Annotated in this window: 41 protein-coding genes, 1 tRNA gene and 2 pseudogenes (1 of these 44 cut by a window edge); 23 read left to right on the top strand and 21 right to left on the bottom strand. The window is 70.2% G+C overall.

Annotated features, from left to right (window positions below):
- The 3 genes and pseudogenes from C2L58_RS10405 to C2L58_RS10415 form a co-directional block, all read right to left on the bottom strand.
- Positions 1–164, bottom strand: the start of a protein-coding gene (locus tag C2L58_RS10405) for a 2-oxoacid:acceptor oxidoreductase subunit alpha (RefSeq protein ID WP_103337344.1). 1,762 nt of this gene lie to the left of the window's left edge; only the first 164 of its 1,926 coding nucleotides appear in the window; it begins with the start codon at positions 162–164; the stop codon falls past the left edge of the window.
- A gap of 258 nt (positions 165–422) precedes the next feature.
- A pseudogene (locus tag C2L58_RS10410) lies at positions 423–1,186 on the bottom strand (enoyl-CoA hydratase).
- Between the two features lie 548 nt (positions 1,187–1,734).
- Complete coding sequence (locus tag C2L58_RS10415; RefSeq protein ID WP_033261465.1) at positions 1,735–2,181, bottom strand: Lrp/AsnC family transcriptional regulator; 447 nt, start codon at positions 2,179–2,181, stop codon at positions 1,735–1,737.
- A gap of 74 nt (positions 2,182–2,255) precedes the next feature.
- Between C2L58_RS10415 and ddaH the strand changes: the two genes are divergently transcribed.
- The 15 genes from ddaH (at position 2,256) to C2L58_RS10490 (ending at position 22,557) form a co-directional block, all read left to right on the top strand.
- Positions 2,256–3,101 carry a dimethylargininase gene (ddaH, locus tag C2L58_RS10420; protein WP_103337345.1) on the top strand — a complete coding sequence of 282 codons (846 nt, stop codon included), beginning with the start codon at positions 2,256–2,258 and terminating at the stop codon, positions 3,099–3,101.
- Between the two features lie 81 nt (positions 3,102–3,182).
- Complete coding sequence (locus C2L58_RS10425) at positions 3,183–3,839, top strand: polysaccharide deacetylase family protein (protein ID WP_103337346.1); 657 nt, start codon at positions 3,183–3,185, stop codon at positions 3,837–3,839.
- A 232-nt stretch (positions 3,840–4,071) separates the two neighbouring features.
- Positions 4,072–4,767, top strand: a complete 696-nt coding sequence (locus C2L58_RS10430) for a glycoside hydrolase family 75 protein (protein WP_103337347.1) — start codon at positions 4,072–4,074, stop codon at positions 4,765–4,767.
- 207 nt (positions 4,768–4,974) lie between these two features.
- On the top strand, positions 4,975–6,291 hold the full coding sequence (locus tag C2L58_RS10435; protein WP_103337348.1) for a nucleotide sugar dehydrogenase: 1,317 nt from the start codon (positions 4,975–4,977) through the stop codon (positions 6,289–6,291).
- Complete coding sequence (locus C2L58_RS10440; RefSeq protein WP_103337349.1) at positions 6,281–7,462, top strand: glycosyltransferase family 4 protein; 1,182 nt, start codon at positions 6,281–6,283, stop codon at positions 7,460–7,462. The genes C2L58_RS10435 and C2L58_RS10440 overlap by 11 nt, the downstream gene beginning before the upstream one ends.
- A gap of 109 nt (positions 7,463–7,571) precedes the next feature.
- On the top strand, positions 7,572–8,930 hold the full coding sequence (locus C2L58_RS10445; protein WP_199191207.1) for an exopolysaccharide biosynthesis protein: 1,359 nt from the start codon (positions 7,572–7,574) through the stop codon (positions 8,928–8,930).
- Positions 8,927–10,750, top strand: coding sequence for a Wzz/FepE/Etk N-terminal domain-containing protein (locus tag C2L58_RS10450; RefSeq protein WP_103337350.1), 1,824 nt, complete (start codon positions 8,927–8,929; stop codon positions 10,748–10,750). The genes C2L58_RS10445 and C2L58_RS10450 overlap by 4 nt, the downstream gene beginning before the upstream one ends.
- Before the next feature lie 41 nt (positions 10,751–10,791).
- On the top strand, positions 10,792–12,702 hold the full coding sequence (gene asnB / locus C2L58_RS10455) for an asparagine synthase (glutamine-hydrolyzing) (RefSeq protein ID WP_103337392.1): 1,911 nt from the start codon (positions 10,792–10,794) through the stop codon (positions 12,700–12,702).
- On the top strand, positions 12,699–14,876 hold the full coding sequence (locus C2L58_RS10460; protein WP_103337351.1) for a bi-domain-containing oxidoreductase: 2,178 nt from the start codon (positions 12,699–12,701) through the stop codon (positions 14,874–14,876). Before asnB ends, C2L58_RS10460 begins: the two co-directional genes overlap by 4 nt.
- A gap of 148 nt (positions 14,877–15,024) precedes the next feature.
- Positions 15,025–17,169 (top strand): heparinase II/III family protein, encoded by a 2,145-nt coding sequence (locus tag C2L58_RS10465; protein WP_103337352.1) that lies wholly within the window; start codon positions 15,025–15,027, stop codon positions 17,167–17,169.
- A gap of 9 nt (positions 17,170–17,178) precedes the next feature.
- A complete protein-coding gene (locus tag C2L58_RS10470; RefSeq protein ID WP_103337353.1) occupies positions 17,179–18,705 on the top strand; it encodes a right-handed parallel beta-helix repeat-containing protein in 1,527 nt (508 codons plus the stop codon).
- Between the two features lies 1 nt (position 18,706).
- The gene (locus tag C2L58_RS10475; RefSeq protein ID WP_369904173.1) at positions 18,707–19,993 is read left to right on the top strand and encodes an O-antigen ligase domain-containing protein; all 1,287 of its coding nucleotides are present in this window, start codon (positions 18,707–18,709) and stop codon (positions 19,991–19,993) included.
- A complete protein-coding gene (locus C2L58_RS10480) occupies positions 19,990–21,159 on the top strand; it encodes a glycosyltransferase family 4 protein (protein WP_103337354.1) in 1,170 nt (389 codons plus the stop codon). The genes C2L58_RS10475 and C2L58_RS10480 overlap by 4 nt, the downstream gene beginning before the upstream one ends.
- Positions 21,156–21,803: a phosphatase PAP2 family protein gene (locus C2L58_RS10485; RefSeq protein WP_103337355.1), complete on the top strand. Its 648-nt coding sequence runs from the start codon at positions 21,156–21,158 to the stop codon at positions 21,801–21,803. Before C2L58_RS10480 ends, C2L58_RS10485 begins: the two co-directional genes overlap by 4 nt.
- A gap of 139 nt (positions 21,804–21,942) precedes the next feature.
- Positions 21,943–22,557, top strand: coding sequence for a maleylpyruvate isomerase family mycothiol-dependent enzyme (locus tag C2L58_RS10490; protein ID WP_103337356.1), 615 nt, complete (start codon positions 21,943–21,945; stop codon positions 22,555–22,557).
- Here C2L58_RS10490 and C2L58_RS51470 read toward each other — a convergent pair.
- The 12 genes from C2L58_RS51470 to C2L58_RS10550 all read right to left on the bottom strand — a co-directional run bounded on the left by C2L58_RS51470 (position 22,544) and on the right by C2L58_RS10550 (position 35,034).
- Complete coding sequence (locus C2L58_RS51470; RefSeq protein ID WP_103337357.1) at positions 22,544–22,954, bottom strand: HAD family hydrolase; 411 nt, start codon at positions 22,952–22,954, stop codon at positions 22,544–22,546. The genes C2L58_RS10490 and C2L58_RS51470 overlap by 14 nt on opposite strands.
- A 196-nt stretch (positions 22,955–23,150) precedes the next feature.
- A complete protein-coding gene (locus tag C2L58_RS10500) occupies positions 23,151–24,632 on the bottom strand; it encodes a right-handed parallel beta-helix repeat-containing protein (protein WP_233225663.1) in 1,482 nt (493 codons plus the stop codon).
- Positions 24,633–24,725: 93 nt separating this feature from the next.
- Positions 24,726–26,042 (bottom strand): glutamate-1-semialdehyde 2,1-aminomutase, encoded by a 1,317-nt coding sequence (locus tag C2L58_RS10505; protein ID WP_103337395.1) that lies wholly within the window; start codon positions 26,040–26,042, stop codon positions 24,726–24,728.
- Between the two features lie 8 nt (positions 26,043–26,050).
- Positions 26,051–26,599, bottom strand: coding sequence for a dTDP-4-dehydrorhamnose 3,5-epimerase (rfbC, locus tag C2L58_RS10510; RefSeq protein ID WP_103337358.1), 549 nt, complete (start codon positions 26,597–26,599; stop codon positions 26,051–26,053).
- Positions 26,596–27,780 (bottom strand): polysaccharide pyruvyl transferase family protein, encoded by a 1,185-nt coding sequence (locus C2L58_RS10515; protein WP_103337359.1) that lies wholly within the window; start codon positions 27,778–27,780, stop codon positions 26,596–26,598. The genes rfbC and C2L58_RS10515 overlap by 4 nt, the downstream gene beginning before the upstream one ends.
- The gene (locus tag C2L58_RS10520; protein ID WP_103337360.1) at positions 27,777–28,721 is read right to left on the bottom strand and encodes a glycosyltransferase family 2 protein; all 945 of its coding nucleotides are present in this window, start codon (positions 28,719–28,721) and stop codon (positions 27,777–27,779) included. Before C2L58_RS10520 ends, C2L58_RS10515 begins: the two co-directional genes overlap by 4 nt.
- A 7-nt stretch (positions 28,722–28,728) precedes the next feature.
- Entirely contained in the window at positions 28,729–30,054 is a 1,326-nt protein-coding gene (locus C2L58_RS10525) for a hypothetical protein (RefSeq protein WP_103337361.1), read from the bottom strand.
- A gap of 5 nt (positions 30,055–30,059) precedes the next feature.
- Positions 30,060–31,340 (bottom strand): DUF4910 domain-containing protein, encoded by a 1,281-nt coding sequence (locus C2L58_RS10530; protein ID WP_103337362.1) that lies wholly within the window; start codon positions 31,338–31,340, stop codon positions 30,060–30,062.
- Positions 31,340–32,359: an NAD-dependent epimerase/dehydratase family protein gene (locus tag C2L58_RS10535; RefSeq protein WP_103337363.1), complete on the bottom strand. Its 1,020-nt coding sequence runs from the start codon at positions 32,357–32,359 to the stop codon at positions 31,340–31,342. The genes C2L58_RS10530 and C2L58_RS10535 overlap by 1 nt, the downstream gene beginning before the upstream one ends.
- Positions 32,360–32,364: 5 nt before the next feature.
- The gene (locus C2L58_RS10540) at positions 32,365–33,012 is read right to left on the bottom strand and encodes a PIG-L deacetylase family protein (RefSeq protein ID WP_103337364.1); all 648 of its coding nucleotides are present in this window, start codon (positions 33,010–33,012) and stop codon (positions 32,365–32,367) included.
- A complete protein-coding gene (locus tag C2L58_RS10545) occupies positions 33,009–33,800 on the bottom strand; it encodes a glucose-1-phosphate cytidylyltransferase (RefSeq protein ID WP_103337365.1) in 792 nt (263 codons plus the stop codon). Before C2L58_RS10545 ends, C2L58_RS10540 begins: the two co-directional genes overlap by 4 nt.
- A gap of 1 nt (position 33,801) precedes the next feature.
- Positions 33,802–35,034 (bottom strand): class I SAM-dependent methyltransferase, encoded by a 1,233-nt coding sequence (locus C2L58_RS10550; protein ID WP_103337366.1) that lies wholly within the window; start codon positions 35,032–35,034, stop codon positions 33,802–33,804.
- 198 nt (positions 35,035–35,232) lie between these two features.
- Here C2L58_RS10550 and C2L58_RS10555 point away from each other — a divergent pair, with 198 nt between their 5' ends.
- The gene (locus C2L58_RS10555; protein ID WP_199191208.1) at positions 35,233–35,601 is read left to right on the top strand and encodes a YrdB family protein; all 369 of its coding nucleotides are present in this window, start codon (positions 35,233–35,235) and stop codon (positions 35,599–35,601) included.
- Between the two features lie 364 nt (positions 35,602–35,965).
- Here the strand turns inward: C2L58_RS10555 and C2L58_RS10565 are convergent, their stop codons facing one another.
- Positions 35,966–36,934, bottom strand: coding sequence for a YncE family protein (locus tag C2L58_RS10565; RefSeq protein ID WP_103337367.1), 969 nt, complete (start codon positions 36,932–36,934; stop codon positions 35,966–35,968).
- Between the two features lie 134 nt (positions 36,935–37,068).
- On the opposite strand from C2L58_RS10565, the gene htpX reads away from it, so the two are divergent.
- From htpX to C2L58_RS10580, 3 genes are read left to right on the top strand one after another with little or no spacing between them, the layout of a single operon-like run.
- Complete coding sequence (htpX, locus tag C2L58_RS10570) at positions 37,069–37,920, top strand: zinc metalloprotease HtpX (protein ID WP_103337368.1); 852 nt, start codon at positions 37,069–37,071, stop codon at positions 37,918–37,920.
- Between the two features lie 52 nt (positions 37,921–37,972).
- On the top strand, positions 37,973–39,058 hold the full coding sequence (locus C2L58_RS10575) for an LLM class flavin-dependent oxidoreductase (protein WP_103337369.1): 1,086 nt from the start codon (positions 37,973–37,975) through the stop codon (positions 39,056–39,058).
- Position 39,059: 1 nt separating this feature from the next.
- Positions 39,060–40,370, top strand: coding sequence for an NtaA/DmoA family FMN-dependent monooxygenase (locus C2L58_RS10580; RefSeq protein WP_103337370.1), 1,311 nt, complete (start codon positions 39,060–39,062; stop codon positions 40,368–40,370).
- Here C2L58_RS10580 and rfbA read toward each other — a convergent pair.
- A complete protein-coding gene (gene rfbA / locus C2L58_RS10585) occupies positions 40,367–41,248 on the bottom strand; it encodes a glucose-1-phosphate thymidylyltransferase RfbA (RefSeq protein WP_103337371.1) in 882 nt (293 codons plus the stop codon). The genes C2L58_RS10580 and rfbA overlap by 4 nt on opposite strands.
- A gap of 51 nt (positions 41,249–41,299) precedes the next feature.
- Positions 41,300–42,436, bottom strand: coding sequence for a sialidase family protein (locus C2L58_RS10590; RefSeq protein ID WP_199191209.1), 1,137 nt, complete (start codon positions 42,434–42,436; stop codon positions 41,300–41,302).
- 142 nt (positions 42,437–42,578) lie between these two features.
- Between C2L58_RS10590 and C2L58_RS10595 the strand changes: the two genes are divergently transcribed.
- Positions 42,579–43,247: a hypothetical protein gene (locus C2L58_RS10595; RefSeq protein WP_103337373.1), complete on the top strand. Its 669-nt coding sequence runs from the start codon at positions 42,579–42,581 to the stop codon at positions 43,245–43,247.
- A gap of 34 nt (positions 43,248–43,281) precedes the next feature.
- On the opposite strand, the gene C2L58_RS10600 is transcribed toward C2L58_RS10595, so the two are convergent.
- On the bottom strand, positions 43,282–43,773 hold the full coding sequence (locus tag C2L58_RS10600) for a YajQ family cyclic di-GMP-binding protein (protein WP_103337374.1): 492 nt from the start codon (positions 43,771–43,773) through the stop codon (positions 43,282–43,284).
- Between the two features lie 129 nt (positions 43,774–43,902).
- On the opposite strand from C2L58_RS10600, the gene C2L58_RS10605 reads away from it, so the two are divergent.
- Together C2L58_RS10605 and C2L58_RS10610 are read left to right on the top strand one after the other, a co-directional pair.
- A tRNA-Tyr gene (locus C2L58_RS10605) sits at positions 43,903–43,985 on the top strand.
- Positions 43,986–44,369: 384 nt separating this feature from the next.
- A complete protein-coding gene (locus C2L58_RS10610; protein WP_233225664.1) occupies positions 44,370–45,026 on the top strand; it encodes an alpha/beta fold hydrolase in 657 nt (218 codons plus the stop codon).
- Between the two features lie 3 nt (positions 45,027–45,029).
- Here the strand turns inward: C2L58_RS10610 and C2L58_RS10615 are convergent, their stop codons facing one another.
- A complete protein-coding gene (locus C2L58_RS10615; protein WP_020641977.1) occupies positions 45,030–45,386 on the bottom strand; it encodes a VOC family protein in 357 nt (118 codons plus the stop codon).
- A 129-nt stretch (positions 45,387–45,515) separates the two neighbouring features.
- Between C2L58_RS10615 and C2L58_RS48555 the strand changes: the two are divergent.
- Positions 45,516–47,038, top strand: a pseudogene (locus C2L58_RS48555) (IS1634 family transposase).
- A gap of 342 nt (positions 47,039–47,380) precedes the next feature.
- Here the strand turns inward: C2L58_RS48555 and C2L58_RS10625 are convergent.
- Positions 47,381–47,860 (bottom strand): pentapeptide repeat-containing protein (locus C2L58_RS10625; RefSeq protein ID WP_233225665.1); only part of this gene is annotated, 480 nt, incomplete at its 5' end.

Here is a 47,860-nt window from a genome sequence, read left to right on the forward strand (position 1 = left end):
AACGCGGCGGCTTCGGACGTGAAGCGGTCGCCGGTCAGCTGCATGCCGTCACCGGAGTCGCCGGCGAACCGGATGACCACCCGGTCCAGCTTGCTGACCTCGGTCGGCCTGGTTGCGGCGAGCGAGCCGTGACCAGCGCCGTTGCCGTTCGCACTCGTGCTCATGGGTCAGGGATTCCCTCTCTCCCGACGGTACGGCTTCCGTTCGCCTGCCGGTGCCGCGGCTGCGTTCACCAGGTCTACTCCCGAGGTTAGCTCGCCCTCAACACCCAGGTTGGCAGTGTCCCGGCTGTTGGGCGACCTCATTGATGCTCTTCAATGTCTCTTCGCAGCTCCGTCAGATACCTGTAACTGATGGTAACGGGTAGTCGCCGCGCCGCGCTGTGATGCGTGTCTCCCGGAGCGGAGAGCGGTCCGATCGGGTCAGGGCCGGGAACGGATCCGGTCCCGCACCAGGGAAAGCCGCTCGGCGAACTCCGGTGACGCCAGCGAGGCCAGTTGCGGCCGGATCTCGACGTCGACGGCGGCGCTGTGCTCGCCAGGCTCGCGGTGGTGCGGAGACTGCGCTTGGTGGCGATCAGTGCGGCCCGCGGTGCGGAGACGGCGGGGTGAGCCAGCTCACGCGCGGCCGTCAGCAGTTCGTCATGGCCGCCGTCGACCACGCGCAGCGCCAGCCCGGCGCGCACCGCGGCTTCGGCGTCCAGGGGTTGTCCGAACAACGTCAGGGCGGCGGCCTGCTGCGGGCCGGCGAGCCGCTGCGTCATCCAGGTCATCCCGCCGCCGGGGTGCAGCCCGAGTTCGAGGAACCGGGCGACGAACTTCGCCCGCGGCCCGGCCAGCCGGACGTCGGCGGCGAGGGCGAGGTTCAGCCCGGCCCCGACGGCGGCGCCCCCGACGGCGGCGATGGTCGGCAGCGCGCACCGCGCCACGGCGAGGAAGCCTTCGTAGATGGCCCGCAGGCCGGGCTCGTCGGCCGCGGCGAGCGCGGACAGGTCGGCACCGGCGCAGAAGGCGGGCGGCGTCCCGGTGACGACGACGGCGTGCACGGACTCGTCCTGTTCAGCGGCCTCGACGGCGGCGACGAGCTGCGCGGAGAGGTCGAGCGTCAGCGCGTTCCGGCTGCCGGGAGCGTCGACGGTCAGCAGGGCGACGCCGCCGGAGTGCTCGCTGACGATGCTGTCGGTCATGGGCCCAGGGTGGCACGGTGCGGTGGTGGTGGACGCAGGGCGGGCCTCCGCCCCCCGTTGACCAGCGTATCGGCGAGGGGCGACAGTTTTGCGGCCCCGGCTCGCGCTTGTCCCCAAGCCGCGGCTGGGGGAGAGGTTTGTGGAGTATCCGTGCGCGCTGCGGACTTGAGCGGCCGGATTGTCGGTACCCGCCGATACGCTGGAGACCGGGGGGCGGAGGCCCGCCTTGTTCCGCCTCGGCCACTCGGCGCGGGTTCACTGCTCCGGGAGCGCGCCTTGCCGGGCTGTGGCCGCCCGGCGCGCGCTCGCTGCTCGGCCTGCCCGATCCCGCCGCAGCCAGCCAGCCGGCGCGGGCTCGCTGCTCCGCCCGCCCGATCCCGCCGCAGCCGCCCGGCGCGGGTTCACTGCTCCGGGGGCGTGCCCTTACCCGGTTGCGGCTGCCCGGCGCGGGCTCGCTGCGCGGCCCGCCCGATCCCGCCGCAGCCAGCCAGCCGGCGCGGGCTCGCTGCTCGGCCCGCCCACTCCCGCCCTGGCCGCTCAGTCCGCGCTCACTGCTCCGGCGTCGGTGGCCGTTCCAGCAGCCGCGACAGCACCACGGTCGACACCGTCCGGTCCACGATCTCGAGCCCGCGCAGCCGCTCCAGCGCCGTCTCCAGGTGGTGGATGTCGGCCGCCCGCAGGTGCACGATCGCGTCCGCCGCACCCGACACCGTGTACGCCGCCACCACCTCCGGCAGCGGCTCCAGCCGCGCCCGGATCCGGGCCGGCGTGATGTTGCCCTGGCACGTGACCTCGACGAACGCCTCCGTTCCCCAGCCCAGCGCCTCCGGGTCGACGACCGCCGTGAAGCCCCGCAGGATGCCCGTTTCGAGCAGCCGGTCGACCCGCCGTTTCACCGCCGGCGCCGACAGGCCGACCACCTTGCCGATCTCCGCGTAGCTCGAGCGCGCGTTCGCCACTAGACACGAAACGATTCGCTGGTCGATGGTGTTCACACGCAACATCTAGCACAGATACGCGCAGCGAACAGCGATTGATTGCGATATTAGGCGCCCCTTACCCTGCAATCATGCAGGGATCACTGGCCACCCGCGTACCGACCACCCGCCGATACCTGATGTGCCCGCCGCGCTTCTTCGCGGTGGACTACGTGATCAACCCCTGGATGGACCCGACCCAGCCGGTCAGCGCCGACGTCGCCGTCGCGCAGTGGACCGAGCTGCGCGACACCTACCGCCGCCTCGGCCACACCGTCGAGGAGATCGAGCCCCAGCCCGGCCTGCCCGACATGGTCTTCGCCGCCAACTCCGGCACCGTCGTCGACGGCCGGGTGCTCGGCTCGCGGTTCCGCGCCCCGCAGCGCGCCGCCGAAGCCGAGCACTTCCGCCGCTGGTTCGTCGAACACGGCTACCGCGACATCACCATGCCGGAGAAGATCAACGAGGCCGAAGGCGACTTCGCCTGGACCGGCGCCCTGCTGCTCGCCGGCACCGGCTTCCGCACCGACCCGGCCGCGCACGCCGAAGCGCAGGAGGCCCTCGGCGTCCCGGTCGTCTCGCTGCAGCTGGTCGACCCGCGTTACTACCACCTCGACACCGCGCTGTTCGTGCTCGCCGAGGCGACGGACTCGACCCGCGCGCAGATCGTCTACTACCCCGAAGCCTTCTCCGCCGGCTCGCGCCGCGTGCTGGAGCGGGTGTTCCCGGACGCGGTGCTCGCCACGAAGGAAGACGCAGAGTGTTTCGGCCTCAACGGCGTCTCCGACGGCCGCAATGTCGTCCTCCCGGTGGAGGCCACCCGATTGGGTGAACTTCTCTCCGCGCGGGGGTATGAGCCGGTCTACGTCGACATCTCTGAGCTGCGGAAAGCCGGCGGCGGCCCGAAGTGCTGCACGCTCGAGATTCGCAAAGGCTAAATAACGGCAAAAATGTGTAACTCACCCGTTTGCCATCGCGATTAATCGAAGTAACAAATCGACTACTCGCGGTGGCAGGCGGTGGGAGTGGTGACGGTGATCCTCGCCGTGCACGGGGTGGGCCGGCCGGCGCGCCAGCTCGACCCCGGGGAAGACGAGCGCTGGCTGACCGTGGCGCAGTTCGAACGCGTCCTCGACGTCGCCGCGGAGCGCGAAGACGTCCGCCTCACCTTCGACGACGGCAACGAATCCGACGTCGAGATCGTGCTGCCGCGGCTGGCCGACCGCGGGCTGACGGCGGAGTTCTTCCCCCTCGCCGGCCGGCTCGGGCAGCGCGGCTACCTCGACCGCGACGGGCTGCGCGAGCTCACGCGCGCCGGAATGGAGATCGGCTCGCACGGCTGGGAACCCCGCGACTGGCGGCGGCTCGACGACCGGCACGCCGACCGCGAGCTGAAGGACGCGCCGAAGCTGCTCGGCGACCTGTGCGGCCGGCCGGTGCGCCGGTACTCGCTGCCGTTCGGCGCCTACGACCGGCGCGTGCTCGCCCGGCTGCGGCAGGCGGGCGCCACCCGCGTCTACTCGAGCGACGGCGGCGCGGCCCGCCGCGACGGCTGGCTGCAGGCCCGCACCGAGCTCCCGCACGACCTCGACGGCGACTGGCTCGACGGCGTGCTCGCCGGGTCCCGCCGGGCCGCGCACTGGGCGAACCGCTTGTTCCTCCGCGCTCTCCGGTAGGGCGCCTCGCCGTCGCGAACCGTCTCGTTCGGCGCTCGGCGCGTCCCGGCGACCGGGACACCGCCAGAACCGGTTCCGGCGGGCGCCGGACCCGGTGAGCAGCCTTTTCGTCAACTCCGGCCATCTGATGGGAAATTCCCGGACCCGGAGGTCTTGAACGCCGCCGCGCCCGGGTGCATCCTGATGCCCCGCCGCCGTAAGGAAAGTTTCCTAACTAAAGGGAGCCCCAGGAATGCGGAAACTGATCCTGCTCGCGACCCTCGCGCTGGCGTCGGCCGTGATGCCGTCGGCCCTCGCGTCGGCGTCGCCGGCCCCGGCCGCTCAACCGGCCACCGCCGAAGCCGCCCCCACCGCGGCCCAGCTGCTCGCCAAGACCTCCGGCTGCAAGCAGGTCTCGAACGGCAAGTACAAGACCGACGAAGACGTCTCGAGCAAGACCGTCGCGATCTGCGACGCCAACGGCGCGGTCTTCTGGAAAGCCGACATGGACATCGACTGCGACGGCCAGCGCAGCTCGCAGTGCAACGAGAACACCGACTGCTGCTACCAGGACGACACGGCGTTCCACCAGTCCGACGGCAAGCCGCTCAACGCCGCGAAGCTGCCCTACATCGTCGTGCCGAGCTCCAGCAGCATCTGGAAGTACTCCTCCTCCGGCCTCAAGGGCGGCGGCTCCTGCGCGGTGATCTACAACGGCAAGGTCGAGTACGCCGTCATCGGGGACACCGGACCGACGCAGATCATCGGCGAAGCGTCCTACGCGACGGCGAAGGACCTCGGCATCAACCCGGACCCCTCGAACGGCGGCACCGACTCCGGCGTCACGTACATCTGCTTCAAGAACTCGACCGTCTCGCCGATCGAGAACCACTCCAACGCGGTGAGCAAGGGCCAGAGCCTGGCGACCACCTTCGTGAACAACAACTGACACCTTATTTTCCGCCCGGCGGCGAATCGTGGTTCCCGGCCACGGTCCGCCGCCGGTCCGCGTACCGGATCGAGACGCAGTTCTCACTTGAATCCCTTGCGTCTCACCGTGGTCTCACGCCGTCCCCCGTTCGCCGCCCTCGCGGTAACGATCCAAGGGCGCCCGCCGACCAACTTGAGGGTCGCGCGGAATAGCGGAGGTTTTGGCGTGAAGATCAGTGTCTTCGGGCTCGGTTACGTCGGCTGTGTCTCCGCCGCGTGCCTGGCGGGGCAGGGACACCGGGTGGTCGGCGTGGACGTCAACCCGGTGAAGATCGACCTCATCACCCAGGGCAACGCCCCGGTGGTCGAGGAGCGGATCGGCGAGCTGACCGCCGAGGTCGTCGCGAGCGGCGCGCTGAGAGCCACGACCGACGTCGCCGAAGCCGTCGCCGACAGCGAGATCTCGCTGGTCTGCGTCGGTACGCCGTCGGCGCCGAACGGCAGCCTTTCCACGGTCTACCTGGAGCGCGTGGCCGAGGAGATCGGCGAGGCGATCGCCAAGAAGGCCGAGCGGCACACGGTCGTCTTCCGCAGCACGATGCTGCCCGGCACCTGCCTCGACCTGCTGGTCCCGATCCTGGAGAAGGCTTCGGGTCGCACGGCCGGCGTCGACTTCGGCGTCGCGGTGAACCCGGAGTTCCTGCGCGAGGGCACCAGCGTCCGCGACTTCTTCGACCCGCCGAAGACGGTGATCGGCGAGATCGACGAGGCCAGCGGCGACGCTGTGGCCGGGCTGTACGAGGGGCTGCCCGGCCCGGTGTTCCGGGTGCCGATTCCGGTCGCGGAAATGACGAAGTACGCCGACAACTCCTTCCACGGCCTGAAGATCGGCTTCGCGAACGAGCTCGGTTCGATCTGCCGGGCGCTCGGCCTCGACTCGCACCAGGTGATCGACGTCTTCCTCGCCGACACCAAGCTCAACATCAGCCCCGCCTACCTCAAGCCCGGGTTCGCCTTCGGCGGCTCGTGCCTGCCGAAGGACCTGCGCGGGCTCGTCTACGCCGCGCACCGCGCCGACGTCAGCGTGCCGATCCTTTCGCACGTGCTCGCGTCGAACGCCGAGCACCTGCAGCGGGCGTTCGACCTGGTCGCCCGCACCGGCAAGCGCAAGGTCGGGCTGTTCGGGCTGTCGTTCAAGCCGGGCACCGACGACCTGCGCGAGTCACCGCTGGTCGAGCTGGCCGAGAAGCTGCTCGGCAAGGGGTACGACCTGAAGATCTACGACGCCAACGTCAGCCTCTCGCGGCTGATGGGCGCCAACCGCGAGTACATCGAGGGCCGGCTGCCGCACCTCGGCCAGCTGCTCGCCGGGACCGTCGAAGAAGTCATGGACCACGCCGAAGTCCTGCTCGTCGGCACCAAGGACCCGGACGTGCTGGCGGCCCTGCCGCACAGTGGCGACCGGGCGCTCATCGACCTCGTCCGCCTGCCCGACGCCGCGACGCGTCGCCTTGAAGAGGGATACGCCGGCCTTGCCTGGTAAAGCGCTCATCCTCGTCGAAAACCTTTCCGTCCCGTTCGACCGGCGGGTCTGGCAGGAGTCCACGACCCTGCGCGACGCCGGGTGGGAAGTCCACGTGATCTGCCCGCAGGGCACGAAACGGGACACCGAAGCCGAAGCCGTCGTCGACGGCGTCCACATCCACCGCTACCCGCTCAAGGCGGCGACCGGCGGGCCCGCCGACTACCTGCAGGAGTACGGCAGCGCGCTGTGGCACACGCTGCGGCTGGCCCGCAAGGTGGGGCCGGTCGACGTCGTGCACGCCTGCAACCCGCCGGACCTGCTCTACCTGGTCGCGAAGTACCTGAAGCGCCACGGCGCGAAGTTCATCTTCGACCAGCACGACCTGTGCCCGGAGCTGTACCTCTCGCGGTTCGACCGCGGGCAGGACCTCCTCTACCGCGGTGTCTGCGCGCTCGAACGCGCCACCTACCGCGCCGCCGACGTCGTGATCTCGACGAACGAGAGCTACAAGCAGGTCGCCCGGATCCGCGGCGGCAAGAAGCCCGAGGACGTCTTCGTGGTGCGCAGCGCCCCGGTCGTCGAGCGGTTCCACGAGGTGCCGGTCGAGCCCGAGCTGAAGAAGGGCAAGCCGTACCTGCTCGCCTACCTCGGCGTGATGGGCCCGCAGGACGGCGTCGACTACGCCCTGCGCGCGCTGGCGAAGCTGCGAGACGACGTCGGCCGCACCGACTGGCACGCGGTGTTCGTCGGCTCGGGCGATGCGTTCGACGACATGGTCGCCTTGTCGGCGAAGCTCGGGCTGGCCAACCAGGTCGAGTTCACCGGCCGGATCTCCGACGAGGACCTGGTCCGCTACCTGTCCACCGCCGACGTCTGCCTGTCGCCGGACCCGCTGAACCCGCTCAACGACGTCTCCACGATGAACAAGGTCATGGAGTACATGGCGATGAGCAAGCCGATCGTCTCGTTCGAGCTGCGGGAAGCGCGGGTGTCCGCGGGGGACGCGGCCGTCTACGCCCCGGCGAACGACGAAACGGAGTTCGCGGCGCTGGTGTCCCGCCTGCTCGACGACCCCGAGGAGCGGATCCGGATGGGCAAGCTCGGCCAGGCCAGGGTGGCCGGACCGCTCTCGTGGGCCAACTCGGCGAAGAACTTGCTCGCTGCATATGAGCACGCTGTGAAGTCCTGATCGCCGTACGGTCAAGAACTCACCGAACGTGTAACCAAAGCTCCCGGTCCGACGACGGTTGGGGTAACCGGCCGATCAACTGAACCCGTTCGGCGTACCCGGCTCAGGAATGGAGACCCCGCCGTTGACTGACGACACGGTGCGCCTGGCCCTCGTCGGGCAGGTCCTGAGACGCCGGTGGCGGCTGCTGGCCGTCCTCGCCGTCCTGGGCGCGCTGGTCGGCGCCGGAGCGTCGATCCTGTTCTCGCCCGGCTACAAGACGACCTCGGGCGTGTTGCTCCAGGGCCCGCGCCAGGCCGACGAGCTGCTGACCCAGGCCGAGATCGCGACGGCCTCGGTCGTCCTCGACCGGGCGGCCGCGGTGCTGCCGTGGCGGCCCAGCGGCATCGACCTGAAGAAGCAGGTCAGCGCGTCGGTGGCGCAGAGCAACGTCGTGACGATCACCGTCTCCGCCGACACCGCCGAGCACGCCCAGCAGCTCGCCGACCAGGTCGCGCAGCAGTACGTCAAGTACTCCACACAGCTGGCCAGCAACTCCGCCGACGCCTCGGTGCAGCTCGCCCAGGAGCAGCGCGAGTCGCTGCGCCAGCAGGTCAAGCTGACCACGGACAAGATCAGCGACCTGGCCAAGACCGTCGGTGGCGGCCTGACCGTGGAGAGCGTGCAGGTCCGCACCCAGCTCGAGGGCCTGAAGTCGTCGCTGGAGCAGGCGATCAACGACCTGAACCAGGCCGACCTGGCGACCGGCGTCGGCAACACCGTGGTGCTCGGGCCGTCCCAGCGTCCGACGTCGCCGGCGGCCCCGACGATGACGCAGTTCGTCGCCGGGGGCGCGGTGCTGTTCTTCCTCGTCGGCGTGTTCGGCCACCTGTTCACCGCCCGCACCGACCGGCGCCTGCGGGGCGAGCCGGAAATCGCGTCCGCGCTCGGCGCGCCGATCCTCGCCGGCGTCGACGTCACCACCCCGCCGGACGAGCGCGCCCCGGCCACCGGCTTCCTCGGCAAGGTGCGCCACCTGCTGGGCGGGGACCGGCCGTGGGTGCTGCCGCCGGTCGCCACCTCGGCCGACGAGGTCAACCGCGACATCCGCTACCGCCGGGTGCTGGCCCGGCTGGCCACCGGCCCCGCCGACGTCCTGCTGCTGGTGGCCGACGACGACGAGACCGGCCGCCTGGCCGCCGCGCAGCTCGCCGAGCTGGCCGACCGGCTGTCGGTGCCGCTGCGCGTCTTCGAGTTCTCGCCCGGCCGGCCGACGGTGCCGGACGCCACGGCGAGCTCCGGCGTCCTGGTCGTGCTCGGCGCCGGCACGCGCACCGCGTGGCAGCTCGTCCAGCTCGCCGAAGCCTGCGCCGACGGCGGTCAGGAAATCGTCGGCGCCGTCCTCACCCACGCCGTCCGGCCGCTCGAGCCGGAGAAAACCGGACCCGCGGCGGAAGCCCCCGAGAAAGCCCTGGCAGGTTCGGCGTGACGACTCCTCCTTCGCAGGCCCCGGCCGCCCCGCTCGTCGACCTGCAGCGGCTGTTCGTCGCGATCCGCCGCCGCAAGCGGGTCTGGCTGGCCACCGCGCTGCTCGGGCTCATCGCCGGCGCGGCGCTGGCCTTCGTGCTGCCCGCGCCGCCGACCGCGGTCGCCAAGGTCATCGTGGTCCACCAGGACGACTCGCCGACCGACAGCGGCACGCTGATGCGCACCGACGTCGCCGTGCTGCAGACGGCCCCGATCGCCGAAGGCGCGCTGAAGAAGCTGGGCAGCACCGATTCGCCCGAAGACTTCATGAAGAACTACGCGGGCCTCGGGCTGACCAACAACGTCCTGCAGATCACCGTCAAGGCCAAGAGCAACGAAGAGGCCGTGGCGCGGGCCCAGGCGCTGGCCGAGACGTTCATCGCCGACCACGTCAAGCGCAGCCAGGCGGCCGCGGCCGCCCAGTCGCAGGCCATCCTCGACCAGCGCAAGAACGCCCAGGACGAGCTGGGCAAGGTCGAGCAGCAGATCGTCGCCGAGGAGGGCAAGGGCCGCCAGGCCAGCCAGCCCGCCCTCGAAAACCTCTACAGCCGCCGGGCCGCGCTCACCGCGCAGATCACGGACTTCACCTCGCGCGCCCAGCAGGCCGGCATCGGCAGCCCGCAGGTCACCGCGGGCACCCAGATCGTCGACGCGGCCCGCGCGCTGCCCAAGGCGTTCCTCAAGACCACCGCGACCAACGCCGGCATCGGGTTCGCCCTCGGCCTGGCCATCGGGCTCGCGCTCGTCGCCGTCGGCGCGGTTTCGCGTGACCGGCCGGTGCTGCGCCGCGAAATCTCGACGCACCTCGGTGCGTCCGTGATCGCGCAGCTGCCGTCGAAGCTGCGCGGGCCGGCCCGGCTGTGGCGGCGCTCGCGCGCGGTCTCCGAACGCAAGCGCGTCGCCACGACGCTGGTCCGCTTGATCAAGCAGGAGCCGCGCGGGGTGTCGCTGCTGGAGCTCGGCGCCCCGAAGGTCGCCGCCGCGCTCGGCCTGGACATCGCCGCGGAGCTGGCCGCCGAGGGCGCCGCGAGCGTCGTCGACGACCTGCCGGGCGAGGACGTCCGCAAGCTCGTGCAGGAGACCAAGAGCGACGTCTCCGTGGTCGGCGCCGGCGACCCGGCCGGCCCGCCGGACGAGCGCCGCGTCGGCGTCGGCACGGTGTCGCCGGGCACGGCGTGGACCGACCTGGAGCACCTCGGCAAGGAGACCGTGCTGGTCGTGAAGGCCGGGCACGCGAACACGCTGTGGCTGCACACGGTGGCGCGGCAGCTGGCCGACCAGGAGATCCCGATCATCGGCATCGTGCTGGTCGACCCGGACCCGCGCGACAAGTCCGACGGCACGCTGTGGGACGGCCTGCACACGGCCCTGCGCGGCCGCGGCCGCCCGACGGTGGCGCCCGCACTGGGCGAGCGCGAAGACCGCTTGGACGAGCTGGTCGCCCGCGTCGCCGAACGCGTCGCCACGACCGAGCAGCCGACGCGCCGGTTCACCCCGGTCCGGCCGGTGCTCCCGCCGGCGCTGGCCACCCCGAGGCCACCGGCGTCGCCGCTGCCGGCGCCCGGCAGCGTGAGCGTCCCGGACCACCTGAACGCGCCGACGAAGAAGTTCGCTCCGGTCAAGCCCCCGAAGCGGCCGACGCCGTTCAAGCGCGATCACGCCGAACCGAACCACAAGGGCGAACTGAACGCCGGACTCGAGCCAGAAAAGAGCACTGTGACAACCGGGGCTTTGCCCCGGGCCGGGGGCTCCGCCACCCAGACCCCCGAAAAGAGTGCGTGAGTCTCCTGACCCGCGCCGCGACCGAAGGGGAACGCACCGAGATGTGCGGCATCGCAGGCACCTACCTCTGGCCGGACGGCGGGCCGCTCACCGACCGGCTGACCAAGACGCTGGCCCACCGCGGCCCGGACGGCTCCGGCCGCTACGAGCACCGCGCCGGCCCCGGTGAAGTCCACTTGGGACACCGGCGGCTCTCGATCATCGACCTGTCCGAGACCGGCGCCCAGCCGATGGTCCTGGACGGGCTCGCGCTGAGCTACAACGGCGAGCTCTACAACGCGCCTGAGCTGCGGGCCGAGCTTTCCGCGGCCGGGGTGCGCTTCCGCGGGACGTCCGACACCGAAGTGCTGCTGCAGGCGTGGCGGCGCTGGGGCACGGACTGCCTGCCCAAGCTGCGCGGGATGTTCGCCTTCGCCCTGTTCGAGGAGGGCACCGGCGAGCTGTTCCTGGTCCGCGACCAGCTGGGCATCAAGCCGCTGTTCTTCGTGCAGCGGAACGGCGGGGTCGCCTTCGCCTCCGAGCTGAAGGCGCTGGCCGGCGAGCTCGGCGGGTCCCTGCAGATCGACAACGCGGCGCTGATCGCGTCGCTGCTCTACTACTGGGTGCCGGACAGCCGCTGTGCGTACCAGGGCGCGGAGAAGCTGCAGCCGGGCACGTGGCTGCGTTGCCGCCCGGACGGCCAGGTCGACCGCGGCCGGTTCTGGTCGCTGCGGGAGGTCGCCGAGGAGGGCGCGACCTTCGACGGCGAGGTCGACCTGCACGCCGTGATCGCCGAGTCGACGGCCAAGCACCTGCTCTCGGACGTCCCGGTGGCGACGTTCCTCTCGGGCGGGCTGGACTCCAGCTACCTGACGGCGCTGGCCGCGCGGTCGCAGCCCGGGATCTCCGCCTACACCATCGGGTTCCGCGCCGAGGACGCCAAGTTCGAGGCCATGCCGGACGACCTCAAGTACGCCCGGATCGTCGCGCAGCAGTTCGGCGTCGACCTGCACGAGATCGAGATCGCGCCGCAGGTGCTCGACCTGCTGCCGAAGATGACCTACCACCTCGACGAGCCGATCGGCGACCCGGCGGCGATCAACTCGTTCATCATCTGCTCGGCCGCGCGCGAGGCCGGCGTCAAGGTGATGTTGTCCGGGATGGGCGCCGACGAGCTGTTCGCGGGGTACCGCAAGCACCTCGCGAACCTGATCGCGCTGCGCTACCACAAGGTTCCGGGCGCGGTCCGGCGTCCGGTCGAGTCCCTTGTGGACCGCCTGCCGGTGGCGTCGGCCAAGCGCGGGTACCGGTCGGTGCGGTTCGCCAAGCGGTTCCTGTCCTTCGCGGGCCTGCCCGAGGAGACGGCGTTCCGGCGCAGCTACACGATGTACGACCAGGCCGAGCTGCTTTCGCTGGTGAACCCGGACTTCGCGCCCGCGGTCGAGGACGTCCTGACCGAGCACGCGGACACGTACAACGACCAGGCGCTCGACGACTTCGTCAACCGCATGTGCCTGGCCGACTCGCGGATGTTCCTGCCCGGGCTGAACCTGACCTACACCGACCGGTCGACGATGGCCGCGTCCACCGAGGTGCGGACGCCGTTCGTCGACGTCGAGGTCGTGCGCGCCGCGTTCAGGATCCCGGGCGACAAGAAGATCGTCGGCCGCGCCGGCAAGGTCGCGTTGAAGAACGCGGCGCTGAACATCCTGCCGAGCGAGATCGTGCACCGGCCGAAGGGCCTGTTCAGCGCGCCGCTGCGGGCCTGGATGAGCCGCGACCTGGCGCCGCTGGTGCGCGAAGTCGTCAACGAAGGCGTGCTCGTTTCTTCGGGATTCCTGCAGCGGGAGGCGTTGCAGCGCATGGTCGCCGAGGACGCGGCCGGCCAGGAAGACCGCGGCAAGCACCTCTGGCACGTCTTGACCCTCGAGTATTGGTACCGGAACGCGATGTCTGGAGCGGGAGCGAAGTGAAGCAGGTAGTCCAGAACTACAAGAGCGGGGAACTGGCGCTCCTCGAGGTCCCCGAGCCCGCCTGCAAGCCGGGTGGCGTGCTGGTGCGGACGGTGTACTCGCTGATCTCGACCGGCACCGAGATGATGAAGGTGTCCGAGGCCGGCATGTCCCTGGTGGGCAAGGCGAAAGCCCGCCCGGACCAGGTCGCGAAGGTCATGCAGAGCGTGGCCACCAACGGCCTTTCGGCGACCTACCGCAAGGTGACGTCCAAACTGGACTCCTACACCCCGCTCGGCTACTCGCTGTGCGGCATCGTCGAGCAGGTCGGCGACGGCATCACCGACGTCTCGGTCGGCGACCTGGTGGCCTGCGCGGGCAACGAGCACGCCCTGCACTCCGAGCTGAACTGGGTGCCCAAGAACCTTTACTCGCGCGTGCCCGACGGCGTCGACCCACGGCACGCGGCGTTCGGCACCGTCGGCTCGATCGCCATGCAGGGCGTGCGCCGCGGCGAGCCGCAGATCGGCGAGGTCGCCCTGGTCATCGGCCTCGGCCTGATCGGCCAGCTGGTCGTGCAGCTGCTGGCGTCGTCCGGCGTGCGCGTCGTCGGCGTCGACCCCGACCCGGAGCGCTGCAAGCTGGCCGAGAGCCTCGGCGCGCTGACCTGCGCGCACCCGGCGTCCGGCATCGTGGACACGGCCGTGGCCGAACTGACGCACGGCGCGGGCGTCGACCAGACGTACCTCGCCGCCGGCGGCAACACGAACGACCCGGTGGAGCTGGCCGCGAAGCTGTCCCGCGACCGCGGCCGCGTGATCGACATCGGCAAGTGCAAGCTCGACCTGCCGTGGAACGCCTACTACGAGAAGGAACTGGACGTCCGGTTCTCGCGGTCCTACGGCCCGGGCCGCTACGACCCGTCGTACGAGCTCGAAGGCCGCGACTACCCGATCGGGCAGGTCCGCTGGACCGAGCGCCGCAACCTGGAGTGCGTCCTCGACCTGATCGCGCGCGACCGGCTGGATGTCGAGCCGCTGATCACGCACGTCTCGGACTTCTCGGACGCGGTTTCGACTTACAAGTCGTTGAACGAGGGCGAGCTGAAGGCCGTCGCGGTGCTGTTCCGCTACCCGGACGCGGTCGCCCGGACGGAGCCCATGGTCACGTCCGCGCGGGTCGGGCTGGTTTCGTCTTCGCCCTCCGCGCTGCCGGCGGGGCAGCCGGTGCGGCTCGGTTTCATCGGCGCCGGCAACTACGCGTCCTCGATGCTGCTGCCGCACCTGGTCGAGCGCGACGACGTGCAGCTCGAGCACGTCGCGACGACGTCGGCGCTGTCCGGCGCCAACGCGCGGCGCAAGTTCGGCTTCGCGGCGGCGTCGACGGACATCGACAACGTCCTCGGCGACTCGTCGATCGACGCGGTGTTCGTGGTGACGCGGCACAGCTCGCACGCCGAGCTGACCCGCCAGGCGTTGCTGGCGGGCAAGGCGGTGTTCGTCGAGAAGCCCCTGGCACTGTCCCCCGAGGAGCTGCAGAAGGTCCTGGACGCGATCGAGGAGTCCGGCAACGACCGCCTGCAGGTCGGCTTCAACCGCCGGTTCGCGCCGCTGCTGCACGAGGCCCGCGAGCAGTTCGGCCCCCGCGTCGGCCCGGCGAGCGTCCGGTACCTGGTCAACGCCGGCCGCCTCGACCACGGCAGCTGGTACAACCAGACGGATTTGGAAGGTTCCCGCTTCGCCGGCGAGGGTGGGCACTTCATCGACACGGTGAGCTGGCTCCTCGACGCCGACCCGGTCTCGGTGTACGCGACCGGAGACCTCCAGGTGACCCTTGGCTACGCCGACGGCTCGACGGCGGTGATCACCTACGCCGAGACCGGCGCGTCGGGCTTCCCCAAGGAGACCCTGGACGTCGTCGCCGACGGCAAGGTCCTCAAGTTCGACGACTTCGTCCGCGCGTCGGTGTACTCGCGGAAGAAGTGGGCCAGCTCCCGCATCCCGAAGGGCCGCGACAAGGGCCAGGCCGCCGAGGTCGACGCGTTCCTGTCGGCGGTGCGGACGGGCTCGCCGATGCCGATCTCGATCGCTTCCCTGGCCGCGACGACACTGGCGACCCTGGCCGCGCAGACAAGCGTCGCGAACGCGGCGCTGGTGCGGATCGAGCTGCCGCGCAAGGCGGGTGCCCCGGCATGACGAGCGACGCACCGATCCGATTGAGGCCGCGGCGCCCGGGCGTGCCGAGCGGCGCGCCGAAACGGCCCGCGTTGCTGCCGCCGCGTTCGGGCGTGCCGAGTGTGGCGCCGATCCGGCCCGCGTTGCTGCCGAAGGCAGGTGCCCGCCCATGATGGGTCCCGGCTGGTACCTGCGCCGGCTGTCCCGGATGGGCCCGGCGGAGGTCGCCGGGCGCGCGCGGCACGCCGTCGTCCAGCGGCAGTGGCGCTCCGCGCTGCCGACGCCGCCGGACTGGCCTTCGCACCCGCGCTTCACCGCGACGTTGCCCGCCGGGGTGCTGGGCAAGGTGTCCGGCGAGGCGGTCAAGCGGCTGCTCGCCACGGCCGACGAGCTGATGGCGGGCCGCGCGGAGTACTTCGGCGTGGAGCGCACGGACTTCGAGGCGCCCGACTGGTTCCTCGACCCGAAGACCGGGCGCCGCGCGCCCTCGGACGTGTACGCGTTCGACGTGCCGTACCGGTCGGAAGACACGGTCGGCGACATCAAGCAGATCTGGGAGCCGTCCCGCCATCAGCACCTCACCGTGCTGGCCGCGGCGTACGCCCTGACCGGTTCTTCGGCCTACGCCGCCCGCGCGGCGGAACACCTGCGATCGTGGTGGGCGGCGAATCCGCCGTTGCGGGGGCCGCACTGGGTGAGCGGCATCGAGCTGGGCATCCGGCTCCTGTCGTGGGTCTGGACGCGCCGCCTGCTCGACGGCTGGCCCGGCGCCGCGGAACTGTTCGAGCAGAACCCGGACTTCCAGCTCCAGCTGTGGCACCACCAGAACTGGCTCGCGACGCTGCGCAGCCACGGCTCGTCGGCGAACAACCACGTGATCGCCGAGGACGCCGGGCTGCTGGCCGCGGCGTGCGCGTTCGGCTGGTTCCCGGAGTCGGCGGGCTGGCGCGCCGCGGCGATGCGCTCGCTGGACGTCCAGCTGGGGCGCAACACGTTCCCGTCCGGTCTCAACGCGGAACTGGCGTCCGAGTACCACGGCCTGGTGCTGGAGCTCGGCTTGGCGGCGGCGATCGAGGCCGACGCCGCGGGCACACCGGTGCCGGCTTCGACGTGGGACGTCCTGCTCCGGATGACCGACACCCTGGCGTCCATTGTGGACAACCGGTTGCGGCCGCCCCGCCAGGGCGACGCCGACGACGGCTTCGGCCTGATCGTCGACGGCGCGTCGACCGACCGCTGGGCCTCCCTGCTGGGTTCGGGTGAGGCGCTGTTCGGCCGCCTGGACTGGTGGCCGCCGACCCCGGGCGACGACGTCAGGACACCCCTGCTGGCGTCGTTGGTGTCGCGCACTCCGCGGGCTTCGGGCGTCCGCCCCGGCCGCCGTCCGGCGCACCTGCGCGACGCGGGGATGACGATCCTGCGTTCGGGTCCGCTGTGGGTCCGCTGCGACGGAGGTCCCCACGGATTCCTGTCGATCGCGGCGCACGCCCACGCGGACGCGCTGTCGCTGGAGGTCCGCCACGACGGAGTGGATGTCCTGGCCGACCCGGGCACGTTCTGCTACCACGGCGAGCCCCAGTGGCGGTCGTACTTCCGGTCGACGCTGGGCCACAACACGCTCGAGCTCGCGGGCCGCGACCAGTCGATCTCGGGTGGCCCGTTCCTGTGGACCCGCCACGCGGTGACGAAGGTCTTGGAGGTCCACACCCCGGAAAGCGGCCCGGCCCGCTGGTCGGCCGCTCACGACGGCTACGCCCCGGCGGTCCACCGCCGCACGGTCGAACTGGACGGCGACGTGCTGAAGATCGTCGACGAGGTGCTGGGCGAGCGTTCGCCGGGCGCCGCGCGCTTGGCGTTCCACTTCGGACCGTCGGTGACGGTCATGCTCGACGGCACCACGGCCCGCCTCCGCTGGACGGCCGCCCCGGATGGGGCCGATTCGTTCGCGGGGGAGGGGAGGAGTGCCGGTTCCCCGGTAGTCCGCGGCGGGCGCGCGGCTGATTCGGCCGCCGCCGAGGGCCGGACTTCTTCGCTGACCGGCGGCGGAAACAAGCCCGGTTCCGCCGCCGCCGGGGGCCGGGCCGGTTCCCAGGCCGCCGATCCGCTTGTCGGGCGGGTTTCCGGTTCGCTCGCCGGCGTTGTGCGGACCGCCGTCATGGAGCTGCCCGCGGGACTCTCTTGGACTGTGCACCGTGGTGCTGCCGAACCCCCGTTGGGCTGGTACTCCGCGGGGTTCGGGCGGAAGGAACCCGCCACCACCCTTGTCGGCTCCGGGTCGCCCGGTCACCTCACCACCCTGCTCCGCTTCAGTTAGGACCCGCCCGTGACAGCCCGCCGCTTCCGACTCGGCCGTGCAGCTCCGCTGCTCGGTTTCCTGCTCACGGTCGCGGCGTGCTCGGGTGGCCCCGACACCGACGGTGGTCCGGCCCAGGCCACCGCGGCCCCCAGCGGGTCGGTCGCCGCCGTGTGTGACAAGCAGCCTGCGGGACCGGCCGCCGCGCCGGCGGGGGCCGTCGTCGTCGATCCCGCCGTGCCGGGGGACCTGGCGGCGAAGACACGCTCGGCCGGGGCGGGCACCACCTTCTGGCTCAAGCCCGGCAAGCACATCCTCGGCGACGACAAGTACGACCAGGTGTCCCCCAAGGACGGCGACGTCTACATCGGTGCTCCCGGCGCCGTCGTCGACGGCCGGAAGATCAACCAGTACGCCTTCACCGGCCACGCGGGCGACGTCAAGATCACCTACCTGACCGTGCAGGGCTTCGCCGCGCCGCGCGACGAAGGCGTGGTCAACCACGACTCCGGCGACGGCTGGCTGATCGAGCACTCGACCATCCAGGACAACGACGGCGCCGGCCTCATGGCGGGCGCGCGCCAGCAGGTGCGCGGCAACTGCCTGCGCCGCAACGGCCAGTACGGGATGAACGCCTACTCCGGCGGCACGCCGATCACCGCTCTCGTCGTCGAGGGCAACGAGATCGCCGGCAACAACACCGGCGACTGGGAAGCGAAGATCGACGGCTGCGGCTGCAGCGGCGGAGTCAAGTTCTGGGACGTCGACGGGGCCGACGTGCGCGGCAACTGGGTGCACGACAACCACGGCACCGGGCTGTGGGCCGACACGAACAACAACGACTTCCTCATCGAGGGCAACCTCATCGAGAACAACGACAGCGCCGCGCTGATCTACGAGATCAGCTACAACGCCGTCATCCGGGACAACACGATCCGCAAGAACAACTGGGCCGACGGCCGCCGGTACGCCGACAAGAGCGACAACTTCCCGACGTCGGCGGTCTACATCTCCGAGTCCGGCGGCGAGCCGCGGATCAAGGCCCGCACCGCGAAGATCGAGATCTCCCGCAACTACCTGGAGAACAACTGGTCCGGGATCACGCTGTGGGAGAACGCCGACCGGTTCTGCAACAGCCCGGCCAACACCTCCTCGGGCGACTGCACCCGGCTGGTGCCGGCCGTCAAGCAGTGCGCGGCCCCGGCGATCACCAGCGGCCCGCTCCTGGCCGACTGCCGCTGGAAGACCCAGCACGTCGACATCCACGACAACAAGTTCGTCCTCGACCCGGCGGTCGTGGGCTGCCAGGCCTCCTGCGGCCGGATGGGCCTGCTGTCGAACTTCGGCAGCTACCCGGACTGGTCGCCGTACCGCGGTGACGACGTCCAGGAATCGATCACGTTCAAGCAGGACAACCGCTGGCACGACAACAGCTACGCCGGCCCGTGGACGTTCATCGCCCACTCGGCCGACCGCGTCCTCGAGATCGGCGAATGGGAAGGCGCGCCGTACTCGCAGGACAGCGGGAGCACCTTCATCGCGCAGGGCGGGGGCTGACATGACGGCGCAGACAGGGCAGACGGGGCAGACGGGATTGGCCGGCCTCCGCGGCGACGCCGCACTCGAACCCGCATCCTCGACGCCGAAGTGGGCGGGCGTGGCGTGGGCGCTGCTGATCCTCAACACGCTCGGCTCGACCGGCGCGAAGACGGTCCTCCCGCTCCCGCGGTCGGTCAGCCAGCTGGTCACCATGGGTTCGCTGATGACGGCGTTCGTGATCGCGCTGGCGCTGAACAAGCACCTGCGGATCCGCCCGAGCGCGTACCTGCTGCTGCTGACGGCGCTGCTGGCGACGAGCATCCTCTCCAGCGCCGACCTGCAGGAGGGCCTCGGCGCGTTGTTCCGCTGCTTCCGGCTCACGGTGTTCATCTCCACGCTCTGGCTGCTTACCCGCTGGTGGGACGGCAGCTTCAACTTCGTCCGGTACCACATCCGCACGTACGCGGTCGTGCTCGCGTCGGTCGCGGTCGGCCTGGTGATCTCGCCCGGCAACGCGATGCCGGAGGAGTACGGCGGCCGGCTTTCGGGCGCGATCTGGCCGCTGACCCCACCGCAGATCGGCCAGTACGCGGCCGTCATCGCCGGGCTCACGCTCCTCCTCTGGTTCGGGCGCCGCACGACCTGGCGCAGCGCGCTGGTGATCGTGGTGCCGGTGCTGGGGCTGTTGATGCTCACGCACACCCGCACGGCGACGCTCGGCCTCGTCGCCGGCCTCGCGGTGGCCTTCCTGTCGATGGTGCTGACCAGCGCCCGTGCCCGGAAGGTGTTCGCGTGGACGGTCGGTGTCGGCGGGGTCGCGGGCGTGGTGCTCGCGGGTGCGTTGCAGACGTGGTTCCTCCGCGGCCAGAGCGCGGACAACTTCTCCAGCCTGACCGGCCGCGCCAAGGTGTGGGACGCCCTGCTGGAGGCCCCGCGATCGACGGCGGAGTACATCTTCGGGGTCGGACTCACCGACAAGTCCTACGACGGCCTCCCGATCGACAACAGCTGGCTCGCCATCTACCACGAGCAGGGGTTCGTCGGGATCGCGCTGGTGGCGGGGTTCCTCCTCACGTTGGTCGTGGTGGCCGTGCTGCGGCCACCGTCTCTGGCTCGCGCGTGCGCGATCTTCTTGATCACCTATTGCATTTCGGCCTCCTACACCGAAGCGGGGCTCGGCGACGCGTCGCCGTACCTGCTGCACTTGGCGGTCGCCGCGTCGCTGCTGGTCCGCGGGGTGCCGCAGTCCGACGAACAGGCATTCATCCCGGCGAAGGGGGCAGACGTGCGAGGTGCAGGCGCGTGAAGGTGCTCGTGGTGCACAACCGGTACCGGTCCGAGCAGCCGAGCGGCGAGAACAACGTCGTCGACGCCGAGGTGACGCTGCTCGCCGAGGGCGGCCACCAGGTGTCGTTGTTCGAACGCCGCAGCGACGACATCGCGGCGATGCCGCTGCCCCGCAAGGCCGCGGTGCCGCTGATGGTGCCGTGGAACCCGGCGGTGCGGAAGGAGCTCGCGGCCCGGCTGCGGGCCTGGCGCCCGGACGTCGTGCACATCCACAACACGTTCCCGCTGCTGTCGCCGTCGGTGGTCGCCGCGTGCGCGGACGCGGGGGTGCCCGCGGTCGCGACGCTGCACAACTACACGATGGTCTGCCCTCCCGGCACGCTCCACCGCGACGGCCACATCTGCACCGAGTGCGTCGGCGGCTCACCGCTGCCGGCGGTGAAGCACGGCTGCTACCGCGGTTCGAGCGCGGCCACGCTCCCGATGGCGGCGAGCATGGTCGCGAACCGGCGCCGGTGGTGGACGGGCGTTTCCCGGTTCTTCTGCATTTCGGCTGCTCAACGTGACCTCCTGGTGTCGGCCGGAATGCCCGGCGAGCGGATGGCGGTGAAGCACAACTTCGTCACCGACCCTGGTGTCCGCCGCACCGGCGCCGGCAAGCACGTGCTGTTCCTCGGCCGCGTGACCGAGGAGAAGGGGGTCGGCCTGCTGATGCGGGCGTGGGAGCGTCTCGGCGGCGCCCTGGGCGTGCCGCTGGTCATCGCGGGCACCGGCCCGATGCAGGACGAGGTCGCGGCCTGGGCCGCCGGCCGCCCCGACGTCTCGTACGTCGGCCTCCAGAACAAGGCGGAGTGCCGTGCGTTGACCGCCGACGCGATCGCGGTGGTCGCGCCGTCGACGTGGCTGGAGGCCTTCGGCCTGGTGGTGGTCGAGGCGATGGCCGCCGGCGTACCGACGGTCGCGGCGGCGCACGGCGCGTTCCCCGAGCTGGTCGACGACGGTGTCACGGGTCTCCTGCACGTGCCCAACGACGAGGCCTCGCTCGCGGACCGCCTTCGCGCGGTCGTCGGCGACCGCAATGGCGACATGGGCGACGCGGCCCGTGTCCGGTACGAGAAGGACTTCACGCCCGCTGTCGGCCTGGACCGCTTGATCGCCGGGTACGAGGCGGCGATCGAGGCGTGAGGCAGCTGGTCCGGACGGCGCCCGCGGCCCTGCCGGCCGTGCTGCGCGCTCCGCTGGCGATGTCGGCTGCCCTGGCCACAGCGGTCCTGGTCGCGCTCGGCATCCTCCACTTCCACGACTCGGGTTTGACCGGCATCGACGCCGTGCTCCTGCCGTCGATCGACGGGGTCCAGCCGCCGTGGCGGTACGTCGCCCTGGTCTTCGACTTCGGTGGCGAGCCGGTGGGGTCGGTGATCCTGGTCGCGCTCCTTGCGGGGGTGTGCTGGCTGGTCCACCGGGTCCGGACCGCGGTGCTGACGGTGCTGGGCGTCGTGGTCACGGTGGCGGTGACAACGGTGCTGAAGCCGCTGGTCGGCCGGACCATCCACGGCGAGTTCCTCTCGTACCCGAGCGGGCACACGGCCATGGCGACGGCGCTCGCGCTGGTCATCGGGCTGTTGCTCACCGACCGGCTGGCGCTCGGGCGTGCGGCCGCGGTGGCTCTCGTGCTGGGGCTGGCCTTGGTCGCCGGCGTCGCGATGGGGTGGGCCGAGGTGGCTTTGGGCGCGCACTACCCGACGGATGCTGCCGGGGGGTTCTGCGCCGCGCTCGCGGCGGTCCCGGGGACCGCGTGGGTGCTGGACCGCGTCGCCGACCGGCTCTGAGCACCGGCCGGGTCGGTCTGCCGGTGTCGTGACCGGGTCACCGGGCGAGGAGACGGCGTCTCCGGCTGGTTGCCGGGTGGTGTCGGTGCCCGGCGGGGTCGTTCGTCGGTGGGGTGACCGACCTGTGAAGGAGACCCCCATGACCCAGGAGCTGATCGCCGCCGAACGGCGGGAACTGGCCGCACTCCTCGAGGAACTGCCGCCGTCCGCGTGGGTGACGCCGAGCTTGTGCGCCGGCTGGCGCGTTGCCGAGGTGGTGGCCCACATGACCATGCCGTTCCGGTTCTCGACCGGCCGGTTCGTGCGGGAACTGGCGAAGTCCGGCGGACGCTTCAACGCCATGGCCGACCGCGTCGCCCGCCGGGAGGCGGCCGAGCTTTCCCGCGAGGCATTGGTCGCCTCGCTGCGGGACAACGCCGACCACCCGTGGCGGCCGCCGGGCGGGGGCGCGGAGGGCGCTTTGAGCCACGATGTGATCCACGGTCTGGACATCACGACCGCCCTGCAGCTGGAACGGCGGGTTCCCCGGGAACGCCTGGAGGTCATCTTCGCCGCGATGAAGGCCAAGCAGGTCAAGTACTTCGGTGCCGATCTGACCGGCGTCGCCCTGCGTGCCGACGACTTCGACTGGTCGTACGGCACCGGCACACCACTCATCGGGGCGGCCCAGGATCTGTTGCTCGTCCTCTGTAACCGGCGGCTGCCCGCCGGCCGTCTTCGCGGTGAGCCGAGCGCGCGCTTCACCATGGTCTGAGCTCCCGTCTCAGCTGGTCCGTTGTGGACAATTGAGGGGTGCTGAACCGCAGGGCCTGAAGACCGGCAGTGCGGGCCGCGGCGACGTTCGCCTCCCGGTCGTCGATGAGCAGGATCCATTCGGGGATCACGTCGAGCCGCCGGGACAGCGTGGCGAACGCTTCGGGAGCGGGCTTGCGCACCCCGATGTCTTCGCTGACGAACCAGTCGGTGATGTACTCGCTGAGCCCGAAGCGCTCGCGAAGGCGCGCCGGAAGCGCCGGCCGTGGCCCAGAAGTCCGTGGACGAACAGGTGCCGAGGCTGCATTTCTCGTACAGCCGGGCGATTTCGCCACGATCCAGCACGCAGCCGTGATCGCGGAGGTAGGGGATAAGGAACTCGCCGACGTCGATCGCATCGCGATCGAGGGCGGTGGGAGCGAGGGACATGTCTCCGACGGTACCGAACAAACGTGCGAACGCCATCGCTGAAAAGGGTGAACCCGGCGCTGTCCGAAACTCTCCGTTCGCAAATTTTCCTTTGGTGACAAGGGAAATCGAGAGCCGCGACGCGCGGTCGATCAAAAACTGTCGGACCTCGCAGGCAAGCTTTGATCAGCAGCCGGCGGGCCCACCGCCGAACGAAGAGCACTCGTCCTGCGAGTAGGGCTTTGCCTGCCAACCCGCAGCGTCGACCGTCTTGGAGGTGTCATGCGCCACGAAAGTCCACGGCCCGGAGTAGGAGTTGTCGTGCCACCGGTTGGCCTGGCGGAAGGTGATGGCCTCTTCGATCACCGTTCCCTTGTAGGGCGACCAATCCGGGAACGTACCGAAGTTCGACAGCAGGGCCATCCGCCCGCACAGGCTCGTGCAGCCGAGGCGGCCGGCGTCGAAGCGGAAGGTGTTCCCGTGGACCTCCACCCGCTGCGTCTTCCAGCGGCAGTCGTCGTACGCCGGGGCCTGCTCGATCGTGCCCGCGGCGCACGAAGACTTTGCCGCCGCCTTGGTGCAGTAGCCCGTCGAGGTGTTCGCCGGGCTGTTGCAGAAGCGGTCGGCGTTCTCCCACAACGTGATCCCGGCCCAGTTGTCCTCGAACGTGTTCCCGCTGATGTCGACGGCCGACGTCCGGGCCCGCACGCGCGGATCGCCACCCGATTCCGACAGGTACACCGTCGCCACCGGGAAGTTGTCGCCGCGCGACGCGAACGCGCGGCCCTGGACCAGGGTGTTGCCGCGGAAGGTGTTGCCGCGCAGCACCAGGTTGTAGCTGGTTTCGTAGAACAGCGCCTCGGCGTCGTTGGCCTCGAACAGGTTGTCCTCGACCAGGAAGTCGTTGTTGTTCGTGTCGGCCCACAGCCCGGCGCCGTGGTTGCCGTGGACCCAGTTGCCGCGGATGTCGGCCCCGTTCACGGCCCAGAACTTGGCGCCGCCGCTGCACCCGCAGCCCGGCACCTTGGCCTCCCAGTCGCCGGTGTTGTTGCCGGTGATCTCGTTACCCTCCAGCACCAGCCCGGTGATGCCGTCGCCCTCCTGGTAGGCGTTGAGCCCGTACTGGCCGTTGTCGCGCAGGCAGCTGTGCCGCACGACCTGGCCGGCGCCGGCCATCAGCGCCGCGCCCGCGTTGTCCTCGATGGTGGTATTCTCGATGAGCCAGCCGTCGCCGGAGTCGTGGTTGACCACGCCCTGGTCCTGCAGGGCGGCGAACCCGCGGATGGTCAGGCCGCGGATCTCCACGTTGCGGGCCCGCTGGGTGAAGGCCGCCCGGTTGACGCCGCCGCCGTCGACGACCGAGCCCGGCGCGCCGAGGTAGACGTCGCCGTCCTTGGGGACGACCTGGCCGAACTCGTCCTTGCCGAGTGTGTGGGTGCCGGGCCGGAGCCAGAAGGTCGTGCCTGCCGGGTTCGCCGCTGTCTTGGCCGCGAGGTCACCGTCGACGGACGGCTCGACGGTGACGGCTCCGGACGGTGGTTGCCCGTATCCGGCGGGTTGGTGCCCGCACACCGGACCGGGCCCGTCGGCGGCGCCCGCGACCGCCGGGCAAGCCACGGCGATCAGGAGCGAGCAAGCAGCGACGAGTACCGCACGAGATCTGCCCATGGCAGGAAGTTACGCACGAACGGGCCGGAAAACAGTCACCCTCAAGTGTCCTCATCGGACCCAATGGGTGAATCCGGCCCGCCCGTGCGGGGATCAGGCGTATTTGCGGAACACGGGCTGCACCGGGCGCCCGCCCATCCACGGCGCCGGGTCGTTGGCGTCGAGGGCCTTGCGGTACACCGTGCAGGCCTGGGCGACGACGTCGACGGTCTTGTCGATGTCCGCCTCGGTGAGCGCGGCACTGACCACGAAGGACGGTCCGAGCACCCCGCCGCTGATCAGCTCGCGCAGGAACAGCGTCCGGTACGGCTGCGAGGGGTTGCCCTGCTCGTCGAGCGTGCCGAAGACGAGGTTGCTGGCCCGGCCGCGGACGACGACGTGGTCCTCGACGCCGATCCCGGCCGCCACCTCGCGGACGCCGGCGGCGAGCCGGTCGCCGAGGGCGTGCATGCGGCCGATGACGTCTTCGTCCCGGTAGACGTCCATGACCGCCATCGCGGCGGCCAGCGAGTGGGTTTCCGCGCCGTGCGTGGTCGAGAGCAGGAACACCCGCTCGCGGCCGGTGCGCAGGCCGCCGATCTCCATCAGCTCCCGCTTGCCCGCCAGCGCCGACACCGCGAAGCCGTTGCCGAGCGCCTTGCCGAACGTCGAGAGGTCGGGCGTGACGCCGTAGAGGCCCTGCGCGCCGTGGGCGGACCACCGGAAGCCGGTGATCATCTCGTCGAAGATCAGGACGACGCCGTGGCGGGTGGTGAGCTCGCGCAGGCCCTGCAGGTACCCCGGCGGCGGTTCCACCGCCGCGGCCGCCTCCAGGATCATGCACGCGATCTCGCCCTCGTGGCGCTGCAGCAGCTGCTCCGCGGCCTGCAGGTCGCCGTACGGGAAGGACACGACCGCTTCGGTCGTCTCCTCCGGGATGCCCGCGTTCATCGGCGTCGTGCCGATGAACCAGTCGTCGGTCGAGAAGAAGGCGTGGTCGGCGCACTTGGCGACGAGCCTACGGCCGGTGGCGGCGCGGGCCAGCCGGACCGCGGCGGTCGTCGCGTCCGAGCCGTTCTTGGTGAACTTCACCATGTCGGCCGTCGGCACGTTCTCGAGGAACCGCTCGGCGGCCTCGGCTTCGATGATCGACGGCCGGATGAAGTTGCTGCCCTTCTCCAGCTCGCCGCGCACCGCTTCGACGACCCGAGGGTGGGCGTGGCCGAGGCTGACCGCTCTCAGCCCCGCGCCGTACTCGACGTACTCGTTGCCGTCGACGTCCCAGACGTGCCCGCCGCGGCCGTGGGAGATGACCGGGGCCATCCCTTCGGGATACTGGTCCGAGCCCTTGGCGTAGGTGTGCGCGCCACCCGGGATGACCCGGTGCAGCCGCTCGTCCGCCTTCGTGGAGAGGGGCAGGTTCGTTCCCATGTCGTGGTTCACCTCGTTGGTTTCAACGCCTCTCCGAGAGACGGCGCCCGTTCGTCCCGGTCACTGACCATTGTGACCGACAGTGGCCACGAAATGTCCAATTCAGGGTCTTTGTACGAAATCGTAATGTCTTCTTCAGGATCGTGTGCCCGATCGATACGGTACGAAACATCGGAGGGATCCGTGAGTGACTGGAATCCGTGCGCGCACCCCGCGGGGATGTACACGGATACCTGCGTCTCACCGGACAGTTCGAAGGTTTTCACATTCCGGAATGTCGGCGAATCCGGTCGGAGATCCACCACGACGTCGAAGATGGCGCCGTGCGAACACCGCACCAGCTTCGCCTCGCCGGCGCCGCCGCGCAGGTGCATCCCGCGGACGACCCCCTTGCGGGAGCGGGAAAGGCTGTCCTGGACGAAACCGTCCGGGTCGATGCCCACCGACGCGACGACGTCGCGGTCGAACGTCCGGCTGAAGAAGCCGCGCTGGTCCGCGTGCGGTGTGGGTTCGAACAGATACGCGCCGTCGATCTCGGGCACCGGAATGGCCTTCATCGCCCACCCCCGAAGAGGGCCGCCGAAAGAGCGGCGAACTGGTCCTTGAGCCGTTGCGCGTTCATCTCGTTCCGTTCCAGGAGCGTTTGGCGAAGTTCTGCCGAACGGTTCTCCAGTTCGGTGAATTGTTCGACGAGCCGGTCGAAGCCGACGGTCTTCGCCCGCTGGGTGAAGCCGTCGAGGCCCATCTCCGCCATGAGGACGTCGTTCTTCGGCGCGTAGCCGATCGCCACGGTCGGCTTCGCGACCTTAAGGGCGCAGAGCACGTTGTGGTAGCGCGTGGCCACCACGCTGTCCACCGCGGCCATCTCGTGCATCAGCTCGTCCAGGGTCTCCGCCGAAGCCGCCGTCACCAGCGGGGAAGCGGTCTTCTCGATGATCTCGTCGACGACCTGCCGGTCGATCCGGTCGCCGATGAACAGCCGGACGGGTCTGTCCTGGTCAACGAGCCACGCGACGAAACGGTTCATCGTGTCCACGTAGTGGCGGTAGATGCGGTCGGCCTCGGCGCGGTCGTCGTTGCCGCCGTAGTAGGCCATCACGCCAACACCGACGGTCCCCGGCTCGCCGCCGGCGGCCGGGGTGGGGAGGGAGAACGCGAGGTCGGGATAGACCTGGTCGGCACTCGTGTCGACGCCCATGGCGCGCATGGCGTCGCGCGAGATGTCGTCGCGGTAGGAGCGGTAGGCGGCGAGCCGGCCGGCCCAGCGGACCAGCGTCCGCGTCGCCCGGGCGCTGATGTGGTTCGCACCCACGCAGACGAGCGCCACCTTGGTGCCGAAGAGGCGGCCGGTGGCGGAGAGGAGGAAGAGCGAATACGGGAAACCCCAGGGACGCAGCGGAAGCGTCGCTTCGAGCACGCCCATGCCGGGCACGATGACGACGTCCTGCTTCCGGACCCAGGCCGCGGTCCGCGCGATGTCGACCAGCTTGCCGAAGCCCTTGAGGGCGACCGAGCGCAGGCCGGACGCCGTCTCGTACTCGGACTGGTTCCAGTGCAGGGGCGTCGCGTCGAGGCCGTACCGCTCGCGGACGAGCTCCGGGCCGCCGACCAGGGCACTCAGCACGGCGTCCGGGTACTCGGTGCGCAGGTAGCCGAGCACGGCTTCGAGGGAACCGTCGTTGCCGAGGTTCCCCGAGCCGAGCAGGCCGAACACGCCGACGCGCGGGGCACGCTTCACGCGAGCCTGCCTTCCCGGCCGGCCACGATCTCGTTGACCGTGGCGACGTCGGAGGCGGTCGGCGCGCGGTCCTCGACGCGCTCGCCGTGGCCGGAGCGGGCCCGGTTGGTCAGCCAGGCGCCGAGGTGGCCGAAGCATTCGCGCTTGTCGGCGGCCGAGATCGGCGCGCGGCGGATCAGGTCGGCGAACCCGAAGATGTACTCGCCGAGCAGGCGGACGGTGGGATTCCGGAGCCGGTTCGCGCGCCGCGGGTCCAGATTCGCGCACCGGCTCCGGATGGTCGGGTTGGCCCGTTCCGCGCGGCCGGGGTGGTCGCGGCGGAAGTAGAGCAGCTCGGGCACCTGGTAGAACGGGCCGTGCAGGGCCATCTCCGCCGAGTACGTGCGGTCGGCGTGGTGGTAGCTGTCGAGCGGCTTGACGCGGCGGAGGACGTCGGCGCGGATGACGCCGTAGAAGTCGTCGCCGCCCGGCTCGAACAGGATGCTGCGGAAGCGGTCCGGCGCGTGCCGGGAGCCGGTGTCCAGGGTGTACTCGAGCGGCTGGACGATGCGGCCGTCGCCGTCGATGATCGCCTGGTCGCAGTGGGCGAGGATGACGTCCGGGCGCTCGTCGAGGGCCTCGACGCACCGCTTGAGCAGGTCGCGGGCGTACAGGTCGTCGTGGGAGACCCACTTGAACAGCTCGGTGCGGGACACGTCGAACACGAAGTTGTGGTTCGGCGTCGCGCCGATGTTCTTCGGCTGGCGGACGTAGCGGATCCGCGAGTCCTTCTCGGCGTAGCGGCGGCAGATCTCGTCGGTGCCGTCGGTGGAGGCGTTGTCCGAGATGATCAGCTCGAAGTCTTCGAAGGTCTGGCCGAGCAGGGCGTCCAGTGACTCGGCGAGGTACTCCTCGCCGTTGTACACCGGGAGGCCGAGGCTCAGCCGCGGGACGGTGGTCATGGAGTCCTCATTCCTTGATCGGCTCTTTGATCGGCTCGAACACCACGGTGGGCTCGTCGGCCCCCGGCGGCACGTAGTCGCGCAGCCCCATCCGCAGTTGCAGCCACCAGACGACGGATCCGCTGAGCGTCGCGGTCGCGACGCCCCACGCGGACCCGGCCGCATCACCGAGGAAGGCGCCGGTGATGCCGAACGTGACGTAGAACAGGGAGGCGATCAGCTGCGACCGCAGGCTCCGCTTGGCGGCGCCCAACGCCCGGAGCCCGGCCGCGGCGCCGGTGGCGAAGCTCGCGCCGACCACGGCGAGGGTGACCGGGAGGATCAGCGGGGACGACGAATCCCACACCGAGCCCATCACCCAGCGGCCGGCGCTGTCGGGCACGAGGAGCAGCAGGCCGAGGCCCCAGCACAGCGCGGCGGCGGCCTGCCCGCCGCCGAGGATCACGCAGAAGTGCTTCAGCCGGTGCGGCGCCCGCTGAAGCACCCGCGCGCCCTCGGCGACGGTGACCAGGGACAGCCCCATGAGCAGGGCCAGGAACGGGCCGAGGAGCTGCTCGGCCCCGCGGACCGCGCCGACGGCGGTGATCCCGGCGATGGCGCCGAGGCCGTACGCGCGCAGCTGCGACGCGCCGCTGTTGCTGACGTTCTCGACGAGGTACCGGACGCTGAGGTCGCGCTGCGTCCGGAGCCAGCCCGCCATCTCCCGCGGGTGCGGGAGGATCCCGGTCTGGAACCCGCCGTAGAGGGCCGCGACGGCGCCGGAAAGGCCCCAGGCCAGCACGAACGCGACCACCGTGTGGATCTGCGCGGCGACGTAGAGCGCCGGGAGCAGCGCCACGCCCCACACGCAGTCGTTGATGAACGCCTTCTTGCCCGCGCCGCGCGCGAAGAACGCGAAGCGCCAGGCGTCCTGGAGGAGCAGGCCCGGCAGGACGACGGCGAGCGCGACGAACGCGTTGCCGAGCGGGCCGCCCGCGGCCAGGCCGGCCACGAGACTGACCACGCCGGTCACGCAGCCGACGCCGATCGCGGTGCCGGACGCGCTCGCCACGCCCGACCGCCACCGGTCCTCCGGCACGGCGCTGAACCGCACCATCAGCGGGTCGGTGGCGAGGCCGCGGGAGATGTTGAGCACCACGCCGTAGGTGACCCAGGCGAGGCTGAAGATGCCGAACGCGAACGTGCCGAGCGAGCGGGCCACGTACAGCCCGACGGCAAAGTTGGTCAGGCTGGACACGGCCTGGTCGCCGAGGCCCCAGCTCAACCGTCCGGCCATCGCGCGCGCCGCGCCCGACCGGAAGATCGAGCGCGGCACACGGCGATGGTTGGCCACGTCGCTCACTCCTTGACCAGACCGGCGTCGTGCAGGGCACGGGCCGCGACGTCGACGATGTCGAAGGGCAGCCCGGCGCGCTCGGCGATGTCCAAGAGCGAGTGCTCGCCGTCGGAGAGGTTGAGCACCCACAGCATCGCCATCTGGGCCTGCTTGGCGTCGCTGCGGCCGCCGAGGGAGTCGTACAGCCCGCGCTTGCCGAGCTGCGGCTCGCCGTACGGGCTGAGGTTGACGTACCGGCGGTTGCGGTCCAGGACGCCGAACGCGTCCTTCAAGACACCGAGCGTGTCTTCCATGGCCGCGGGCGACACGAAATCCGGGTTGTCGGCGGAGGTGTGGTACTCGGGGTAGCCCGCGTACGGCGTGCGCGTCAGCGAGCCGACGCCGAGGTTGAAGCCCGGCGAGCAGAACTGGCGCTCGTCGTAGCCGTAGGGCGAGAAGTCGACAACGCGGTGCTCGCGCGAGCGCAGCACGTGCTGCATGACGCGGTCGATCTCGGCGTCGTCGCGGCGGGACTTCTTGTACGTCAGCAAGCCCGGGTCGCCCGCGCACGCCAGCACCAGCCCGTGACGGACCTTCTCGATCCGGGAGGCGTTGCGGGCCAGCCAGGTGATCGAGCCGATCGTGCCCGGCATGAACAGGAAGCGGTACGTGTAGTGCGGCTGGGCCGCAGCCAGCTGCTGGGCCAGCGAGATGGCCACCGCGATGCCGGCGAGGTTGTCGTTCGCCAGGGACGGGTGGCAGACGTGGCAGGACACGATGACCTCGTCGGTGACGCGGCCCGGGACGACGTGCTCGCCGTAGGTCAGCGAGCCGTCGGCCAGGGTCGAGTCGATGACGACGTCGTAGTCGCCGTCGGGCAGCGCGTCGAGCTTGTCCTGGGCGAGGCAGAATCCCCAGGCCGGGGCGTAGTAGCTGGTCCGGTAGGGCACCCACGACGGCTGCTCGGGCAGCGTGTGCAGGTGGTCCCGCAGCTCGCTCAGCGGCATCCGCCGTGACACCGGGACGCTGTACCCGACGACGTGCAGGTTCAGCTCCTGGAAATCGATGACGCGCTCACCCGACGGCGCAGCGACGTACGCGTCCCGGATGTTCCACTCCTGCGGGATCGTCCAGTCCAGCACCGCGGTGCCGGTCGGGACTTCATGGCGTTCCAAAGAGATGTGCTCGCCGATGATGTCCAGGGTCTGCCGCACGCCGTCGCCGGTGATGCTGCGGCAGATCGGGTACAGCCGCTCGACCAGGGCGTGCAGCTCCGCCCCGGTCCGCAGCTGCGGGCCCGCCACTACTTCCGCCGCAGGGTGGAGTCGACGCGGCCGGCTTCGCCCTCGCTCTTCAACCAGGCCAGCCGGGTGAACAGCTGCTGGAACGACTCCCGGGTGAGCCCGAACTTGCGGTAGGCCTCGATGAGCTCGACGGCGCCGTCCTTGACCGACCAGTCGCAGGCGAAGCCGGGGATCGCCGCGCGGAAGCGCGAGAAGTCGACCCGGTACGAGCGCGGGTCGGCGCCCGCCTCGCCGGTGATGTTCAGCGTCGAGCCCGGCACGGCCTCGACGACCTCCTGCGCGATCTCGGCGACGGTGACGTTGTTCTCCTCGGTGCCGATGTTGAAGGCCTTGTTGTGCACGGCCTCCTTCGGCGCGGTCAGGGCCGCCGTGAACGCGCGCGCGATGTCCTGGGCGTGCACCAACGGCCGCCACGGCGTGCCGTCGGAGAGCACCAGCACCTCGCCGGACAGGTGGGCGTGCGCGGTCAGGTTGTTCAGCACGATGTCGCCGCGCAGGCGGGGCGAGTAGCCGAACGCGGTCGCGTTGCGCATGTAGACCGGCGTGAAGTCGTCGTCGGCGAGCTCGTGGACGTCGGCTTCGACGCGCACCTTCGACTCCGCGTACGGCGTCACCGGCCGCAGCGGCGCGTCCTCGTCGACGAGGTTGTCGCCGCCGGCGCCGTACACCGAGCAGGTCGACGCGTAGAGGTACCGCTGCACGCCGGCGTCCTTCGCCAGCTTCGCGAGCTTCACCGACGCGTGGTGGTTGATGTCGTAGGTCAGCTCCGGCGCGAGCGAGCCCAGCGGGTCGTTCGACAGCGCGGCCAGGTGGATCACCGCGTCGAAGCCCTGGACATGCGAAAGCGTGACGTCCCGCAGGTCGACGGCGTGCCCGGCCGGGTCGGCGGGGGCGGGCCCGAGCAGGCAGTCCTCGAACAGCCCGGAGTCCAGGCCGGTGACTTCGTGGCCGGCGGCGGCGAGCACCGGGGCCATCACCGTCCCCAGGTAGCCCTTGTGCCCCGTCAGCAACACCCGCATCGGATTCAGCCCTTCAGATCGAGAGTGAGTTTCTTGACGAAAAACGCTTCGGCGTACTTCGCGGCGGCTTCGATGCCGCGGATCCGGGCCAGCCCGAGGAAGGCCTCGCGGTCGTACCAGGGCCGCTGCCGCTGCGAGGCGTAGTGCTCCTGCAGCAGCCGGACCTTCTCCTCCGCGAGCTCGTCGGACAGCGGCTGGTACACCGACGGGCTGCCGAGGTCGCCGTCCCACTTGACGATCTCGTAGCCGAGCGCCAGGTGGTCGCGGAACGCCGTCGGCACCAGCTTCGCCAGCCCGCGGTGGTCCTGGTGCGCGTCGTCGGTGCGCGGGGCCAGGATGAGGTCCGGGTCGGTCCGGCGCCGCAGGTCTTCCAGGGCGTTCTTGGCCTCTTCCCAGTGGGCCGGGAAGCGGCCGTCCGGCAGCTTCAGCACCGTGACGTCGACCTGCGCGCCCGGGCAGAACGCCGCCAGCGCCGCCCGCTCCTCGTCCTCGCGGGGCGTGCCGCCGCCGGAGAGGACCAGCACGTCGACCTTCAGGCCCGGCCGCGACGCGCACAGCGTCAGCAGCGTGCCGCCGGCGCCGATCGCGATGTCGTCGCAGTGCGCGCCGAGGGCGACGACGCCGGTGAGCCGGTCCGGCCGGAGCCCGATCACGCGATGCTCGCGGCCGTGCGCTCCCAAAGCGCCCAGGGCCGCTCACCGTGGGTGTAGGCGTTGTCGAGGGCCGCGCGCTCCTTGACCGTGTCCGTCGGCTTCCAGAAGCCGCGGTACGGGTAGGCCAGCAGGCGGCCGCGCTTGGCGAGCTCGCCGCAGCCGTCGGCGACCAGGTCGCCGTTCTCCGGGATGTGGTCGAACACTTCCTGCCGCAACACGAAGTAGCCGCCGTTCTCCCACAGCGGCATTTCGCTCACCGCGGTGATCGAGCCGACCTTGCCACCCTCGTCCATTTCCACGCAGTGGAAGGACGACTGCGGCGGCACGACCATCATCGAGGCGCCCGAGTCGGAGTTCGAGAACCGCTCGATCATGTCGGGCAGCGGGACGTCGGACAGGACGTCGGCGTAGTTCGCGAGGAACATTTCGTCGCCGTCGAGGTACGGGCGCACCCGGCGCAGCCGCTCGCCGATCGGCGACTCGATGCCGGTCTGCACGAAGGTGATCGTCCAGTCCGCGATGTCGGTCGACAGCAGTTCCGCCTGCCCGTTGCGGAGGACGAAGTCGTTGGAAATGGTTTCCTGGTAGTTCAGGAAGAAGTTCTTGATGTGCGCCGCGCCGTAGCCGAGGCACAGGATGAATTCGGTGTGGCCGAAATGCGCGTAGTAGCGCATCACGTGCCAGATGAGCGGTCTCGGACCGACCATCGCCATCGGCTTCGGGACGTCGTCGGCCGCGCCGTTGCGCATCCGCATCCCGTAACCACCGCAGAAGAGGACGACCTTCACTTCACTGCACCTCGACGATTTCCAAGTGGGGAATCGGGAACACGAGCTTTCCGCCCCAGGCCCCGATGTGGGAGAGCTGTCCGGTCAGTTCCTCCCGGAGGTTCCACGGGAGGACGAGCACGTAGTCGGGCCGGTCCGCTTCGATCCGTTCCGGCGGCAGCACCGGGATGCGCGTGCCGGGGGTGAACCGGCCGTGCTTGTACGGATTGCGATCGACCGTGTACTGCAGCAGGTCCGTCCGGATGCCGCAGTGGTTCAGCAGGGTGTTGCCCTTGCCCGGGGCGCCGTAGCCGACGACGGTCTTCCCGTCGTTGCGCGCCTCGATGAGGAACTTCAGCAGGTCCAGCCGCACGCGGGTGACGCGCTCGGCGAACTCGGTGTACCCGGACAGCTCGTGCAGCCCGGCGGCCTTTTCGCGCTCCAGCACGTCGGTCATCCGCTCGCTGGGCTCGCCCGCCACCTCGGCGGGCCGCGCCCACAGCCGGATCGACCCGCCGTGCGTCGGCAGCAGTTCGACGTCGACCACGGTCAGCCCGCCGGTCGCGAGGGCCCGGCGCGCGGATTCGACCGTGTAGTACTGGAAGTGCTCGTGGTAGATCGTGTCGTACTGGTTCTTCTCGATCAGCGTGAGCAGGTGCTGGACCTCGATGGAGACCCAGCCGTCGTCGGCGACGAGCGCCCGCAGGCCCTTGGTGAAGCCCAGGACGTCGGGGATGTGCGCGTAGACGTTGTTCGCGGCCACCAGATCGGCCGGCCCGTTTTCCTCGCGCACCTTCAGGCCGGTTTCCTCGGAGAGGAACGCGGTCAGCGTGGGTACCCCGGCGTCCCGCGCCGCTTGCCCCACGTTCACCGAAGGTTCCACGCCCAGACACCGGATCCCGTGCCCGACGACGTGCTTGAGCAGGTAACCGTCGTTGCTCGCCACCTCGACGACGAACGATTTCTCGCCGAGGCCGAGCCGCTCGACCGCGCCGTCGACGAACCGCTTCGCGTGCTCGACCCACGACGTCGAGAAGGACGAGAAGTACGCGTACTCGGTGAAGGTGTCGTCGGGGTCGATCAGCGGCGGGATCTGCGCGAGCCAGCAGTCGGTGCAGACCTTCAGGTGGAGCGGGAAGGTGGCTTCCGGCTCGTCGAGCTGCTCCGCCGGCAAAAATCGCTCACACGGGGGAGTCGCGCCGAGGTCGACGACACTGGCCGTGTTTGTCGAACCGCAGAGTCGACATGTGGTCATCTACCAGGCTCCTTGGCTCGCGGTCGCGATGTGCGTTTAACACGTCGACCGGCGCCGGAAGGTCGTTACAGCGACGCGGGAGCCGCCGGTGGACCGATTCGGAACCGCAACCTGAATGGCCTAACTGTGGCGGGAATCACCAACCGTGCCCGTTCGAACCCGTAACGTCCACAGTGGACCTCCTTCTAGGCTGGCCGGATGACTTCCCAGCCGACTCCCCGCCTGAGCGGGTTCGCGGGCGTGGTGCTGACGGTCCGCTTCCTGACCGAGCTGGCCCTCCTGGGCGGCCTGGCCCTGGCGGGCACCCAGCTCGGCAGCGGTGTCGCGCTGGCGATCGTCGACGCGGTCCTGCTGCCGGTGGCGGCGGCCGCGCTGTGGGGTCTGTTCATCGCGCCGCGGGCGCGCCGCCGCCTCCCGGAACCGGCCCGCTTCCTGCTGGAATTCGCCCTCTTCGCGGTCACCGGCGTGGTGCTCGCCCTGGTCGGCTGGCTGGTCGCGGGCATCGTCGTGGCGGTGGCCGGGATCGGCGTCGCGGCCCTGACCCGGGTGGTCGCCAAAGACGGCTGAGCCCTCCCCGCCGCTCGGCGGAGAGGGCTCCGGCAGCAGCTCAGGCGAGCTTTTCGGCGGCCGGGACGACGTCGGTGGCGAACTTCTCGAGGACCGCCGGGCGGTGGACGTGCGGCACCACCCCGAGCGCGACCTGGATGCCGAGCCCGTTCAGCCGCTCCAGCTCGGCCGGCAGCTCGTCGGACTTCTCACCGTTCTCGCCGACGTCGAGCTTGCGCTCCAGGTCCGCGGGACTCCTCTGCGTTCCAGCCCGCGCCGATGCCGAGGATGGCGCGGCCGCCGGAGAGCAGCTTGGCGCGCGGCGATGAAGCCGAGGGCTGTGTACGCCTCGAGCATGTCGTTCTCGACGGAGTCGAAGCCCCGGTCAGAAATCGCGGACCAGGAAGACCCGGCCGTGCAGGGGGTCGGTGACCCACACCGTGCGCGTCCGCTGGTCGACGGCGACGTCACCGGGGTTGACGCCCAGCGACAGCTCGCCGCTCAGCGTGCCCGCCGTGCCGTCGACGCGGGTGAGCCCGTTCTGGCCGCCGTTGGTGAACACCGTGTTCGTGCCCTGGTGCACGGCCAGCGCGGAGGATTCGCTGCGCAGCAACACGGTCTTGCGCTCGGTGCGCGTGACGGCGTCCACAATGGACATGTGGTGGATGCCGGAGTTCGCGACGTAGACCGTGCCGCTCGCGTGGTGCACCGCGACCCCGGTCGGGTTGCGCCCGACCTTCACCGAAGCGACGAACTTCCCGCTGTCGATCGAGAACACCTCGATCGAATCGGTGGCGGTGCTCGCGCAGTAGGCCAGCTTGCGGCCGGGGTCGACGCCGATGCCGGCGAACCCCTGCTGCGGGCCCGGCACGAGCGCGGCCAGCGTGCAGCTGACGCCGTCGAGCACGGCGAGCGTCCCGGTGGTGCCGCTGGCCGCGTAGACGCGGTTGGCCTCCTCGTCGACCGCCAGCGCGGAGGCACCGGCTCCCGCGCCGATCACGCTCACCAGGTCGTGGGTCCGGCTGTCGAGCACCACCACGGTGCCCGCCGGGGGGTTCGCGACGTAGATCCGGCCGGCCTCCGGGTCGGCCGCGACGTCGCCGGGCTCGCCGCCGACGTGGATCACGTCGACGACCGACGCGCTGCGCGGATCCACCACGGACACCGTCCCGGCCTGGGCGTCGGTGACGTACCCGAGGCCGGTGACCGGGTTCACCGCGACCGCGGCCGGGGCGCCGCCGAGGTCGAGGGACCGGACGTCCTCCGCGCGGGCCGTCCCGGGCAGGAAGACGGCACCGGCACCCGCCGTGACCAGGGCGAACAGGGTCCGCCGGGGTAGCCGCCCACCTCGCATCGGCGCCTCCGCTCCTGATCATCCCGCCGCCCGAGCGTAACCCGCGCCATCCCCACCTGAAGGAACTTCGCGTCCCCCGATCGCGTTGTTTCCACTGGGTAACCCACTTCCAGAGCGGACGGAGGCGAGCGCGCGTGCACGGGCACCAGAACGGACTCAAGACGGCATTGCTGCTCGGCCTGCTGTCGGCGATCATCATCGCGCTCAGCGGGCTCTTCGGCTGGGGTGCGCTGCTCATCGGGCTGGTCATCGCCCTCGGGATGAACGCGTTCGCCTACTTCAGCTCCGACAAGCTGGCGCTGCGCGCGATGCGGGCGCGGCCGGTGTCGGAGGTCGAGCAGCCCGCGATGTACCGGATCGTGCGCGAGCTCGCGCAGGTGGCCCGGCAGCCGATGCCGCAGCTGTACATCAGCCCGACGGTCGCGCCCAACGCGTTCGCGACCGGCCGCAGCCCGCGGCACGCGGCGGTGTGCTGCACCACCGGCATCCTCGACCTGCTCGACGAGCGCGAGCTGCGGGCCGTGCTCGGCCACGAGCTCTCGCACGTCTACAACCGGGACATCCTGATCTCGTGCGTGGCCGGCGCGCTGGCCAGCGTGATCAGCGTGCTCGCGAACATCGCGCTGTTCTTCGGCAGCAACAACCGCGACGGCAATCCCCTGCTCAGCCTGCTGCTGATCTTCGTCGGGCCGATCGCCGCGGCCATCATCCGGATGGGTGTCAGCCGATCGCGGGAGTACCAGGCCGACGCGTCCGGGGCCGAGCTGACCGGTGACCCGCTGGGCCTGGCCTCGGCGTTGCGGAAGCTGGACGCCGGTACGCGGGCGCGGCCACTGGTCGCCGAGCCGCAGCTGGTGTCGCAGTCGCATCTGATGATCGCGAACCCGTTCCGCCCCGGTGAGGGCCTGAGCAAGCTGTTCTCGACCCACCCGCCGATCGCCGACCGCATCGCCCGGCTCGAAGAGCTGGCCCGCCGCCCGTTCTGATCCCAGCTGGTGGGAGCGGGAATCCCGGGTCCGCGGCCGGAGTTGCGCAGGCATGGTTTCCGCACAGCTGCACCTGGGCGTCGCCATCGACGGGGCCGGGTACCACCCGGCCGCGTGGCGGATCTCCGCGGTCGAGCCCGCTGCCCTGTTCACCGCCGGCCACTACCTGAAGTACGCGAAGCTCGCCGAAGCCGCTTCGCTCGACTTCGTCACCCTCGACGACTCGCTCGCGCTGCAGCCCGGCGGTGAAGGGGTCGTGCGCGGCCGGCTCGACGCGCTGCTCACGCTGTCCGCGATCGCGCCGGTGACCAGCCGGATCGGCCTGGTCCCGACCGTCACCACCACGCACACCGAGCCGTTCCACGTCTCGACGTCGGTCGCGACGCTGGACTACGCGAGCCGGGGCCGCGCCGGCGTCCTCGCCGTGCCGTCGCTGACGGCCGCCGAAGCCGCGCACTTCGGCCGCCGCCCGGCTCCTTCACCGGCGGACGGCGACGCCGAGACGGCCGAGGTCCTCGACGTCAGCACCCGGCTGTGGGACAGCTGGGAGGACGACGCGATCGTCCGCGACGCGGCGACCGGCCGGTTCATCGACCGCGACAAGCTGCACTACGTCGACTTCGAGGGCCGGTTCTTCAGCGCGAAGGGACCGTCGATCACGCCGCGCCCGCCGCAGGGCCACCCGGTGACCGCGGTCTACGGCGACTCGCCGCACGCGAGCGCCGCCGACGTGGTCGTGACCCGGGCGGACCACCTGGACGCGGTCCGCGCCACGGCCGCCCGGTTCCCGGGCGCGAAGGTGCTGGCGACGGTGTCGATCGTGCTGGCCGAGACCGAGCAGGGGGCCCGCGACCGGCAGCGCGAGCTCGACGCCCTGATCCCGTTCGAACCCGCGGGCCTGTCGTTCGCCGGCACGCCCGCGCAGCTGGCCACCGAACTGCCGCGCTGGGCGGCCGAGACCGGCGTCGCCGGTTTCCACCTGCGGCCCGCCGTCCTGCCCGACGACCTCGACCTGCTCGCCGGCGAGGCCGTGCCCGCCCTGCGTGCCGCGGGCGCGTTCCGGAGCGGCTACGCGGGCACCACCCTGCGCGAGCACGTCGGCCTCGGCGTCGCCGTCAACCAGTACCAGGGGGCGTGAGATGACCAAGCAGATCAAGCTCGCCGCGCACTTCCCCGGCGTCAACAACACGACGGTGTGGAGCGACCCGGCCTCGGGCAGCCAGATCGACTTCGCGTCGTTCGAGCACCTGGCCCGCACGGCCGAGCGCGGCAAGTTCGACTTCCTCTTCCTCGCCGAAGGCCTGCGGCTGCGCGAGCACGCCGGAAAGATCCTCGACTCCGACGTCGTCGGCCGGCCCAACACGACCACCGTGCTGGCCGCGCTGTCCGCCGTCACGACGCACCTCGGCCTGGTCGGGACGCTGTCGTCGACGTTCAACGAGCCCTACGAGGTGGCCCGGCAAGTCGCGAGCATCGACCACCTCTCCGGCGGACGCGCGGCGTGGAACGTCGTGACGTCGCCGGACGCCTTCACCGGGCAGAACTTCCGGCGCGGCGGCTTCCTCAAGCGGGAGGACCGGTACGCGCGTGCCGAGGAGTTCCTGGCCACCGTGCGCGAGCTTTGGGACAGCTGGGCGCCCGGAACCCTGGTGGGGGACAAGGAGAACGGCGTCTTCGCCCGCGACCCGGGCAAGTTCGTCCACAGTGGAGCCCAGTTCGACATCGCCGGCGAGTTCACCGTGCCGCGGACGCCGCAGGGGCAGCCGATCGTCATCCAGGCCGGCGACTCCGACGAAGGCCGCGAGTTCGCCGCGAAGGCCGCGGACGTCATCTTCAGCAGGCACGGCACCCTCGAAGACGGCCAGGCGTTCTTCCACGACGTCAAGCGCCGGCTGGCCGCGTACGGCCGTGAGCACGGCGAGCTGCTGATCATGCCGGCCGCGACGTTCGTCCTCGGCGACACCGACGCCGAAGCCGAGGAGAACGCCCGCGAGATCCGGCTCCAGCAGGTGCGCCCGGCCACCGCGATCCAGTTCCTCGAGCAGGTGTGGAGCCGCGACCTGGCGGAGTACGACGTCGACGGGCCGCTGCCCGAGGTCGACCCCGACCCGGACGCCGAGCCGCTGACGTGGGGCCGCGTCCGCCACGAGAAGGACCCGCTGGAAACGGCGCGCCGGTGGCGGGCCGTCGCGGAGGAGAAGAAGCTCTCGATCCGCGAGCTGGTGATCGAGGTCACCGCGCGCCAGCAGTTCGTCGGCACGCCGTCGACGGTGGCCGGCGCGATCGACGAATACGTCCAGTCGGACGCGGCCGACGGGTTCGTGCTCGTGCCGCACCTGACCCCGGGCGGGCTCGACGAGTTCGTCGACAAAGTCGTCCCCCACCTGCAGGAACGTGGGGTCTTTCGCACCGAGTACGCTGGACCGACGCTGCGCGAGCAGCTCTTCTAGGCCGAAGCTCCCGCCGCTACGGCGACTGCCTTCACGTAGTCGCCGTAGCCGGACTTCGCCAGCTTCTCGCCGAGCGCGTAGCACTCGTCGGCGTCGATGAAGCCCATGCGCAGCGCGATCTCCTCGAGACACGCGATGCGCACGCCGGTGCGGTGCTCCAGCACCTGCACGAACTGGCCGGCTTCGAGCAGCGAGTCGTGCGTGCCGGTGTCGAGCCAGGCGAAGCCGCGGCTGAGCTCGATCAACGTGGCGCGGTCCTGGCGCAGGTAGGTCAGGTTGACGTCGGTGATCTCGAGCTCGCCGCGCCGCGACGGCTTCAGCGCGCGGGCGATGTCGACGACGTGGTTGTCGTAGAAGTACAGGCCGGTGATCGCCTTGTTGGAGCGCGGCTTCAGCGGCTTTTCTTCGATGGTGCGGAGTTTGCCTGTCTCGTCGACCTCGCCGACGCCGTAGCGCTCGGGGTCCTTGACCGGATAGCCGAACAGGACGCAGCCGTCCAGCTCGCGCACGGCCTGCTGCAGGCGGCTGGAGAAGCCTTGGCCGTAGAAGATGTTGTCGCCGAGGACCAGCGCCACGTCGTCGTCGCCGATGAAGTCCGCGCCGATCACGAAGGCCTCGGCCAGCCCGTTCGGGCTCGCCTGCTCGGCGTAGGAGAACGAGAGGCCGAACTGGTCGCCGTTGCCCAGCAGCCGGCGGAACATCGGCAGGTCGGTGGGGGTGGAGATGACGAGGATCTCGCGGATCCCGGCGAGCATCAGCACCGAGATCGGGTAGTAGACCATCGGTTTGTCGTAGACCGGCAGCAGCTGCTTGGACACCGCCTGGGTGATCGGGTGCAGACGTGTCCCGCTGCCTCCGGCCAGCACGATGCCCTTCATGGACGGCCTCCCTTTTCCGTGGCTGAGACTTCCCCACCCTACGGGCTGCCGCTAGAAGGCGGATCCTTTCCCGAAGTAGGCCTTGCAGCCGGCGTTGTTCTCGGTGGCGATTTCCAGCACGTTCCGGCCTTCGTCGACCGGCAGCAGGGTCGAGGAGTAGTTGGGGCAGAAGTTGTTGGAGATGCCGGTGATGTGCACCGGGGCGGGCAGTTCGTACCAGTGGCCGCTGCCGAAGTCGTCATTCGCGAGCAGCACCTGGCCGTTCTGCGGCTGCGGCACGCCCTTCGCGTCGGTGTAGATCTGCCCGACCATGACGATCCGCACCCCGTTCGGGCCGCCGGGGAACAGCGCGATCGTCTGCGCGTGCTGGAAGTAGTTGCCGATGGCGGTCTCGACGCGGGTGCCGGGGTCGGCCGGGTCGCCCCAGTTGGCGCCGTCGGCGGAGATCTTGAAGTACGGGTCGCAGTAGCGGTCGCGGAAGTTGCAGATCTCGTAGGCGAAGTAGTAGCGGCCGTCGGGCAGCCGCCGGATGATCGGCATGCCCGGCCGGACGCGGTCGGGCGGGATCGCCATGGTGAGCTGCTTGGTGCCCCAGCTCACCCCGTCGGTCGAGGCGACCCGGTTGAGCACCTGCGCGTACTTCGGCGCCTGCGTCTCGTCGGCGAAGTGGAGCCAGAGCGTGCCGCCGGCGTCGACGGTGAACTCCGGCTCCCAGATGCCGTCGATGTTGTGCGACCGCGCGGCCTCGGACAGGAAGCTCCAGGAGCGGCCACCGTCCTCGCTGGCCCAGACGCGGATCCCGATGCGGCGCTGTGGCCCGGCGTCCTGCCGGTAGGACGCGGCCCACAGCAGGGTGCCCGCGCGGAGCTTGCCGACGCGTTCCGGCAGTTCGTAGACGGTGCCGCAGCACATACCGGCCCGGCCGTCGGGGTCGTGGATGGCGCCGATCTCGTGGAACGACTCGCCTTCGTCGGTGCTTTCCAGCACGGGCGTGAACTTGCCGTCGGCGTCTTCGCTGGTCAGCGTGGCGACGATGTGCCCGCGGCCGACGGCGGAGTGTTCGAGGCGGATCAGGCGCGCGTAGGCGCCGAAGCCGGGGAGGAGCAGCTTGCGTTCGGCCGCACCGGCGGGCGTCAGCAGCGAGGCGACGGCGGCGAGCGTGAGCACGAAGACCAGCGAACGATGCAACTCGCCCCCCTCCACACGGTGATGGCGCGATTACAGCATGGGAGAGCGGCGGCCACGGGCCGCATTCACGCGTTCGGGTAACGCTCTTGCTCTGTGTGTCGAAAGATCACGGGAGGGGCTGCGGTGGCCCCGAGGGGGAAAGATGAAGCTCCGGCTGGGCGGCGTGCTGCTGCTCTTGGTCCTGGCGTCGGCGTGCGCGCCGGCGACCGGCTACGGCGAGATCGTGACGAAGTCGGCGCCCGCTTTGCCTCCTCGTACGCCGACTTCGTCAGCACCGCCGGTACCGCGCGAGGTGCCGACGGAGACGCACACGGGTGCGGAGAGCGGCGAGTTCCAGACGTCGTGGCCGGCGGACCAGCTGGGTTTCTTGACGTTCGAGTGCCCGAAGTGCACGTCCAACGTGATCGTCGACACCGACGGCGGCGAGCACGGCCTGGTCAACGCGATCGGCGCGTACAAGGGCACGAAGTGGATGAACACGGAGCCGGACCGCCCGGTGAAGCGGGTGACGGTCCACGCGAACGCCCCCTGGACGGCCACGATCTCGGATTACCGAAGCATCCCGACGACGGAGGCCGGCAAGGAAGCGGCGGGCAAGGGTGACGCGGTCCTGAGGCTGCCGGCGGGAGTGGCCCGCATCCGCTTCACGGCGAAGACCCGCGGAGCCATCGGACTGTGGCTGATGTCCCCGAAGGACCGCGACCTCCTCCTCAACCAGATCGGCGACCTGCAGGTGGAGCGCGACGTCCACGGGCCGGCGTACCTGCAGGTGCAGGGCTACGAGGCGAGCTGGACGCTGACACCGTCCTGAGCGGGCACCCGGAGTGCGGGTGCCCGCGGCGGCCTCACCGGTAGTTGGTGAACTGCAGCGCGATCTCGAAGTCCTTGCCCTTCAGCAGGGCGATGACATCCTGCAGCTGGTCCTTCTTCTTGCCCGACACCCGCAGCTGGTCGCCCTGGATCTGGGCCTGGACGCCCTTGGGGCCTTCGTCGCGGATGAACTTGGCGATCTGCTTCGCCTTGTCCGAGGCGATGCCCTGCAGGATCTTGCCGGAGATCTTGTAGATCTTGCCCGACAGCGCCGGCTCGCCGGCTTCGAAGGCCTTCAGGGAGATGCTGCGCTTGATCAGCTTCTCCTTGAACACCTCGACCGCGGCCAGCGCGCGCTCCTCGGTCTCGGACTCGATCGTGAGCGCCTCCTCGCCGGCCCAGTTGATCGTCGTGCCGGTGCCACGGAAGTCGAACCGCGTGCCCAGCTCCTTGCTCGCCTGGTTGAGCGCGTTGTCCACCTCCTGGCGGTCGACCTTGCTCACGACGTCGAAAGAGGGATCCGCCACGTGTCCTCACACCTCGTACTCGCTTGTCAGGGACCACCCAGCCTAGCCCCCACGGGGGGAGGGGTATCCCGGTTGACCCCTGCTCCGACCCCTTGGGTAAGCTTTCCCCCGGCCGGTGAGACCGGCCTGGGCGGGTTACCCGAGTGGCCAAAGGGGACTGGCTGTAAACCAGTTGGCTTACGCCTACGGGGGTTCGAATCCCTCACCCGCCACCCAGCGGAGGAGCCCCGTGACCACGACGTATGTCGGGCACGGGGCCTCTTCGTGTGTGCAGCCATGTGCGGCGGTATGCAGCGTGTGCGGCCATCCGGGCCATCCGTGGGCAGGCGTCGGGCTGGCTACTCGACCGCCGGTCGACCACCACCTTGCAAAGGTGCGAACCCGTCTCGCCGCTGACCTGACTTGGCTCAAGATCGCTGATCTTGGGTAGGGTGCTGGCTGTTGAGCTGCGGTTTCGTCGTGTGAACGGCGAAAATCTGCGCACTAAGCGGCCGGTTCTAGGGGTCTGCCCGTCGCTTCCCGGTTACGGCTTCAGCGACAAGCCGGCCGCGCCGGGGTGGGGGATCGAGCGGATATCCGACGCGTGGTGCGAGCTGATGGCCCGGCTCGGCTACCGGCGGTTCGGCGCCCAGGGCAGCGACTGGGGCACCAGCATCGGTCAACGGCAACCCGATCGGGTCGCCGGCATCCATCTCATGCCGCCGCTCGCACCGCCCGATCCGGCCACGTTGGACGACCTCACCGGTGCCGAGCGGGCGGCGCTCGCGACACTGCGGGAGGCGGACGAATGGGGCTCCGGATACTCGGCGCAGCAGTCGACCCGGCCGCAGACGGTCGGCTACGGGCTGGTCGACTCGCCGGCCGCCCTCTGCGCCTGGATCGTCGAGAAGTTCTGGTCGTGGGCCGACTCCGGTGGCGACCTGCATCGGGTTATTACCCGGGATGAGCTGCTCGACAACCTGATGCTCTACTGGCTGCCCGGCACCGGTGCCTCATCCGCCCGGCTGTACTGGGAAAGCCTCCGGCAGGTCAACGAATGGATCTCCGGGTCGGCCGGCGCGCCGGTGACCGTACCCACCGGCTGTTCGGTCTTCCCCAAGGAGCTGCAGCGCCCGCCTCGGCGGTGGGCGGAGCGCCGGTTCCCGAACATCCGGTACTGGAACGAGCCCGGCAAGGGCGGCCACTTCGCGGCGTTCGAGCAGCCGGCGTTGTTCGCCGACGAGGTCCGGTCATTCTTCCGGCCGGTCCGCTGATGGTCACCCGTACTCGGTAAGCGGCTGGCTAAAGATCAACAAGTGCCCATCGGGTGTCCGTACGTTGAAGTCGCGCATCCCGTAGGGCCGGTCAGCCAGTGGCTCGACGATGTCGGCGCCGCGGGCGCGCAGCTCGTCGTGGCAGGAATCGACGTCGTCGACGACAACCGTCACCCTGGCCGGGCCGACGCTGCTTTCGGCGTAAAGGTGGAACTCGGCGGTGTCGCGGATCACGGCCGCGTAGCTAGGCGGGGTCTCCCAGGTGAATATGGTGTCGAATCCGAGCGCGTCCGTGAAGTACGACCGCGCTGCCTGCACATCTCGGCACGGCAGCACGGGAACCGCCACCCGCATGACCATTCCGTCACCTTACCTGACTTTGGCTCAAGATCGCCTGATCTTGGGTAGGGTGCCGGCTGTTGAGCTGCGGTTTCGTCGTGTGAACGGCGAAAATCTGCGCACTAAGGGGTCAGTTCCAGGCTGTCTCTCGTGGCGTATGTGCGCACGGTGAAGACGGCGTCGGAGGCCAGGGCGGTGCAGATCGTGCACTCCTCGCGTCGCGGGTCGCGGGACATCGAGCACATCGGCTCGGCGCATGACGATGCGGCGTTGGAGGCGCTCAAGGCGGTGGCGAGGCGGCATCTGGCTGCGGGGCAGCCCGAGCTCGACTTTGGCCCGGACTTCACGGCGTTGCCGGCCGGCAGTGGTGCTGGTGGTGGGCCGCTTGCGATCACGTCGTCGCGGATGGGGTAGCTGTGGGACGCGCTCGGCCACGCCTACCAGCTGTTGGGGTTGGAGGAGGCCGCTGGTGGTGACGAGGTGTTCCGATTACTGGTGCTGGCACGGATCGTCGAGCCGACCAGCAAGCTGGACAGTCTGCGGGTGGTCGAGGAGGCAGGTTTCGACCCGCCGGCGTACGCGACCCTCAAGCGGCGTCTGCCCGCGTTCGCGAAAGAGTCCTGGCGGCAGAAGCTGGCCGCGGCGTGCGCCCGCACCGCTGATCTGGGGCCGGCGTCACTGGTTCTCTACGATGTGTCCACCTTGTACTTCGAGACCGATGCCGGGGACGGGTCCCGTGAGCACGGGTTCTCCCAAGAACGCCGCCTGGAGCCGCAGATCACGATCGGGCTGCTCACCGACGCAAGCGGGTTCCGTTGATGGTTAACGCGTTCGAGGGCAACCGGGGCGAGACCACTACGATGCTGCCGACCATCCGTGCGTTCACGGATGCCTACCAGCTGGCTGATGTCACGGTCGTGGCCGACGCTGGCATGATCTCTGCGGCCAACCAGCAGGCCATCGAGGCCGCGGGGTTGTCGTTCATCCTCGGCGCGCGGATACCCGACGTGCCGTACGTGGTCCAGGCGTGGCGCCACGAGCACCCGGATGAGCAGATCCCCGACGGGCACATCTTCACCCAGCCCTGGCCTGCCGGCCCCAAGGACCAGCGCCGCGACCAGATCATCTACTACCAGTGCCGGGCGGACCGGGCTCGGCGCACCCTGCACGGCATCGACGAATAGGTCGCCAAGGCCGAGCAGGCCGTCGCCGGCAAGACCGCGGTCAAACGCAACTGGTTCATCCAGCTCACCGGCGCCACCAAGAGTGTCAACCGGACCCTGGAAGCCAAGGCACGCGCCCTTGCCGGCCTCAAAGGCTACGTCACCAACCTCCCGGACGTCACCGCCGAGTTCGTGATCGACGCCTACCACCGACTGTTCCACATCGAGAAGTCGTTCCGAATGTCTAAACACGACCTACGTGCGCGGCCGATCTACCACCACAAGCGCGAGTCGATCGACGCGCACCTGACGGTCGTGTTCGCCGCCCTGGCCGTCAGCAGGTGGATCGAGCAGACCACCGACTGGTCGATCAAGAAGTTCGTGCGCACCACCCGCCGCTACCGCACCATCAACATCCAGGCCGGCGAGCACACCCTCACCGCCGTCGACCCGCTACCCGACGACCTCCGCGATGCCCTCACCCGCATCCACGACCGCGGTGCGCACTAATTTGAGCCAAGTCAGGTTGCAAAGGTGCGAACCCGTCTCGCCGCTGACCTGCGAAACCTTCCTTTCCTGGTCAACGCTCTCTACGGCCTGCGGTTCCCCGTAGTTCCCCGTGCACTCCCCCAGCAACGGGCACACGAGGGGCACGCGGGGGCACAAGCGTCCTTCCTGTGACTACAGAGACATAGAAATAGAGTGGGCAAAGTGCTGTCCCCGAAGGTGTCACTCACCTGTCACACCTAAAACCCCAGTTCATAGGGGTCAAAGTGACAGAGTGACAGGTGTGACAGTCTCGACACCCCACAGGTGTCACCCCTCCTCCATGAGAGAAAGTATCGAACACTTTCAGTCGTCGCTGGTGGTAGGAGATCGTGCATCTTCGCTCCGGGACGCTAGGTAGGAAGCCACTTCGGCTGGCACCCTCTGGGCGAACTCCGCCCCAACGAACATGGCTATCTCGCCGAACTCCACCCCGTCAAAATCGGCGAACCCGCCGAACTCCGCCCCATCGAACACGGCGAACCAGCCGAACTCCGCCCCATCAAAATTGGCGTACCCGCCGAACTTCACCCCGAGGAACCAGGCGCCCCAGCCGAACTCCGCCCCGCCGAACCGGGCGGCCTCGCCGAACTTCGCCCCCTCGAACCCAACCTCTCCGCTGAACCGCGTCCCATCGAACCGGGCGTACCCGCCGAACTCCGCCCCGCCGAACCTGGTGTCTCCGCTGGGGACTGTCCCAAGATCGGTGTTTCTGGCTCGACACGCCGGGCTGAGGTCCGGCGGGATGGGCACTGTGAGTGATGACATCGGAGCTTGTGAGTCCAC

Source organism: Amycolatopsis sp. CA-126428 (assembly GCF_002904335.1).
GTDB lineage: Bacteria > Actinomycetota > Actinomycetes > Mycobacteriales > Pseudonocardiaceae > Amycolatopsis.

Coding starts and splice junctions, on each gene's coding strand:
- ddaH (WP_103337345.1), top strand. CDS start 2,256: ATGCAGGGATCACTGGCCACCCGCGTACCGACCACCCGCCGATACCTG.
- C2L58_RS10430 (WP_103337347.1), top strand. CDS start 4,072: ATGCGGAAACTGATCCTGCTCGCGACCCTCGCGCTGGCGTCGGCCGTG.
- C2L58_RS10445 (WP_199191207.1), top strand. CDS start 7,572: ATGGAGACCCCGCCGTTGACTGACGACACGGTGCGCCTGGCCCTCGTC.
- asnB (WP_103337392.1), top strand. CDS start 10,792: ATGTGCGGCATCGCAGGCACCTACCTCTGGCCGGACGGCGGGCCGCTC.
- C2L58_RS10465 (WP_103337352.1), top strand. CDS start 15,025: ATGATGGGTCCCGGCTGGTACCTGCGCCGGCTGTCCCGGATGGGCCCG.
- C2L58_RS10475 (WP_369904173.1), top strand. CDS start 18,707: ATGACGGCGCAGACAGGGCAGACGGGGCAGACGGGATTGGCCGGCCTC.
- C2L58_RS10490 (WP_103337356.1), top strand. CDS start 21,943: ATGACCCAGGAGCTGATCGCCGCCGAACGGCGGGAACTGGCCGCACTC.
- C2L58_RS51470 (WP_103337357.1), bottom strand. CDS start 22,954: ATGCGATCGACGTCGGCGAGTTCCTTATCCCCTACCTCCGCGATCACG.
- C2L58_RS10500 (WP_233225663.1), bottom strand. CDS start 24,632: ATGGGCAGATCTCGTGCGGTACTCGTCGCTGCTTGCTCGCTCCTGATC.
- C2L58_RS10505 (WP_103337395.1), bottom strand. CDS start 26,042: ATGGGAACGAACCTGCCCCTCTCCACGAAGGCGGACGAGCGGCTGCAC.
- rfbC (WP_103337358.1), bottom strand. CDS start 26,599: ATGAAGGCCATTCCGGTGCCCGAGATCGACGGCGCGTATCTGTTCGAA.
- C2L58_RS10520 (WP_103337360.1), bottom strand. CDS start 28,721: ATGACCACCGTCCCGCGGCTGAGCCTCGGCCTCCCGGTGTACAACGGC.
- C2L58_RS10535 (WP_103337363.1), bottom strand. CDS start 32,359: ATGCGGGTGTTGCTGACGGGGCACAAGGGCTACCTGGGGACGGTGATG.
- C2L58_RS10550 (WP_103337366.1), bottom strand. CDS start 35,034: ATGACCACATGTCGACTCTGCGGTTCGACAAACACGGCCAGTGTCGTC.
- C2L58_RS10555 (WP_199191208.1), top strand. CDS start 35,233: ATGACTTCCCAGCCGACTCCCCGCCTGAGCGGGTTCGCGGGCGTGGTG.
- C2L58_RS10565 (WP_103337367.1), bottom strand. CDS start 36,934: ATGCGAGGTGGGCGGCTACCCCGGCGGACCCTGTTCGCCCTGGTCACG.
- C2L58_RS10575 (WP_103337369.1), top strand. CDS start 37,973: ATGGTTTCCGCACAGCTGCACCTGGGCGTCGCCATCGACGGGGCCGGG.
- C2L58_RS10580 (WP_103337370.1), top strand. CDS start 39,060: ATGACCAAGCAGATCAAGCTCGCCGCGCACTTCCCCGGCGTCAACAAC.
- rfbA (WP_103337371.1), bottom strand. CDS start 41,248: ATGAAGGGCATCGTGCTGGCCGGAGGCAGCGGGACACGTCTGCACCCG.
- C2L58_RS10595 (WP_103337373.1), top strand. CDS start 42,579: ATGAAGCTCCGGCTGGGCGGCGTGCTGCTGCTCTTGGTCCTGGCGTCG.
- C2L58_RS10610 (WP_233225664.1), top strand. CDS start 44,370: ATGGCCCGGCTCGGCTACCGGCGGTTCGGCGCCCAGGGCAGCGACTGG.
- C2L58_RS10615 (WP_020641977.1), bottom strand. CDS start 45,386: ATGGTCATGCGGGTGGCGGTTCCCGTGCTGCCGTGCCGAGATGTGCAG.